Genomic DNA, 45,025 nt, shown 5'->3' with positions numbered 1-45,025 from the left:
CCACGGGAATATCTGCGGCAGCGGGCTTGTAATGGGTTAAGTGATAACAGATGTCTGGAAATATAGGGGCAAATCCAGGTTTTAAGAATTTGTTATTTAAAAAATTGATAGTGCACATTGTAACCAGCCAATATAAGCAATGGCGTGAGCACAGGTATCTTTCTCTGTTGGCCGTATTGTGTATGGAATCCGTTATTGGTTAACTCAATGCGGGTTAGCTTATTAATATACAGACACGTCATAGTGATGAGCGTGTCTGTAGCTAGCTTGCGTTCAGTGGCGTTTGTGGATGGACCAGTGGCAGTTATGATGACTTACTAAAGCGGCATCGAGGCGTTATCATGAGAATACTCAATGAGACATCATTTCCTCGACCACTTCTTCGCTACTCAACTGATATGGATAATACGTTGGCCAGTTTTCCATTTCATTTAATAAAGATTGCTGTGAATCATTACCCATAAAAATGTGAAAATGAGATGATTTTCGTGGTGCAATTATATGATCGCTAAATTGTATATATTTAGGGGCTTTGCTTTCAGGATCTTTACATTCGAATAAGTAACGAACGCCTTTCTTGTCTGATTTATAGGTGAGTATTTTGTATCCATCGTAATCATATTTACAGGATGTTGTTTCATTATTTCTATGGAATTCAACAATGCCGTCCTCAATGCCAATCATCTCGATATCTGTTGCATAACCTTTGTGATAATAATCTTTAATTTCAACAAATGTTTTAGTTTTATCTGCATCCGCTTTCTTCTGAAAGACGGGGTCAAGTTTGCCACTTTGCAGTAAAGGATAAACGGATTGCCAGACTCCATCCCAGTCACTGAGCGTTCGGTTTTGTACATTGGCATCATCAAAAACACCATTAGCAGCTTTTTGTTCGACCTCTGTTAAGGGTTTGCCGTGTGAGTGATGACCATGCGAAAAGGCAGGAACGCTAACAATAAAGACACCTAAAGCAACAGCCAGTTTGTGAAGACGAATCGCCAAAACAGTTTCCTCCAGAGTCATTGTATATGATGTGTAATGTTATATTGTAACATATGACAAAATGCAACAACTCTTAGGAGATGAGAGCATAGTTTTCTCAGGTGTACTTATCTATCTTATTGAAATAAAATGAATTATGTTGATAATTTGAGGTTGATGACAAACGAAACATAACCTGATGTGATCTGCGTAGGCCGGATAGGGCGCTCGCGCCACATCCGGCAGGGATAACGCGTACTTTGTCGGCAATATGAAGTTATACAGATAATTTGTTGTGAACCTGCTTGCGTAACCGGTTAAAAAGGGAACGCAACTTCTTATACCGTAAAGCTAAAAGCAGTACAGCCAGCCCAGCGTAGATGAGCGGCTGCGGTGAAATAATCTTCACCGACCACAGATAATGTATTGGGGCCAGGATCGCGACAAGATAGACGAAATTATGCAACTGTTGCCAGTGCTTGCCGAGTTTTTGCTGCATCGCCTGGGTTGAAGTAAACGCTAAAGCAAGCAAAATAACCCAGCTGATAATTCCTAACGTTAAATAAGGCCGGGTAATTAACTCCTTGCCTAATAACGCCAGATTATTCACGCCCAGCTCCAGCAATGCGTAACTGGTTAAATGCAGTGTCGCCCAGGCAAAGCACCATAAGCCTAACAGGCGGCGAGTGCGTATCAATAACGGCTGTTTTGCGTAGCGTGCCAGAGGTGTGATTAACAAGGTCGCCAGCAAAAATTTCAGTGCAGTGCGACCGGTAAAATGCTGAATATCTTTCACCGGATCGGCACCCAGTCCACCGTGATTGATCGCCCAGACCAGCCAGAGAAACGGCAACAATCCGGCAAGATGCAGGCAAACTTTCAGCCATGTCACCTGTTTTGCTGTCAGACGCATTCAGAAATTCTCCCGCAAATCCAGGCCACGATACAGCGATGCCACCTGGTCGGCGTAACCATTAAACAGTAGCGTTGGCTGGCGCTGTACATCGAGGATGCCGCCTGAACCAATAAATCGTTCGGTAGCCTGTGACCAGCGCGGGTGATCAACATGCGGATTAACGTTGGCGTAAAAACCGTATTCGTCAGGCGCTGCCAGATTCCAGGTGGTTGGCGGACGCTCGCGGGTCAGCTTAATACTGACTATCGATTTAATCCCTTTAAAGCCATATTTCCACGGCACAATCAGTCGCACCGGCGCGCCATTTTGTGGCGGTAACGCCTTGCCATAAACACCTACGGTCATCAGTGTGAGCGGATGCATTGCTTCGTCGAGACGCAATCCTTCGACATAAGGATATTTCAGCCCACCGCCGATAAAGCGGTCCTGCTGGCCTGGCATCTGTTCCGGTGCATAAATTGTTTCGAAAGCGACATACTTCGCATTGCTGGTGGGTTCGGCAAGCGCCAGCAATTTGTGCAGCGGAAAACCAATCCACGGCACCACCATCGACCACGCTTCCACGCAGCGCATACGATAAATACGCTCTTCCAGCGGGAAGCGACGGGTTAAATCATCGTGATCGAGGGTCAATGGTTTTGCCACTTCGCCGCTGATTTTCAGTGTCCATGGATCGGTTTTCAGGCTACCAGCATTAGCGGCGGGATCGGCTTTATCCAGCCCGAATTCATAGAAGTTGTTATAACCGGAGACTTTATCTGCTGGCGTCAGTGGCAGGTTATTTTGCCAGGCGGCAGGCTTGCTGAACTCCAGCGCTTTTCCGGCGGGGGCGGGTGGGCGATCGTTCCCTTTAAACCAGCTAAGCAGATCGGCATGCGCAGCGTGAGGCAAAGAAAGTGCAGCTGCACTGATGCCCAGTGCTTTTAACACCTGCCGACGCTTCATAAAGAATACCAACTCGGCCGTAACATCTGATTCTTTTAAAAATTGATTCTTTTTCATAAGCCATCACACTTTTTTGTCGTTAGCCAGCAAGAGCCGTTTACTGTTAATCTGTCAGGGAGTGTCCTCCCTAACAGTAGCAGAGATCTGCTTTTACATATTTATGCATTAACTGCCACGATAGGTTGAATACCCATATTGGCTAAGTAATAAAGGCACATGATAATGCTCGTTCACTTTATTAATATGAAATTCAACGGGGATCTCAGGGAAGAAACTTTCAAGATTTTGTTTCTTGAAATAGTCCCCGGTTTTAAATACGACACGGTAATCGCCCGTAGTTGCAGTTTGCTCGGGCCACAGTGCCTTAATTCGTCCATCCTTATCTGTTTTGGCGGTATTAAGTTGTAACCAGCCGTTATCCGCCTTCTTTTCAAGAGTGACTGTCACGTCAGCAGCGGGTTTTCCTGTTTGCTGGTTCAAAATGTGCACGCTAAGAATGTTTTGTTGTGCGGCATTAACCAAAGAAGGTAATGAAAATGCTGCCGTTGCTACCGAGAGTACTAAATAACGCTTTAACATGTTTATATCCTTGTCATGTGAATGAGTTTTGAGGATAGCGAAAAAGCGTCCAGGGTAACCTTACAGCAGCATTACAATTTTGTAATGAACCAGGCTGTTTCTATAACATATAATTTATGGCATATTATTTTCATGAAGATTTTACTTATTGAAGATAATCAAAGGACCCAGGAGTGGGTAACGCAGGGGCTTTCCGAAGCGGGTTATGTCATTGATGCCGTTTCTGATGGCAGAGATGGGCTTTATCTTGCGCTGAAGGATGATTATGCATTGATCATTCTGGATATTATGCTTCCGGGTATGGATGGCTGGCAGATCTTACAAACGTTAAGAACGGCAAAGCAAACCCCTGTTATTTGCCTTACTGCAAGGGATTCTGTCGATGACAGAGTCAGAGGGCTGGACAGTGGAGCAAATGATTATCTGGTAAAACCTTTTTCATTTTCTGAGTTGCTGGCAAGGGTTCGGGCACAATTAAGGCAACATCACGCTTTGAATTCAACATTAGAAATCAGCGGCTTAAGAATGGACTCTGTTAGTCAAAGTGTGAGCAGGGACAATATCAGTATTACACTGACGCGCAAGGAGTTTCAGTTACTTTGGCTACTGGCCTCCAGAGCTGGCGAAATTATACCCAGAACGGTTATTGCGAGTGAAATTTGGGGAATCAACTTTGATAGTGATACCAATACGGTGGATGTTGCCATTCGCAGGCTCCGCGCAAAAGTTGATGATCCTTTTCCTGAGAAGCTAATCGCTACAATCCGGGGGATGGGCTATTCATTCGTAGCGGTAAAAAAATAATGAAAAGATTATCTATAACCGTCCGTTTAACCTTGCTTTTTATATTGCTGCTGTCTGTTGCTGGCGCCGGAATTGTCTGGACTCTCTATAATGGCCTGGCAAGTGAGTTGAAATGGCGCGATGATACAACACTCATTAACCGGACAGCGCAGATCAAGCAGTTGTTAATTGATGGGGTAAATCCAGATACGTTACCTGTATACTTTAACCGGATGATGGATGTTAGTCAGGATATCTTGATCATTCATGGTGATAGCATCAATAAAATTGTTAACCGGACAAATGTCAGTGATGGCATGTTAAATAACATACCTGCTAGTGAGACAATCAGTGCAGCTGGTATTTACAGAAGCATTATTAATGATACAGAGATAGATGCTTTACGAATTAATATTGATGAAGTTTCGCCATCATTAACGGTTACTGTGGCTAAATTGGCTTCAGCCAGACATAACATGCTTGAACAGTATAAAATCAATAGCATTATAATTTGCATTGTCGCCATTATACTGTGCTCAGTATTAAGTCCGCTGTTAATCCAAACGGGGTTACGAGAGATCAAAAAGTTGATTGGTGTAACGGAAGCGCTGAATTATAACGATAGCCGAGAGCCTGTTGAGGTTAGCGCATTACCGAGAGAACTAAAACCTCTTGGGCAGGCGTTGAATAAAATGCATCATGCTTTAGTCAAAGATTTTGAGCGTCTAAGTCAGTTTGCTGACGATCTCGCTCATGAACTTAGAACGCCAATTAATGCATTACTGGGTCAGAATCAGGTTACGCTCAGTCAAACCAGAAGTATCGCTGAATATCAAAAAACAATTGCCGGTAACATTGAAGAGCTGGAAAATATTTCGCGGTTAACAGAGAACATACTGTTTCTTGCCAGGGCAGATAAAAACAATGTTTTGGTGAAACTGGACTCGCTTTCTCTCAATAAGGAAGTCGAAAATTTGTTGGACTATCTTGAATATCTTTCAGACGAGAAAGAGATTTGCTTTAAGGTCGAGTGCAATCAGCAAATCTTTGCGGATAAAATTTTACTGCAACGAATGTTATCGAATCTTATTGTTAATGCCATTAGATATTCACCAGAAAAATCGCGTATTCATATAACCAGTTTTCTTGATACCAACGGATCTCTTAATATTGATATCGCCAGCCCTGGAACGAAAATTAATGAGCCTGAAAAACTCTTCCGTAGATTTTGGCGGGGAGATAATTCGCGTCATTCCGTAGGTCAGGGACTAGGCCTTTCTTTAGTCAAAGCGATTGCCGAATTGCATGGGGGAAGTGCTACGTATCACTATCTCAATAAGCATAATGTGTTCCGGATTACGTTACCGCAAAGAAATTAACATAGGGCTTCAGTACGCCATAAATTAACCGTGAAAAACGCAGCCACGTCGTGAGTACTAACGCGGCTGCGATTGATTATGCGCTTACATTCAAACGTAACAGGGATTAACCCGCGTAAGCTGCCAGCATTTCCTGCGCCGCCAGTTTACACAACGCATTCGCTGCGAAAGGACTGTCGCCGGTGAGAACTTTACGGTCCTTATGTACTCGCCCGGTGATGTCGTCATTAATGATGTTCATGCCCATTTTCTTCAGCTCTTCGCCGAAGTACCAGGTGAGATGACCCGGCATATAGCCTATCTCTGGCGTTTGTTTGTCTGCGGCGTCTGGGAATGCGCAAATGGAATAACCATTCAGTGGGTTATCGCCGTGGCGAAGCGCCAGAAAAGCCGCCGGGCCGTGGCAAAGGGAGATAACAAAACGGTCATTTTTGATTGCCCACTGTAAAGCGGCAGCTACGTCCTGGCTTTCAGGTAAACCAATAAGTGCGCCATGACCACCAGGAACAAAGATTGCTGCATATTCGCTATCAGCGTTGAGGCTGGCGACAACATCCGCGAGTTTCTTCGGATTGCGGAACAACGATTTATGCTGCTCAAAGAATGGCATTACTTTTTCATCTTTGTGCGGCATAGCCCAGTATTCAAACTTGGTCATCAGACCGGAAATGGTCGCCACTTCGAATTCGAAACCTGCAGCATGGAGATGATACAACGGCAGCAACGTTTCAATCGGATGGTTACCGGTCGAGAACAGTTTTCCGTTATCGGTTGGCAAATAACGTTCGTCCGCGGCGATCACCAGAATTTTATGTTTACCGCGATACGGTTTTGGATAGTCCACGCCATCAAGATCAGAGACAGGACTGGTATATTGGCTAAGCGAATATTCTGAAGGGAAGAAGGCATTATCTTCAGCAATATCGACCTGCGGATTTTTACTTGTTTGAACAGTCATAGTGTATTCCTTATTGTTGCTTAGTTAGGGTAGTCACTATATTTGCGACTGAGCTGGTCGCTATTTTTAACCAGGCTGGAAAATTGAGTCAATATATCGAAAGCGGTAGTCGGCGGGTGTAAGTATGTAATGATGATGCTGCACTGGTGTTGAATATTATTCACGCCAAATTTTCCTTATTGAGTAACGTCGTCGCAAGTGGCCTCAATGATTTTAGACCATTATCAGAGGTACGGGGTGGCGGGGAGAGATTTAGTGCTGTGGAATATTGTGGTGCTGATGAATATTTATATCGCGGATTGGTAGAGAAAAAGCTTATTTCATGCACTATTTTTGCAAATATTTCTATATGGGAAGCGTGTTTGTTACGGATTAATTTATAAAGAAATGCATTTGGGTGTTAGCTTGAAGAGTAGCTGGTTGATGTTATTGTGCCAGGAGGGGCAGGGTAAGGTGCTGTATCGATATGCTTCGGCAATTGCGTGTGCCGCAGATGGAGATGAAATGCCAATAAAAAAGCCTGAGTTCGATGAGGGACGAACTCAGGCTAGTGTTCAGTTTTACAGTAACACGCCGCGGCGCGTTGGCTGATTAGAACTGGTAGACGATACCAACTGCAAACTGGTCATCAGCTGCTGCGCCAGTAATGGCGGCGTCATCTTTATCCAGCATGTTGAATTTGTATGCTGTGTAGACGTTCATGTTCTTATTGAAGTAGTACCAGGTACCAACTTCGATATAATTTACGCGGTCAGCATCAACACCTTTATGTCCATCACGAGCATAAAGATCTTTGCCTTTGGAATATACGTAGCCTAAAGACGGACGTAAACCGAAGTCGAACTGATACTGTACAACAGCTTCAAAGTTTTGGGTTTTATTTGCAAAATGATCATTAGCCAAAACGGTCATGTTGCGGGTTTCACCGTACATCATTGCTGCATAGATATTATTTGCATCATACTTGGCTGCTAATGACCACACTTCAGCGTTATCACCGTAGCCGTCACTAGCTTGTTCATTAGTACGATCAGATTTGCTATATGCACCAACGATACCAAAACCATTGATGTTATAGTCTACAGACAACGCATAGCCGTCACCATTTTGTTTCTTAGTGCTACGGTTGCTGTTTTTGCCTTGGTACTGAATCGCAAAATCAAGACCATCAACCAGGCCAAAGAAATCATAGTTACGGTAGGTTGCAACACCGTTGGTACGACCATTCATGAAGTTGTCAGCGGAAGCCCAGGAATCGCCACCCCATTCAACTAACATATCGGTATAAGCTGCGGCATCATAAGCAACACCGTAGTTACGGCCATAGTCAAATGATCCTAACTCGTTATATTTCAAACCGGCGAAGGTTAAACGGGTTTTTTCTTGGTTTTCACCTTCGGGCTTGCTGGCGTCGAGGTTGTATTCAAACTGACCAAAACCAGTCAGTTCGCTGGTGATTTGGGTTTCACCTTTAACACCGAAACGAGCATAGGAGGTATCTTCGTTTTCGCTGTTATTATCATCAGTATTTGACCAGATGCGTTCGCCAACCATCTTGCCGTAGAAATCAACTTTATTGCCATCTTTATTATAAATTTCAGCCGCATTTGCTGCGCCAGCAACTAATAACGCCGGGACCAGCATTGCCAGAACTTTTCTTTTCATTATGTATTCCCTTGTGATTATAATCTTCATGAATATATCAATAAGTGCCGTTATCCAAAAAAAAAGCACATTTGGATACTATTCTATGAAGTTCATTTTATTTTAAGGACTACATGTAACAAATATATTTAAAAGATTTCAAAATGTTTCTAATCTATTTAATATAATTCATAATTATGAATTCTAAATATAAATATTCATGAAAATTATAAATGCATATCAATATGTTATGAGTTGAGCGGAAAGATAGGGGGTATCAATGATTGATGCGCTAAACGGCTGGTGTGATCACGCGCACATTAATGAAGGCATAAAAAAAAGCCGGCATCATGCCGGCCCAAAAAATATAAACAAGACGATAAAAGGCTAATAACGGAGGCATCATGACACAGAATAATAAAAAGGTATAATTGTAATCAGTGCTAATATATTGATTGAATGAATTAATAAAGCCGATATCAAAGATAAATAAAATCGCTCAAAACGATTTTTCCTGTATTCACTGCCGTTGCGCAAAATTTATCTATTTGTTCAAAAAATGATTGAGTCTTGACTGGCTCATTCAATGTGGAAAAATGTGACTTTTATCACATAATAGTGCTTAGTCTGAATTTTCCGGGTTATCTCAAAATGGAATACGGTTCGACAAAGATGGAAGAGAGACTCTCTCGCAGCCCTGGCGGCAAACTGGCTTTGTGGGCTTTCTATACATGGTGTGGCTATTTCGTCTGGGCAATGGCGCGTTACATCTGGGTGATTAGCCGGATCCCCGATGCCCCCGTGTCGGGATTTGAAAGCGATTTAGGCTCTACCGCGGAAAAGTGGTTAGGGGCACTGGTCGGATTTTTATTTATGGCTCTGGTCGGGGCATTGTTAGGCAGCATTGCCTGGTACACCCGACCTCGTCCCGCACGTAGCAGACGCTATGAATAAAAACTGCTAAGGTGGCGACTCTTTGGCAACGGAGCGCGTATGGACTTACAACACTGGCAGGCACAGTTCGAAAACTGGTTGAAAAACCATCATCAGCACCAGGACGCGGCCCATGACGTGTGTCATTTTCGCCGCGTCTGGGCTACGGCACAGAAGCTGGCGGCAGATGACGATGTCGATATGCTGGTGATTTTAACAGCCTGTTATTTCCACGATATTGTGAGCCTGGCGAAAAATCATCCGCAACGGCAGCGTTCTTCAATCCTGGCGGCAGAAGAGACGCGTCGCCTGCTCCGTGAAGAGTTCGTGCAATTTCCGGCGGAGAAAATTGAGGCCGTTTGTCATGCCATTGCCGCTCACAGTTTCAGCGCGCAAATCGCCCCCTTAACCACGGAAGCTAAAATTGTCCAGGATGCGGATCGGCTGGAAGCCCTGGGGGCGATTGGCCTGGCACGTGTGTTTGCCGTTTCAGGGGCATTGGGCGTGGCGCTGTTTGATGCCGAAGATCCGCTCGCACAGCATCGCCCGCTTGATGATAAACGTTACGCGCTGGATCATTTCCAGACTAAGTTGCTGAAGCTACCGCAAACCATGCAAACCGTAAGAGGCAAGCAGCTGGCGCAGCACAACGCGCATTTTTTAGTCGAGTTTATGGCGAAGCTCAGTGCCGAACTGGCGGGGGAGAATGAAGGTGTCGATCACAAGGTGATAGATGCGTTTTCACCCGCGGGCTGAGCGCGTGGCCCTAAATGGCTGTAATTATGTTAACCTGTCGACCATCTCAGATGGCCGGTTAAATCTATGCAGGAAAATATATCAGTAACCGATTCATACAGCACCGGGAATGCCGCACAGGCAATGCTGGAGAAACTGCTGCAAATTTATGATGTTAAAACGCTGGTGGCGCAGCTTAATGTTGTGGGTGAGAATCACTGGAGCGCGGCAATTTTAAAACGTGCGCTGACGAATGACTCGGCATGGCACCGTTTAAGTGAGAAAGAGTTCGCCCATCTGCAAACGTTGTTACCCAAACCACCGGCACATCATCCGCATTATGCGTTTCGCTTTATCGATCTATTTGCCGGAATTGGCGGTATCCGTCGCGGTTTTGAATCGATTGGCGGACAATGCGTGTTTACCAGCGAATGGAACAAACATGCGGTACGCACTTATAAAGCCAACCATTATTGCGACCCGGCGACGCATCATTTTAATGAAGATATCCGCGACATCACCCTCAGCCATAAAGAAGGCGTGAGTGATGAGGCGGCGGCGGAACATATTCGTCAACACATTCCTGAACACGATGTTTTACTGGCCGGTTTCCCTTGTCAGCCATTTTCGCTGGCTGGCGTATCGAAAAAGAACTCGCTCGGGCGGGCGCACGGTTTTGCCTGCGATACTCAGGGCACGCTGTTCTTTGATGTGGTGCGCATTATCGACGCGCGTCGTCCGGCGATGTTTGTGCTCGAAAACGTCAAAAACCTGAAAAGCCACGACCAGGGTAAAACGTTCCGCATCATCATGAAGACGCTGGACGAACTGGGCTATGACGTGGCTGATGCAGAAGATAACGGGCCGGACGATCCGAAAATCATCGATGGTAAACATTTTCTGCCGCAGCACCGTGAACGCATCGTGCTGGTGGGTTTTCGTCGCGATCTTAATCTGAAAGCCGATTTTACTCTGCGTGATATCAGCGGATGTTTCCCTGCGCAGCGAGTGACGCTGGCGCAGCTGCTGGACCCGATGGTCGAGGCGAAATATATCCTGACGCCGGTACTGTGGAAGTACCTCTATCGATATGCGAAAAAACATCAGGCGCGCGGTAACGGCTTCGGTTATGGAATGGTTTATCCGAACAATCCGCAAAGCGTCACCCGTACGCTGTCTGCGCGTTATTACAAAGATGGCGCGGAAATTTTAATCGATCGCGGATGGGATATGGCCACGGGTGAAAAAGACTTTGACGATCCGCTGAATCAGCAACATCGTCCACGTCGGTTAACGCCTCGGGAATGCGCGCGCTTAATGGGTTTTGAAGCGCCGGGAGAAGCGAAATTCCGCATTCCGGTTTCGGACACTCAGGCCTATCGCCAGTTCGGTAACTCGGTGGTCGTGCCGGTCTTTGCCGCGGTGGCAAAACTGCTTGAGCCAAAAATCAAACAGGCGGTGGCGTTGCGTCAGCAAGAGGCACAACATGGCCGACGTTCACGATAAGGCCACTCGCAGCAAAAATATGCGCGCGATTGCCACGCGTGATACGGCGATTGAGAAGCGCCTCGCCAGTCTGTTAACCGGGCAGGGCCTGGCGTTTCGCGTTCAGGACGCCAGTCTGCCCGGACGCCCGGATTTTGTCGTTGATGAATATCGCTGCGTGATATTTACCCACGGCTGCTTCTGGCACCATCATCACTGCTATCTGTTTAAAGTGCCTGCGACTCGAACCGAGTTCTGGCTGGAGAAGATAGGTAAAAATGTTGAGCGCGATCGCCGCGATATCAGTCGCTTGCAGGAACTCGGCTGGCGCGTATTGATTGTCTGGGAGTGCGCGTTACGTGGGCGCGAGAAGCTGACGGATGAAGCGCTTAGCGAGCGTCTGGAAGAGTGGATCTGCGGCGAAGGTGCCAGCGCGCAGATCGACACGCAGGGGATTCATTTACTCGCTTGATGCGTCCTGAATAACTGGCGCAACTACGGGTTTTGCCGGGAAGAGATATTTTCCCAACGTGACCAGTACCACCGCGAAGACAATTACGCCGAGCGCCAGCCATTCAATCTTCGACAGCGTTTCTCCGCCCAGTCCCGTACCCAGCAAGACCGCGACCACCGGGTTAACGTAGGCGTAACTGGTGGCGAGAGCCGGACTGACGTTGCGGATTAAATACATATAAGCGTTAATGGCGATAATCGAACCAAACAGCGCCAGATAGCCGACCGCAAGGAAGCCTGAAAGGGAAGGGAGCGCCGTCAGTTTTTCACCCGCAATCATCGACGCGATCATTAACACCACGCCTGCCGCCAGCATCTCAATCGCACCCGCCATCATCCCTACAGGTAAGGTAATGCGCGAGCCATAAACTGAGCCAAACGCCCAGCTAATCGAGCCGATTAAAATCAGAATCGCGCCCCACGGATTGCCGCTTAAATTTCCACCGCTATTGAGCATGATGATTCCGGCAAGCCCAATGGCAATACCCACCCATTCCAGTTTGCGCGTTTTAATGCCAAACAGGCGGCTGAAGCACAGGGTAAAGAGGGGCACGGTTGCAACCACTACGGCGGCGATGCCGGAAGGAACATTTTGATGTTCGGCAACCGTCACCATGCCATTACCGACAGCCAGCAATAACAGGCCAATCAGCGCGGCATTGAGCAGCGGACGTAGCGGGGGGAGCTTGTGTCCGCGCAGTAGCAAAAATGCCAGCAATAAAATACCGGCTGCCAGGAATCGAACGCCCGCCATCATTAATGGAGGCCAGCTTTCCACGCCAATCCGAATGACAAAATAGGTTGAGCCCCAAATGATATACAACGCAAACAGCGCGCCAAAAAGCGGTAATAACTGGCGGAAACGCATAATCCCTCACGGTGGAAATAAAAAGGTGGTTCATAGTAAACGTGAAAATCATTCTGCTGGCGAGAGATATAATTGCACTTGATTGTTAAAAAAATGTTGACCTGTGAAGCAAATATCAGAGCTGCCGTTTTTGCTTCATACTTACACCCTTCAACAATAAAAATGAGAGGGAATGCTTTTGGCCGGGAGTAGTTTACTGACGTTGCTCGATGATATCGCCACACTGCTGGACGATATCTCCGTGATGGGCAAACTGGCGGCGAAGAAAACCGCCGGTGTATTAGGGGATGACTTATCGCTCAATGCGCAACAAGTTTCAGGCGTGCGGGCCAACCGGGAACTTCCCGTGGTCTGGGGCGTGGCGAAAGGATCGCTGATTAATAAAGTGATTCTGGTGCCACTGGCGCTGATCATCAGTGCGTTTATCCCGTGGGCGATTACGCCTCTGTTGATGATTGGTGGCGCGTTTCTCTGCTTTGAAGGGGTAGAGAAAGTGCTGCATATGCTGGAGGCGCGTAAACATAAAGAAGATCCGGCGCAGAGTCAGCAGCGTCTGGAGAAGCTGGCGGCGCAGGATCCGCTGAAGTTTGAAAAGGACAAAATAAAAGGGGCGATTCGTACCGATTTTATATTGTCTGCCGAAATCGTCGCCATCACGCTGGGGATTGTGGCCGAAGCGCCGTTGCTTAATCAGGTGCTGGTGCTTTCAGGCATCGCGCTGGTAGTGACCGTGGGCGTCTACGGTCTGGTAGGGGTTATCGTTAAGATTGATGACCTGGGGTATTGGCTGGCGGAAAAATCCAGCGCGCTGATGCAGGCATTAGGTAAAGGATTATTGATTATCGCGCCCTGGCTGATGAAAGCGTTATCGATTGTCGGCACGCTGGCGATGTTCCTCGTCGGCGGCGGGATTGTGGTACATGGTATTGCGCCGTTGCATCACGCCATTGAACATTTCGCCGGGCAGCAAAGTGCAGTGGTGGCGATGATATTACCGACTGTTTTAAATCTGATTCTTGGATTTATCATCGGCGGCATCGTGGTGCTGGGAGTGAAAGCCGTAGCGAAAATGCGCGGTCAGGCACATTAATACTCGCACAGGCTATTATGCAAAATTCGCCATCTTCAACTAAGGTGAACAAGTTTCACTCGAAAAAAGGAGGCGAGTATGAGCTTTATGGTTAGTGAGGAAGTTACGGTTAAAGAGGGCGGCCCGCGGATGATTGTCACTGGATACTCCAGCGGTATGGTTGAGTGTCGTTGGTATGACGGTTACGGGGTCAAGCGGGAAGCTTTTCATGAAACCGAGCTTGTTCCGGGGGAGGGGAGTCGTTCTGCGGAAGAAGTTTGAAAGGGTATCATTAAGACCAGGCCGGATCACATCCGGCCTGGTGTGCCAATGCCTGCAATGAATGATAGTCGCGTCTTATCATGCCACCATTATAAAATTATCGCTGTTTTGCGGTACGCTATCGCCAGGTTATGCCAGAATCATAAAAAAGCAGGTGGGGAGTCGTCAGGGTGCAGCACGAGACAAAAATGGAAAACCAGAGCTGGTTGAAAAAACTCGCACGCCGCCTGGGGCCTGGTCATATCGTTAATCTCTGCTTTATCGTGGTATTGCTTTTTTCCACCTTGCTGACCTGGCGTGAAGTGGTAGTGCTGGAAGATGCCTATATCTCCAGCCAGCGTAATCATCTGGAAAACGTAGCCAACGCGCTCGATAAGCATTTGCAGTATAACGTCGACAAACTGATCTTTTTGCGTAATGGCATGCGCGAAGCTCTCGTAGCGCCACTGGATTTCACCTCTCTGCGTGATGCTGTAACCGAGTTCGAACAGCATCGCGACGAGCACGCCTGGAAAATCGAACTCAACCGACGGCGCACCCTGCCAGTCAATGGCGTGTCGGATGCATTAGTCAGCGAGGGGAATCTCCTGTCTCGCGAAAATGAAAGCCTCGACAATGAAATTACCGCTGCACTGGAAGTTGGTTACTTGCTGCGACTAGCGCACAACTCCTCGTCGATGGTTGAACAGGCGATGTATGTCTCGCGTGCCGGATTTTACGTTTCGACGCAGCCGACCTTGTTTACGCGCAATGTCCCGACGCGTTATTACGGCTATGTCACCCAACCCTGGTTTATCGGCCATTCACAACGAGAAAATCGTCACCGCGCGGTACGCTGGTTCACTTCGCAACCGGAACACGCCAGCAATACTGAACCGCAGGTTACCGTCAGTGTTCCGGTAGACAGTAATAACTACTGGTATGGCGTGCTGGGGATGAGTATTCCCGTGCGTACTATGCAGCAATTTTTAAGAAACGCCATCGATAAAAACCTCGATGGTGAGTATCAGCTCTATGACAGTAAGCTGAGATTTTTGACCTCTTCCAATCCTGACCATCCAACAGGGAATATTTTTGATCCTCGTGAACTGGCCATGCTGGCGCAGGCAATGGAACATGACACGCGGGGCGGCATTCGTATGGACAGTCGCTATGTTAGCTGGGAACGTCTGGACCATTTCGACGGTGTGCTGGTGCGCGTCCATACGTTAAGCGAAGGCGTGCGCGGCGATTTCGGCAGTATCAGCATTGCATTAACCCTGCTGTGGGCGCTCTTTACCACCATGTTACTCATCTCCTGGTATGTGATTCGCCGGATGGTCAGCAACATGTATGTTCTGCAAAGCTCGTTGCAGTGGCAGGCGTGGCACGACACCTTAACGCGTTTATATAACCGTGGCGCACTGTTCGAAAAAGCCCGTCCGCTCGCGAAATTGTGTCAGACGCACCAACATCCTTTTTCTGTCATTCAGGTCGATCTTGACCATTTTAAAGCGATTAATGACCGCTTTGGTCATCAGGCGGGCGACCGTGTTCTTTCTCATGCTGCCGGATTAATTAGCAGTTCCTTGCGTGCGCAGGATGTTGCCGGGCGGGTCGGTGGTGAGGAGTTTTGTGTGATTCTGCCAGGCGCGAGTCTGACGGAGGCTGCGGAAGTCGCAGAACGTATTCGCCTGAAGTTAAATGAAAAAGAGATGTTGATTGCTAAGAGTACGACGATCCGCATCAGTGCCTCGTTGGGGGTAAGTAGCAGCGAGGAAACCGGTGATTATGATTTTGAACAACTCCAGTCACTGGCCGACCGTCGGCTTTATCTCGCTAAACAGGCTGGGCGTAATCGGGTATTCGCGAGCGATAACGCTTAACGGGCGGAGAAAAAATGGTCCAGCCCTTCACGCCATCCTTCCGGTCCTTCACGCTGCGTTCGCCAGACGCGGGCCGGATCCTCATCATGCAGATGCACCCCTTCACGGTTTAGCCCTTTCACAATCACCGCGTAATCCATTACCTCCAGTAAGGGCGCATCGTTTGGCCCATCGCCCAGGCCAAGTGTGGTTGGGCGTTTGCCTGACAATTGTTGATAGGTCGCGATAATCCAGTTGGCAGCCTGATCTTTTCCGGCAGAGGCATCCAGGACGTGCCAGAAGCGCGCACCTTGCATAAACTGTAAGCCCAGTTCGTTCAGACGAGCGGTAAATTGTGCCATACGCTCGTCACTGTCGCGCCAGATTAGCGTTACCGACGCCTCATGAAGCTGCGTCAGCGCCGCCTGGCTACGGCTTAATCCCGTCCATTCGGCGATGGTTGCATCGTCGACATCATCAAAAGTCGTGAATTTAAAATGTTCTTTCTCGCGTAGCGTATTTAAAACCTGGCTGATTTCGCCATGGCTAATACCTGAGATGATGCGTGGAAAACCGTCTATCTCCTGCCATTGTTCAGCAAGCTGGATCACTGCGCCATTCTCTGCAATCAGCGGTAAACCTTGTAGCCCCAACATTTTTTGCAAGTACAGCATTTCCGCTGATGTTTTACTGCTACAGAGAATGACGGGAACATTTGCTTCGCGTAAACGGCTGAGCCAGGGGGCTGCCGGTTGCCAGTCATAACTATGACTGTCCAGCAGGGTGCCATCAAGATCGCTAAAAACCAGTAGTGGTTGTTGAATTGAAAACATAGTCGCGCAGTACTCCCCCTTACCAGGATGATTCTCAAAACAGCACAAATTATCAAAGATGATTTTTTTCGGGAGCGATCCCGCTGACGCCAGAGCCACCAAGGGGTGAAGTGCGTAACATTTCTATTCATAAGTAGCGTTAATCATTCATATGGCGAATATTTTCTTGTCAGCGAAAAAAATTGCGGATAAGGTGATGAACACATCAGATTTCCTGGTGTAACGAATTTTTTAAGTGCTTCTTGCTTAAGCAAGTTTCATCCCGACCCCCTCAGGGTCGGGATTTTTTTATTGTGCATTCAACGATTCACTTCAGAGACGCTGAAGTCATGAATATCCAGTTCGAAGGCATCCGCCAATTCACGCCATGTATGATATTCACGTCCATCGACGCTAACGTGTTCAGAATCGTTCTGGCTGCGATGAACTTCGCTTTCGCTAATTTCATTGATCGCCGCCAGCAGGGCATCGACATCGACGCTGACCTCACGTTTTGCGGTATCGCTGTACTCTTTTGCGGTTTTCATCATCTTTCCTCGCAACCGTTACTCTGTTGTTGCCGCCAGTCGTTAAGTCCGCCTGGCATCTTTTAAGTATAGACCGTCGAGAAAATCAGCACTCGCGCGCGCCTGGCGCTGCCAGAAAAACGAAATTGTTCTACACTGGCACAAAGCCACAGGAGGAAAACGATGAAGGTGAATGATCGGGTAACAGTCAAAACGGATGGCGGTCCGCGTCGTCCTGGCGTGGTACTGGCAGTTGAGGAGTTTAGTGAAGGCACAATGTACCTGGTTTCGCTGGAAGACTACCCGCTCGGCATCTGGTTCTTTAATGAAGCAGGGCATCAGGACGGTATCTTTGTGGAGAAAGCAGAGTAATCTTATTCAGCCTGACTGGTGGGAAACCACCAGTCAGAATGTGTTAGCGCATGTTGACAAAAATACCATTAGTCACATTATCCGTCAGTCGGACGACATGGTAGATAACCTGTTTATTATGCGTTTTGATCTTACGTTTAATATTACCTTTATGCGATGAAACGGTCTTGGCTTTGATATTCATTTGGTCAGAGATTTGAATGGTTCCCTGACCTGCCATCCACATTCGCAACATACTCGATTCGGTTCGGCTCAATGATAACGTCGGCATATTTAAAAAAGAGGTTATCGTTGTCTCTTTTTTCAGAATATCGCCAAGGATATCGTCGAGAGATTCCGGTTTAATCGATTTAGAACTGATCAATAAATTTTTTCTGACCAATAGATATTCATCAAAATGAACATTGGCAATTGCCATAAAAACGATAAATAACGTATTGGGATGTTGATTAATGATGTGCTTGATGTGCTGACTGTTAGAAGCATCATGGATGAAACAGTCCTCATTAATAAACACCACTGAAGGGCGCTGTGAATCACAAGCTATGGCAAGGTCATCAACGGTTTCAATGTCGTTGATTTCTCTTTTTTTAACCCCTCTACTCAACAGATACCCGGTTAAACCTAGTCGGGTGTAACTACATAAATCCATAATAATCGTTGACATGGCATACCCTCACTCAATGCGTAACGATAATTCCCCTTACCTGAATATTTCATCATGACTAAACGGAACAACATGGGTCACCTAATGCGCCACTCTCGCGATTTTTCAGGCGGACTTACTATCCCGTAAAGTGTTGTATAATTTGCCTGGAATTGTCTTAAAGTAAAGTAAATGTTGCGATATGTGAGTGAGCTTAAAACAAATATTTCGCTGCAGGAGTATCCTGGAAGATGTTCGTAGGCATTATTTTTCGGATAATCCTTAGGATAACATGATAAACGTTACGGAATTATATTAATGGCAATTCACTAATAATATCAGCCAGCAAATTAAAAATTTCACTGAATAAATGTTCGCAAAAAGGCGCAATTAACGGCATTAATGCCGCCATTAAAGAGATACCGACAGTCAGAGTTAATGGAAATCCAATAACAAAAATGGATAATTGCGGGGCCATACGATTAAGTAAGCCTAATGCCAGATTCAGGGTCAGCAGCAGAGTAATGAGCGGTAATGCCAGCATCAGCCCGTTAAGGAAAATCAAACTCCCTGCTTTGGTGAGTGCCAGAAACGCATTGCTGTTCAACGGTTCGCCACCAATCGGCAGGGTGTGAAAGGTATCGACTAGCAGTGAAATCAACCATAAATGACCGTTAAATGTCAGGAACAGCAGTAACGCCAGCATATCCATGATACGCGCTAAAACGGGCATATTAAGATGGCTGGCCGGATCGACAAATGTCGCAAATGACAGCCCCATTTGCAGACCGATAATTTCGCCAGCGGTTCGCACAGCGGCAAAGGCAAATTGCATGGTAAAACCAAGCGCAATACCGATCAGGATCTGCTGTACGGCCAGCCACAGAGCAAAGAACGAAAAAACAGGAACATCGTTGGCAGGTAATGATGGGGCAATGGCGAACGTGATCATCATTGCCAGCCCCAGTTTTACCCGTTTCGGCACGCTGCGTTCGCTCAGAATTGGTGCGGTGGAGATCAGCGCCAGCACGCGCAGTAACGGCCAGAAGTACAGGCTTAACCAGGATAGCCATTGTTCGCTTGTCACCTGCAACATAGTACGGCTACCCGATGATATACGGCAGGTTAGTGAACAAGGTGCGGACGTAATCCAGCAACAGATTGAGCATCCACGGTCCGGCAATAATAATGGCGATAAATACGGCGATGATTTTCGGAATAAACGACAGCGTCATTTCGTTAATCTGCGTGGCGGCCTGCAAAATACTGATGATAAGGCCCGTGACCAACGCTACCAACAATAGCGGGGCAGCCAGTGCCAGCGCGACTTTCATCGCTTCAGTCCCCATCATCATGACCGATTCAGGTGTCATTTTGCCTCTCTAGCTGTAAAAGCTCTGCGCCAGCGAACCGACAAGCAATTGCCAGCCATCCACCAGTACAAACAGCATCAGTTTAAAGGGCAGAGCAATGGTGGCGGGGGGAACCATCATCATCCCCAATGCCATCAACACGCTGGCTATCACCAGGTCGATAATCAAAAAAGGGATGAAAATCGTGAAGCCTATCTGAAATGCGGTTTTCAACTCGCTGGTCACGTAGGCCGGGAGCAAAATGCGCATCGGCACGGCTTCAGGTCCCTGCAACGGGCCGGTATTCGCCAGTCTGGCAAACAACCCTAAATCTGCCTCACGGGTCTGACGCAGCATAAACTCACGCAGCGGCTGCGCCCCTTTTTCCAGCGCCTCCTGCATTGATATTTTCTCTTCGCTGAATGGCTGGTACGCATCGACATAAATTTTGTCGATCACCGGTGACATAATAAAAAAGGTCAAAAACAGTGCCAGCCCCAGCAATACCTGGTTAGGTGGCGCGGAGGGTGTTCCCAGCGCGTTACGCAATAAACCAAAAACAATGATGATGCGGGTGAAACTGGTCATCATCAGTAAAATTGCCGGAATAAACGTCAACGAGGTGATGAACACCAGCGTCTGCACCGGGAGCGACCAGCTTTGTCCACCGCCAGGCAGCGGCTGGCTGGTGATACCCGGCAGTTGCGCGAAGGCGAGGGGCGTAATCAGCCAGAGAAGGACAGGTGCGACAGACAATAAACGACGCATCAGGATCTCCCGCTACGCTTAAGCAAATTTTTCATGACCGACTGAAAATCGGTCTGCGGTATCTCTTCCGTTGGTGCAGGAGGGGGAAGTTTATGCAGCAGATTGATTTGCCCTGCGGTAACGCCGAGCACCAGCCGTGCATCATCCACATCGACCACCACAACCCGTTCACGCGCGCCCAGCGAAGCACTGGCGCTAATTTTCAGACCGTTAACGCCTGTGCGCTTAGGGGCAAATCCCAACCGTTTTACCAGCCAGGCAGCAGCGAGGATCAGGGCAATAATGGCGATGAGTGCGCCGCTCACCTGCAGCAGTGGCGCAGCAGAAACCGGCGCGGAAGATTGCACAGTAGCGTGGTTATTCATCACTAACGGCTCAGGCGGCGCATTCGCTCAGACGGAGTAATGATATCGGTGATCCGCACGCCATATTTATCGGCAACGACCACCACTTCGCCCTGGGCGATTAAATAACCGTTGATCAGAATATCCAGTGGTTCGCCCGCCAGACCGTCCAGCGCCACGACGGACCCTTGCGTCAGACGCAACAGCTCTTTGATGGTCATCCGCGTACGGCCCAGCTCGACGGTCAGCTTGACCGGAATATCCATTATCAGGTCGATATCCTGCAACGTTCCGCTGACATCACCACCGCCAAATTGCTGGAACACCGAGTCGGCAGCGCTTTTGCTGCTGGTTGATTTTTGTTCGCTCAACGCTTCAGCCCACAGATCGTCCATTGCGCCGTTGTTGTCATCGGCCGGATTATTCATGTCACTCATTTGGGCTGTTCCTCGTTCAGAGAATTTAAAATCGGGTTAATCAAATGTTCTATCCGTAACGCATACTGACCGTTGAGGGTGCCGTACTGACTGGTCAGCACCGGGACGCCGTCAACATGGGCGATGATGCGATCGGGTTTTTCTATCGGCAGGACGTCACCGGGTTTCAGTTTTAAAATCTGCGACAGGCGTAGCGAGATATCGGCAAAGTTGGCGACCAGCTCCAGCTGTGAATGCTGCACCTGGCGCACCAGGTTATCGCGCCAGTTCTGATCTTCATTACGCGAGTTTTCCAGCGGCGGGTTAACCAACAATTCCCGTAGCGGCTCGATCATGCTGAAAGGCAGGCAGATATTAAATTCGCCGGTCAGGTTGCCAATCTCCACATGGAACGGCGTGTTAACCACAATGTCGTTCGGCGAGGTGGTGATATTGGTAAATTTCACCTGCATTTCCGAACGCACGTACTCAACTTCCAGCGGATTAATCGCCTTCCATGCGTCGCTATAGCCTTCAAGCGCCAGTTTCAACATGCGGTTGATGACGCGCTGTTCGGTATGGGTAAACTCGCGACCTTCCACTTTGGTCGGGAAGCGTCCATCGCCGCCAAACAGGTTATCCACGGCGATAAACACCAGACTCGGCGAGAACACCACCAGCCCTGTGCCGCGCAGCGGTTTCAGATGGATAAGGTTCAGGTTGGTCGGCACCGGCAGGTTGCGGGCAAATTCATGGTACGGCTGAATGCGGATGGCCCCGACGGTTATATCCGGGCTACGACGCAGCAGGTTGAACAGCCCCATACGAAAATGGCGGGCAAAGCGCTCATTAATGATTTCCAGCGCCTGCAAACGTTCGCGCACAACCCGTCGTTGGGTATTCGGATCGTACGGACGAATGTCACTTTCGCCGCTAACACTGGCTGTCGGTTCGTCTTTGACTTCGCTGTCGCCATTCAACAGCGCATCAATTTCAGCTTGAGAAAGAATACTATCGCCCATGTCGTTATCGCAGAATAAAAGCGGTATACAGCACGTCGGTGACATCCTGTTTCGGTTGCCCGGCAACAAGCGGGGTGGAAAGCGTGGTTTTAATCTCGGCAATCAGGTTTTTCTTGCCTTCTTCTGTCGCCAGTACGGCAGCATCCTGACGCGAAAACAGTAACAGCAAACGGCTACGGACTTCCGGCAAATACTCACTCAGCCGCGAGCGGGTAGCTTCATCTTTCAGGCGCAGGGTTATGCCGATATAAAGCACGCGATCCGCATCGCCCAAATTGACCGTGAAGGTATCCAGCGCGTAGAAGACCGGTGAGGGCACGACGCGTTGCTGCGCTTTGTCGTCAGCGGCAACCTGATGCGAATGCCAGTAGCTGTAACCTGCGCTGGCACAGGCCGCGAGGGTAATGAATACCAGAATCGGGATCCAAAGCGATCGCTTGCTTTTCTTGCTTATCGCGTAATCAGTCATGTGTTGCGGTCTTCCTGTGTCGCTACTGCTTATCGGCTAATTATCCTGCGTCTTGAGCGCAACAAAGCGGGGAAAAGACGCGGATTACGGTGCTACCTCTGACGTTAGGCGAAAATATCAACGCCGCTGTTGCCTGTTACACGCCCTTGTAAAGAGACGGGAACCGGAAGCGTATCGTCGTCTTCCCCCGCCAGAGGTTCACGGTTTACTGTGCGTTGGCTTTGCTGTTGTTGGGAAGCGGCCTGCTGCTGACTACTAAAGCTTTCGCCACTGATGTTGCTTTGCCCTAACTGAATGCCACTTTCGGCCAGCTGCGTACGCAGTACCGGCAGCGCTGCTTCCAGGGCGGCGCGTACGTGCTGATGCGGTGAAACCATCTGGATTTGCGCCTGGTTATCATCCACTTTGAGGGAGATTTGCACTTCACCTAAATCCTGCGGGTGCAGACGCAACTCTGCACTTTGTTGCCCCTGGCGGGTGAACAGCGAAATATGCTGGCTTAATGATTGTTGCCATTCGTGAGAACCCAGCGGTGCACTCAAGACAGGCGCGGCGACGGTGGGCAGTGGCTGTGTCTGGTGTGGAGTGATTAGCGGGCTGGCGGCAGCGGTCACCGGTGAAGGTGTGCTGATGACTTCCGCTTTACTCTGGGCTTCTGCTACCAGCGGTGTTAATGGCTGAGCTGGCGTGCCGGGGGCGTCATCAGGCTGTGCTGTTGTGAGTTGCGCAGAAGTCAGTTTAGTGAAGAGCGTTGGTTTCTCTGCCGGTAACACGGTTGACGGCACATCAGTCACTTTGGGCGTATTGTCAAAACCCGGCAACATCGCAAAAAGGGCGCTCAGGCTTGCGGTGACGTCTTCATTCAGATCATCCGCTTTTTCGTCTTTTGTCGTATTTTTGTCAGCCACCGCAGCCAACGTCATCGTCTGAGCGGTGGTTAACGGTGTTGATGTGGATTGTTCGTCGTTGATGACAGGCAGTGTTTCATCCACGGGGATCAGTAAATCCGCTTGTTGCGCGTCGGAAACAATATCGCTGATCAGCGGCTCGCCTTTTGTCGTGGGTTTATCTGTTGCCACCAGCACCTGGGGGGCCGCTTTGTCGGTAGTTGTCTCGCCTGCTAATGCTTCGCTCAACAACGCGAGAAAATCTTGTGCAGTATCGCTGGCTTTGCCGCCAGGCAATGTGGTGGTGTCAACGTCGGCGGTAATCAAGGGCGCTAAGCGAATCATTCAGGTTTCCTCATGGCGGCGCGCTGGGCGAACTCATCCATCTTTTTCTGATCGAGGCGGTTTTCTGCAAGCAGTGCCGCCGTGGATTGCCGTTCCTGCAGTGTCTGCCAGGCCTGCAAACGTTGTTTCTTTTCTCGCCAGCTGTTCAGGGCAATGTCAACTTTCTGCGTCCACTGATTAAGTTGCTGGCGATGCTGAGTAATGGCTTTTTCCAGCGTCTGGATAAACTGCTGATAGTTGATCCAGCGGTTGCTGGTCATCCCGGCACTCATATCGCTGTTGAGGTTATTGCGATATTCATTCTGATAATCGATCAGCATTTTGAGCTGTTCTTCCGCCTGCTGACACCCGCGACGCATTTCACCCAGCAGGCGCGCGGCATCCTCTACCTCTTTTTCTGCCAGATCTTTCAGGGTCGCCAGCGCGCCATGTTCTGCCATCTGCCGTTATCTCCTGGGTTATGACACTGTCGGGAAAATACGCTCCAGCCCCTGGAGAGACGCTTCCCAGTCCGCACGTTCAAAAATGCCTTGTTGTAAATAGCCCTCCAGCTGCGGCCACAGGGCGATGGCTTTATCGAGCATCGGATCGCTGCCTTTGGCATACGCGCCGACGCTAACCAGATCGCGGTTACGCTGAAAACTCGACAACAGCTGTTTAAAGGTGCGCACTCGCGCGTAATGTTGCTCACTGATCAACGCCGTCATTGCGCGGCTGATCGACGCTTCAATATCGATAGCCGGATAGTGCCCGGCTTCCGCCAGTCGGCGAGACAGCACAATGTGACCGTCGAGGATCGCCCGCGCGGAGTCGGCAATCGGATCCTGCTGGTCATCGCCCTCGGTGAGCACGGTATAAAACGCGGTAATCGATCCGCCGCCGCTAATGCCATTTCCGGCACGCTCGACCAGTGCCGGTAATTTGGCAAACACCGACGGTGGATAACCTTTGGTGGCGGGTGGTTCGCCAATCGCCAGCGCAATTTCACGCTGGGCCATCGCGTAGCGGGTGAGGGAGTCCATAATCAGCAACACATGCTGACCACGATCGCGAAAATCTTCGGCAATGCGCGTGGCATAGGCGGCACCCTGCATTCGCAGGAGCGGAGAAACATCCGCCGGAGCGGCAATCACCACTGATCGTGCACGCCCTTCGGCACCGAGGATATTCTCAATAAAATCTTTTACTTCGCGCCCACGTTCACCAATCAAACCCACGACAATGACATCGGCGCGGGTGTAACGTGCCATCATCCCCAGCAGCACACTTTTACCAACGCCGGACCCGGCAAACAGCCCCATACGCTGCCCACGCCCAACGGTAAGCAGGGCATTGATTGGGCGCACGCCGGTGTCCAGCACATGTTCAATCGGTGTACGTTGCAACGGGTTAAATGGCGGGGTAATCAGCGCACCGGTTTCCGTCGTATCGGGGGAGGGCAGGCCATCGAGCGGTTTACCGCTGCCGTCCAGAACGCGACCTAATAACGCCGGACCGAGCGGCAACTGCTTGCCGCTTTGCAGTCCTTCAGCCGAAATGTTTTTGGCATAAACCCGCGCGCCGGGCAGGACACCTTCGACTTCCTCCAGCGGCATTAAAAACAGCCGTTGACCGTTAAAGCCAACGACTTCGCTTTCTACTTCGTACGTTTCGCTGCCGTTCTGGCGTTCAATGACACAGGTTGCGCCGAGCGGCAATTGTAATCCGGTGGCTTCCAGCACCAGCCCGGTAGCGCGGGTTAATCGCCCGTAGCGACGTACCGCAGGCAACTGCGCCATTTTGGCTTCAAAGTTATCCAGCGTGGTTAGCCAGCGAGTCAGGCGCGTGGTCATTACACCACTCCTGGTGCTGCCAGACGGCAGAGTTCTTGCCAGCGAGTGGCGACACTGGCGTCGAGATCGCCTTCATCGGCGGAGACTTTACAGCCGCCAGGATGGAGGGTGGGATCGCCCCGCAAGCGCCAGCCATGCAAACTTAAGGTTGCGCCGAGCATATCATCCACACGTTGCAGGTCATCCGGATGCACGCGCAGCTGTGGTTTACCGCTGAATAACGGTTCTTGCTGCAACAGCTGTTGGATCTGTTTGATCAATGCCGAGTTATCCACCGTTGGCGTCTGACCGATCACCTGACGTGCCGCCTCCAGCGCCATCTGCATCAGGCGCGAAGCAATCACACTATCAAGCGCATCAAGGGTAGTTTGAAATTCGCTGACCAGTTGCTGCATCCGGGCATGAATTGGCGCTTGTTGAGACTTCGCCTCTGCCAGACCTTGCTCCAGCCCCCGGGCCAGTCCTTCCTGATAGCCCTGCTCATGACCTTGCTGGCGACCTTCGGCAATCCCCGCCTGATAACCTTGCTCATGGGCCTGCATTTGCAGTTGCGCCAGTTGCTGCTCAAGGCTGGGTTCGGCCTCTTCAATGATGGTTTCTTCCGGCTCGACCATGGGCACAAACTCTGCCTGTGGTGGCGCGAGATCGTCCGGCGTCCAGGTTTTCCACGGCAGATTATCAGACATAGGTATCCTCGCCGCTGCCAATTACCATCTCGCCAGTTTCGGCAAGGCGGCGCACAATCAGCAGAATCGCTTTCTGTTCGTTTTCCACCTGCGACAGACGCACCGGACCACGGTTGGCGAGATCGTCGCGCAGAATATCGGCGGCACGCTGCGACATATTGCGCAGGAATTTCTCGCGCAGTGGCTGCTCGGCCCCTTTCAGCGCGATCAACAGCGATTCGGAATCCACTTCCTGCAACAGACGCTGAATGCTGCGATCGTCGACATCCACCAGATTCTCGAACAGGAACATCTCGTCGATGATTTTCTGCGCCAGCTCGCCGTCGAATTCACGCACGGCGGTAATAACGGCTTCTTCCTGCTGAGTTTTCATCAGGTTGATAATTTCGGCTGCCGTTCTCACGCCGCCCATTTTGCTGCGCTTGAGATTCTGACCGTCGAGCAAGCCATTCAGTACTTCGGTCAGTTCCGCCAGCGCGGCTGGCTGCACGCCGCCAAAGGTGGCGATACGCAACATCACGTCGTGGCGCAGACGTTCATCGAACAACGCCAGAATATCGGCGGCCTGGGCGCGCTTCAGATGCACCAGAATGGTGGCGATAATTTGCGGATGCTCATCGCGAATCAGATCGGCGGCGCTCTGTGGCTCCATAAAGTTGAGCGTTTCAATACCGCTGGCGGTATCGCGAGTTTCGAGAATATCTTCCAGCAGGCTGGCGGCACGTTCTTCACCCAGAGCTTTGACCAATACCGAACGCAGATAATCGTTGGCGTTGATATTCAGTGCGGCAAACTGTTCAGCTTCTTGCTCAAACTCCGCCAGCACATCGGTTAGCTGCTTGTTGGAGATCTGCGTGACGTTCGCCATTGCAGCGCTCAGGGTTTGCACCTCGCGCTGGGAGAGGTGCTTGAACACCTCTGCCGCCCGGTCTTCGCCAATGGTCATCAGCAGGATGACGCTTTTATCGGTGCCTGTCAGGTTACTCATGATCGTTATTTATCCACTGGCGAATGACCAGCGCCACCACGCGCGGATCGTTATCAGACATTTCACGGATACGCTGGCTCATGACTTCTGCCCCCAGTCGTTGGTTAGCGCGCCGTTGTTGTAGTTGTTCGTCTTTGCTCAGGCGGACTTCCACCGCATCTTCCACTTCCTCGCGGGCCTGCGCCTGTTGCTGTACAGCTTTCATCGCCTCAACGCGACGTGTTAGCTGCGGACGTACCGCTTTCCGCCACAGCAGCCACGCCACTAGCAGTACCAGCAACCAGCGACCGGCAGCAAGTAACTGATCGATAAACGCTTGCTGTTGCCAGAATGGCAGTTCTCCGCCGCTTTCGTCACTGCTATTGAACGGCGAGTTAACGACATTGAGCGAATCACCGCGTTTTTCAGAAAAGCCCATCGCCTCGCGGGTCAGATCTTCAATTTGCTTCATCTGTTCGTTGCTGAGAGGCAACGGTTTGCCATCTGGCAAGGTTTTGTAATTCACCACAACCGCGACTGACAGACGTTGCACATCGCCCACGTTCATTTTGGTATGACGAATGGTGCGATCGACTTCGTAGTTACTGGTTTCATTCCGCTGTGTGCTACGCGGCCCACTATTGCTGGTGGTGCTCGCCTGCTGCTGGCGGTTATTTTGATTTGCCGGAGGCGTGCTGATTGGCGCGTTATTCGCAGGTGCCGGTTGATTCGACAACGCCCCCGGTACGCCGCCCGGATAACCGGAACCGCTTTGCTCGCTCTCATTAAGCTGGCGTGAACGAAGCGCCGCCTGAGATTCATCACCATTAGGGCGATACTGTTCTTCCGTTTGTTCTTTACTGGCGAAGTCCAGCTGCGCCGTAACCTGGGCGTGAATATTACCGTTGCCGACAATAGGCGACAGGATCGCTTCAATACGCCGCTGAATACGGCCTTCGACATCGCTGGCATATTTCAACTGAGCGTCATTAAGATCGCGCCCGCTGGTGTTGGACTGGGTTAACAGATGTCCGCCCTGATCCACCAGCGTGACGTTCCCCGGCGGCAGACCAGCCACCGCGCTGGAAACCAGATGCACAATGGCGCTAATTTGCCCTTCATCGAGTGCGCGGCCGGGTAACAGATTTACCGTCACCGATGCAGAAGGGGATTTTTGCTCACGGACGAATAAAGACGGTTTCGGCATTGCCAGATGTACGCGCGCCCCTTTTACCGGGCCGATAGTTTCGATGGTACGAGAAAGCTCGCCTTCCAGCGCCCGCTGATAATTCACCTGTTCGCTGAACTGGCTGATACCAAACTTTTCCTGATCGAGTAGTTCGAAACCGACCGCGCCGCCTTTGGGCAAACCTTGTTGCGCCAGGCGCAGGCGCAGCTCGTGAACTTTATCTGCCGGAACTTCAATAGCGCCGCTGGCTTCGCTGAAGCGGTAAGGAATATTCATTTGCGTCAGTTGGCTGACAATTGCGCCACCATCCTGATCGGAAAGATTGCTGAATAATGTGCGGTAGTCGGGGGCTTTCGCCCACAGGATCAGTGCGACCATGACCGCCACTGCCGCGGAACCGGCAACAATCAATGGAATTTTCGGATTCGCACGCAGGCGATTAAGCCACTCAAGAGATTTTGTCTGGGCTGCAGTCGCATTCATCGCGCACCTCGTGGCTGATTATGGACGGCGTTATTGGCAAAGTGGAACAAGACTCACTCCCGGGTCAGCAAACTCGAAAAATTGACGCTCCCATTATTTGTGCTTTCGTTTTTTTCTATCCGCCAATAAACCCGTTTTTTTGTTGCTATTTAGCGCCTTTGTCTTATTGACTTACTGGTAGGCTTTGCTACCAGAAATTATCCGGGAGATGAAAATGTCAGCGATACAGGGGATTGAAGGGGTTATCAGCCAGTTACAGGCTACGGCGATGAGTGTGCGTGCGCAGGAATCACTGCCGCAACCGACCATTAGTTTTGCCGGGCAGCTGCACGCCGCGCTCGATCGCATAAGCGATACACAAACAGCCGCCCGCACGCAGGCAGAAAAATTCACTCTCGGTGAACCCGGCGTGGCGTTAAACGATGTGATGACCGATATGCAAAAAGCCTCAGTTTCTATGCAAATGGGGATTCAGGTGCGTAATAAGCTGGTGGCGGCGTATCAGGAAGTGATGAGCATGCAGGTGTAGGTTTTGTAACCTGTTGTTGATTACATCCGATCTCACCGCGTGGGGCATGGATGAGGCAAACTCACTCATTTTCTGGTTTAAAATGGATACCTGATCCTGAACGTTTTCTGCCATCCACGATCCGTATACGCGATACCCCCCTGAACATCAGAGCGTCTCCTTTAACACACATCACCACGTCGGATGTTGTTACGACCACAGACGCAACAGTAACCTCTGGATAATTTAATCTTTGTTGATGTTTTTATTCATATTCCGGGCTATGGATATGAGCGATTTTTGATAGTGGTAATTTTATTGTGTTTTAGAATGCGCCCTGGGCAATATAATTTATTAAACAGGAGTGTAAATGTTTCCATTAAATGATCTGTCGTTAAAAACTCAGTCGGTTCAATTAAATAAAATCACATCTAATACTGAATCTACGATAAAACAACACGAGTTAGTATCTGATGATGCAATCATAAATGAATTATCAAGTGAGTTAGTCAGTTGTCTTGGAAATGGTAAGTTTACACCAATTAGTGAAGACAGCAAATTACTGAATATGCTGTCAGAATTTAAGTTATTGCACTCAGAATATTTCGAATGGGGTGATTATAGTCTCTGGTTTCAAGATTTCTCGATTTATAATAAGATGGGTTTTATCATGATAGAAAAAAATCAGGGAACTGGTAACCCACCCATTCGGCATAAATTAGAGTTTATATCGACCAATATTGCAGAGTTGCTGGACAAGTTAACCAAAATTACAGATGCCAGACTTTGCAAAGGTTTCAGTGACTGGGCTAGTTCAGTCAAAGAAGGCGCATCCAATGACTTCAAAGAAAATGTGGATAGGGCATTGCTGAGAATGTTTAAATGTGTTGAGCTCCACAATAATGAACTTGACTTATCATCCCTATTTTTGGGTTCTGTACCGCCTCTTCCCGAGTGGATTGAAATGCTTAGCCTTATTGAAAATGAACTTGATTCAATACATGTGCCCGAATCATGCAAAGAATTAGAAGTCGATTTCAATAACCTTACAGAATTTCCACAAGTACCTGATGGAATTACCCTGATCTCCGTAAATAATAACCTGATATCGCATATTGACTCATTTCCGCCAAAGGCTAAGATAATTTCTATTTGTCACAATAAGCTATCGGAAATACCAACAATACCAGACACCGCTAAGTTTTTTGATTGTAGTGAGAATAATATAAAGGAAATTAGATGGTTCCCCAAAAATCTGAAAGAAGTGCATATTGAATATAATGAGATTGAGGTTATTCCTGCGATACCTGGCAATTTAAAATTACTTTTCATGGAATGTAATCCTATTAAAGAGGCATTTTTAATGCCATGGACTCTTACAGGGATTTGCTATGAAATATCGCAGCGGAAATATATTGTTACGAACCCCGATGATTATGATAAATATTCCGATATGGTTAAAAAATATGTAATAGATGGTGAGGATCACCTAATTAAATATTATATGTAAGTAATTAGGCGCAATTGTGTCACTGGAATAGAGGTTTCTTGTGACACATTTTAGTTCATCAATAATCTCCAGGGTTAACAGACAGGTTGAATTAACGCTGCGCCCTGGTTTTTAACATTACCCACCGCGCGCGATACCGGGTGCCAGGTGAACTGGTTAGCTGGCACACAGCCATTGGTAGCAATTTCTGAGGCTTCTTTACCGCTAATCTCTTGCCGCATCCATTCCCGCGCAGCTTCTGGCGACAGTACCAGTGGGCGGCGGTCATGAATATCTACCAGACCTTGATCTGCCGCAGCAGTGACGATCAAAAATCCTTCGGCTTCGTCACCACGCTCAAATGGTGTGCTACCTATCGCGGCCATAAAAATAGGTTGTCCATCAGCACGATAGATAAAAAAAGGCTGTTTTTTGTCGCCTTCTTTTTTCCACTCAAACCAGCCATCGGCAAAACAGATTGCCCGACCATGTTGCCAGAGCGGTTTAAACATACGACTGGTTGCCGCAGTTTCTACGCGGGCGTTAATCAGCGGCGGTTTATCCCACCATCCGGGAGCATATCCCCAGAAAACCGGATCCAGATGAAGATGTTCATCACGTTCACTGAGCAGTAGGACTTTGGTTCCCGGCGCGACGTTGTATCTGCCAATGGGTTCGGGATCATAGGGAATATCGCGTTCAATATCTTCCGCGAGAAGCGCAAGGTAATCTTCACGCGTTTGGGATTGGGCAAAGCGTCCACACATAGAAACCTCCTGAGATCATACTGAAAAGAATAGGAGAGGGGGCGGGTAAAATCTATGTGATACAAAGGTAACGATGTTCCCGCTGTGGGTCACAGCGGGAATGAGGGATTACTTCTGAATTAAATAACGAATGGTCGGCCCGTCTTGCTGAATATCCAGCACCGTATAGCCGTGATTACGCGCATCCAGTGGAATATTATTGATCGACTGCGGACAGTCGCTCACCACTTCCAGGATTTCCCCTTTTTTTAACTGCGGCATCGCCTCAAGGGTTGCGACTGCCGGATAAGGGCAGGGTTCACCCACCATATCAAGGCGGTAATCAGGAACGATATTTTTCATGCGATCTCCTTAGCAGTCTGCGGTGCCGCACGGCGGAAGAAACGTTTTTCCCAGCCGATAATCAACATCAGCGCAGCAAACAACAGCAAATATGTCACCAGCAGGCCACCCATCGGACCAAAGGTTTTCAGCAGGTTGATTTTGTCCCAGTCGGTGGCCAGCGCCGGAGCGAAATCATCCCAGTAATACGCCAGAATCGTTGAGCCGATCACATTGCCCAGACCGACCCACCAGTAGTGCACCTGGCCTTCTACCGCGCGGTACATCCAGCCGGTTTCGCAGCCGCCAGCCAGCACGATGCCAAAACCAAACAGTAAACCACCAATTACCGCGTTTGGTCCCGCCCACATGATTTTGGGTTCAACGCCTAATTGTACGTAACTGAAGATCCCGATGGCACTCACCGCCATACCAATAATGATTGCTTTCGCCATATGGGTACGTCCGGTGATCCACATATCGCGGAACGCCGAAGTAAAGCAGATTTGCGCACGTTCAATCAGTAAACCAAAGCCGACGCCAAACAGCATTGCCAGCCCCAGTTTGGGTTGGTTCATCGCTGTGAGCAGCGCCCAGCCCAGCATGCCGAAAAAGACCAGCATCCCGAGACGAAAACGACGCCGCGCCTGATCCGGTTTTTGCGTCAGCGGTGAGGCGGCAGAAACTTTCTGCATTTTCACGGGAATACGGAAGATGGGCAGCAGGGTAAAGCGCGCGCCAAACCATGAACCAATGGCAGTGGCGATGGCAAAGAACCAGGCATGCAGCGAGAACTGAGGAATACCGGTAAAGAACGCCGCCAGGTTACAGCCCATTGCCAGACGCGCGCCAAAACCGGCGATAATGCCGCCAATGATGGCCTGCATAATGCGGATACGGCTGCGCGGCATGCGTAGTTTGACATTGTTGGCCCACAGCGCTGCGGCAAAGCAGCCGCCAAACATACCGAGGATCATCATCCCGTCGATGCGGGTTAATGGCGATCCTTCCAGATGGATAATTTTAAAGTAACCCCACTCTTCAGCATGGACGCCGAACAGTTGCAGGAGCTGGCCGCCCCAACGGGTAAATTCACCCGTGACAGCCCAAAAGGTGCCAGTAATGCCAAAATAGTAAGTGGAGAGAATACCCGCCGCGATGACCGCGGGGATGGGCGCCCAGAATTTAATCAACCAGGCGTGTTTGAATTGCTGCCATGACATGAATGTAGCCTCTGAACTCAGAAGGTTTGAAACAAGAGTCGCGAATCATACACCATGCAAATTTATTTTCGGGGTAATAATTCACAAAAATAATAGTTAGATCAAATTTCTCTCTGAACCTGGAAAGGCTGGCGACATCAGGGCTTTAATGCCACAATCCTCTTTTCTTCTCATGCAGGACGAATGATGAAAAAACTCGCAATTGCAGGCGCGCTCATGTTGCTGGCGGGCTGTGCCGAAGTCGAAAACTATAACAATGTCGTGAAAACCCCCGCGCCGGACTGGCTGGCGGGCTACTGGCAGACCAAAGGGCCGCAACGTGCGCTGGTCAGTCCGGAAGCGATAGGCAGCCTGATTGTCACTAAAGAGGGCGATACTCTTGATTGCCGTCAGTGGCAGCGGGTGATTGCCGTGCCGGGTAAGTTGACATTGATGTCTGATGATCTCACTAACGTTACCGTAAAACGTGAGCTGTACGAGGTTGAGCGTGACGGTAACACCATTGAGTACGATGGTATGACGATGGAGCGTGTGGATCGCCCGACGGCAGAGTGTGCCGCCGCGCTGGATAAAGCGCCGTTACCGACGCCATTGCCGTAATGAAATCTCCCCGGCTTGCCGCCGGGGATGAATTTAAATCACCTCTTCGATAACCCACACGCTGACGCTACCGCCGTTGCAAAAGAAGGTCGCTTCGCCGTTTTCGTCGGTTATTACGCTCTCTTGCCGGTTCCCCAGAAAATCACGCCAGGTTTTATTGCCGTAATTCTCTCCCAGATGAATGGTTTTTTCGCCATCATCCCCATTCGACATGACCACCACGCAGCCGGGATATTCGTCGGTGCCACTGCGGCTAAAGGCAATGCAGTTCGGATGGTCGAAAAATAACGTCTGTACACCGTGGGCGAAACGCTGACGGGCGAGAATTAACTCATCAAGCTGTTCGATTATTGGCATATCTATCGGATAGGTTTGCCCGTCACCACCGACATCTTCGTAATGCGCACCGTAGAGGTCCGGATAGAATACCGAAGGAACGCCATTTTCCCGCAACAAAATTAAGGCATACGCCAGCGGTTTAAACCACGGTTCGACCGGCGCTTCGAGGGCTTGCAACGGTTGGGTGTCGTGGTTGGCAACGAGCGTCACGGCGTGGAAAGGATCGGCTTCCACTAATGTACCCGTGAAAATCTGCGTCATGTCGTAGTCGCGCCCCATGCGCGATGCTTCATGGAATTTCATCTGCAGCGGTGCATCGAACAGCATGGTTTTGCCTTCCACCTGATCAATATACGTTTGCAGTTTATCAACTTCATGCGACCAGTACTCCGCCACAATAAACAGCGGCTTTGGCGCAACTTCCTGTACGTGTTCGATCCACTCTTTATAAAACCAAGCTGGAATATGTTTGACCGCATCAAGACGAAAACCGTCGCATTGCGTTTGTTCCATCACCCAGCGCGCCCAGTATTTAATCTCTTCCGTCACGGCATGATTGCGAAAATCGATATTCTCGCCCATCAGATAATCGAAATTACCTAATTCATCATCAACCTGATCGTTCCAGCCTTCGCCGGTGTAGTCGTTAACAATTTTAAATATGCCATCTTCATCAGGGTTTTCGATATGGTCGATACCGCTAAAACATTTGAAATCCCAGATAAACTGTGAGTATTGCCCGGCACGGGCGGGGAAGGTGTAACGCGTCCAGCCTTCGCACTCAATGATTTCTTCATCAATTTGCGTACGGTCGTCAGCATTTACACGCTGCACGCGAATAGCTTCTTTTTCATCCGCGCCCATTTTGTGGTTGACTACCACGTCCAACAGCACCGCAATGTCATTACGTTTCAGGGCGTCAATGGCGGCCAGCAGTTGTGCTTTATCGCCATATTTAGTAGGGATGCTGCCTTTCTGATCAAACTCGCCTAAATCAAATAAATCATAGGAGTCGTAGCCGACCGAATACCCGCCCGATGCGCCTTTATAGGCGGGCGGCAACCAGACCATATTGATACCAATATCATTAAAACCGTCGGCGCGCTCGGCCAGTTCAGGCCAGAGCTTACCGCCTTCCGGGTAATACCAGTGAAAACATTGTAACAGCGTGGGATTACGCATTCTTCGACTCCATTCAAGGGGAACATTAGAAGCGTAGCCGTAATCGGATTATTCGCGAGCCATCGACTCATTCAGATTCAAAAGAGGTTATCCTGCGGAGCCAGCACAAAGCCGCCCTGATCGCCATAGGCACTTAACACCGATTTTTGCACCGATGACTGACCGACCAGTTTCGCCAGTTCATCCATTCGAATCTGTAATAACTGCTTTACCTTGCTTTCGTTGTCGAGAATCAGGCGCAGCATCGGGCGGAGCTGCTCCTGCATCGTGGTGGACGGGTCAACCTCTTCAGTCAAATGTGCAATCTCCTGCACCGCATTCACATACGCCATTTCGCTGGCGATGAGTTCGTCCCATTGTTCTTCCGTTGCCAGGCGTAACATGAGCTGGCTTTTTTCGACGAGTTGTTGCCAGGCGAAATACAAATGCGGTGCATGGTTCATCAGACTGGGTCCTGAATCAAAGAAGGGGAGAGTAAAGACTCTTTCCAGGCATCGGCAATATTACGCATTAATGCTTCCACTTCTTCGACTGCGGAGACATCGTTGCGTAAATTGGCTTGCAGCAAGCGCCTGACCATATAGCTATAAAGAGCAATCAAGTTTTGGGTTAATTCGTCTTTGCTCTCTTCATCAAGACTCACCCGCAGTCCGTTCTCAATGATGTTGATCGCTTTTGACAAAGAGACGCCTTTGCCTTGCTGATTGTTGTCCTGCATAAACAGGCGCGCTCTAACCAGTGCGCTCAGCACTCCATCAAATAGCATGGTGACCAGCTGCTGCTGGCTGGCGCTCATTACGGCGCTTTCGACGCCAATTTGTGCATAGGCCTGGGTGCCTTTTGCCGCGTACATGACCTGTCTCCCGATGAATAATGATTACTTGGAATTACTGTTGTTTTCGAACTGCTGCGTTAAGTAGCTGCTTGTGCTGTTTAACGAGGTCATTAAAACGTCCAGTTGGGTAAATTGTTCTTTGTAGCGCGCGACCTGCGCATCAATGCGATCGCTGGCGGCGTTGTAGTCTTTAGTTAATTTATTCAGGGTCTTACTAACGCCATCGGTAGCGGCTTTAATAATGCCCGTTGTCGAAAGCCAACTGGTCAGGTTGCTGCCGATGGTGGTCGTGATGCCGGTTTTTTTACCATCGCCAACAATCAATGCACCTACGCCGCTGGCATCTTTTTTCAGTGCAGCGGTGAGTTTGTCGGCATCCAGTTCCAGTTTGCCATCGCTGGGATCGGTCGTGATACCAATCTGCGCCAACGTTTTATAGCTGGAAGAACTGACGGTATTACTCAGCATCGACTTCAACTGCGTCTGAATCGTCCGCAGCGTGGAGTCGCCGAGCAGTGCGCCATTGCTAGAACTCTGGCTATCAGCTCCCGCATCTACGGCGGTGTATTTGGTCAGGCTGCTGAAGGTATCTATTAGCGAGTTATAGGCATTCACCCAGTCTTTAATCGCCGTTTGCGCTTTGGAGGTGTCCTGAGTGATGGTTAGCGTCTGGTTGCCCGTGGTGACATCGTTCAGGTTCAGGGTGATGTTTTCCAGCGCGTCGCTGATGGTGTTGCTGCTGTTCTCAATGGCGACGTTGTTGACCGTCAGCTGCGCATTCTGGGCGGCGACCGAGACCTCCATGCCGTTGCTGCTGGCACTGGCGTCATAGCCCATAAAACTTTGTAGCGCATCATCACCGCTGACCGAGAGTGTCATCGCATTATCAAGGCCGGTGTCATTTGATGTGACTGACAGACGATATTCACCGTTACCCACGTTAATGATGCTCGCACTTACGCCCGCTTTTGCGTTGTTGATGGCATCACGGATCCCGCTTAACGACGAGTTAGCCGCGCTGATATCAATGGTAATCGGATCTTTGTCGCCGCCTTGTTGAATGGTGAGTTTACTGTCGCTGGTGGCGATCGCCGTTTTCGTATCGTCTCTGGTGGTGCGCGTGGTCAGGGTTTGCGCCTGCGCCAGATGGGTGACGCTGATGGTGTATTTCCCGGCGATGGCGTTACCCGCGGTGGTGGCACTGAACGCGGTGGTGCTGCTGGTGGTGCTGGTGGCGGAAAAAAGATCGGCTTTAGACAATGCAGTATTGGCGGTCTGGAAAGTCGTCAGCGCGCTTTTCAGCGTACCGTAGGCGCTAAGTTTAGCGGTAAACGACGATTGCTGATTTGAAATAGGGGTTAGCGTCGCTTTTTGCGCGGCGGTGAGGCTATCGAGGATTGAACTTAAATCCAGACCTGACCCGACTCCCAGCGATGAAATACTTGCCATGCGATTTCCTTTTATCTTTCGACACGTAAAACGAATACCGGGGTTATCGGCCTGAATTGCGCAAAGTTTACGTTTAATTGTTTTTTTAATAGCGGGAATAAGGGGCAGAGAAAAGAGTATTTCGGCGACTAACAAAAAATGGCTGTTTGTGAAAAAAATTCTAAAGGTTGTTTTACGACAGACTATAACAGGGTTGACGGCGATTGAGCCGACGGGTGGAAACCCAATACGTAATCAACGACTTGCAATATAGGATAACGAATCATGGCACAAGTCATTAATACCAACAGCCTCTCGCTGATCACTCAAAATAATATCAACAAGAACCAGTCTGCGCTGTCGAGTTCTATCGAGCGTCTGTCTTCTGGCTTGCGTATTAACAGCGCGAAGGATGACGCAGCGGGTCAGGCGATTGCTAACCGTTTTACCTCTAACATTAAAGGTCTGACTCAGGCTGCACGTAACGCCAACGACGGTATTTCTGTTGCACAGACCACTGAAGGCGCGCTGTCCGAAATCAACAACAACTTACAGCGTATCCGTGAACTGACGGTTCAGGCTTCTACCGGGACTAACTCCGATTCGGATCTGGACTCCATTCAGGACGAAATCAAATCCCGTCTGGACGAAATTGACCGCGTATCCGGTCAAACCCAGTTCAACGGTGTGAACGTACTGGCGAAAGACGGTTCGATGAAAATTCAGGTTGGTGCGAATGACGGCCAGACTATCACGATTGATCTGAAGAAAATTGACTCAGATACGCTGGGGCTGAATGGTTTCAACGTTAATGGCAAAGGCACTATTGCGAACAAAGCTGCTACAGTCAGCGATCTGACCGCTGCTGGTGCAACGGGAACAGGTCCTTATGCTGTGACCACAAACAATACAGCACTCAGCGCTAGCGATGCACTGTCTCGCCTGAAAACCGGAGATACAGTTACTACTACTGGCTCGAGTGCTGCGATCTATACTTATGATGCGGCTAAAGGGAACTTCACCACTCAAGCAACAGTTGCAGATGGCGATGTTGTTAACTTTGCGAATACTCTGAAACCAGCGGCTGGCACTACTGCATCAGGTGTTTATACTCGTAGTACTGGTGATGTGAAGTTTGATGTAGATGCTAATGGCGATGTGACCATCGGTGGTAAAGCCGCGTACCTGGACGCCACTGGTAACCTATCTACAAACAACGCCGGCATTGCATCTTCAGCGAAATTGTCCGATCTGTTTGCTAGCGGTAGTACCTTAGTGACAACTGGTTCTATCCAGCTGTCTGGCACAACTTATAACTTTGGTGCAGCGGCAACTTCTGGCGTAACCTACACCAAAACTGTAAGCGCTGATACTGTACTGAGCACAGTGCAGAGTGCTGCAACGGCTAACACAGCAGTTACTGGTGCGACAATTAAGTATAATACAGGTATTCAGTCTGCAACGGCGTCCTTCGGTGGTGTGAATACTAATGGTGCTGGTAATTCGAATGACACCTATACTGATGCAGACAAAGAGCTCACCACAACCGCATCTTACACTATCAACTACAACGTCGATAAGGATACCGGTACAGTAACTGTAGCTTCAAATGGCGCAGGTGCAACTGGTAAATTTGCAGCTACTGTTGGGGCACAGGCTTATGTTAACTCTACAGGCAAACTGACCACTGAAACCACCAGTGCAGGCACTGCAACCAAAGATCCTCTGGCTGCCCTGGATGAAGCTATCAGCTCCATCGACAAATTCCGTTCATCCCTGGGTGCTATCCAGAACCGTCTGGATTCCGCGGTTACCAACCTGAACAACACCACTACCAACCTGTCCGAAGCGCAGTCCCGTATTCAGGACGCCGACTATGCGACCGAAGTGTCCAACATGTCGAAAGCGCAGATTATCCAGCAGGCCGGTAACTCCGTGCTGGCAAAAGCCAACCAGGTACCGCAGCAGGTTCTGTCTCTGCTGCAGGGTTAATCGTCCTAACCTGATTAACTGAGACTGATGGCAACGCCAAATTGCCTGATGCGCTGCGCTTATCAGGCCTACAAGGTGAATTGCAATTTATTGAATTTACACATTTTTGTAGGCCGGATAAGGCGTTTACGCCGCATCCGGCAACATGAAGCGTAATTTGTCAGCAACGTACTTCCCCGCCACCGGCGGGGTTTTTTCTGCATGGAATTTACCGGTAACCCCCAAATAACCCCTCATTTCACCCACTAATCGTCCGATTAAAAACCCTGCAGAAACGGATAATCATGCCGATAACTCATATAACGCAGGGCTGTTTATCGTGAATTCACTCTATACCGCTGAAGGTGTAATGGATAAACACTCGCTGTGGCAGCGTTATGTCCCGCTGGTGCGTCACGAAGCATTGCGCCTGCAGGTTCGACTGCCCGCGAGCGTGGAACTTGACGATCTGCTACAGGCGGGCGGCATTGGGTTACTTAATGCCGTCGAACGCTATGACGCCCTACAAGGAACGGCATTTACAACTTACGCAGTGCAGCGTATCCGTGGCGCTATGCTGGATGAACTTCGCAGCCGTGACTGGGTGCCGCGCAGCGTGCGACGCAACGCGCGTGAAGTGGCACAGGCAATAGGGCAACTGGAGCAGGAACTTGGCCGCAACGCCACGGAAACTGAGGTAGCGGAACGTTTAGGGATCGATATTGCCGATTATCGCCAAATGTTGCTCGACACCAATAACAGCCAGCTCTTCTCCTACGATGAGTGGCGCGAAGAGCACGGCGATAGCATCGAACTGGTTACTGATGATCATCAGCGAGAAAACCCGCTACAACAACTACTGGACAGTAATCTGCGCCAGCGGGTGATGGAAGCCATCGAAACGTTGCCGGAGCGCGAAAAACTGGTATTAACCCTCTATTACCAGGAAGAGCTGAATCTCAAAGAGATTGGCGCGGTGCTGGAGGTCGGGGAATCGCGGGTCAGTCAGTTACACAGCCAGGCTATTAAACGGTTACGCACTAAACTGGGTAAGTTATAACGTCAGTAAATGCCGCACTTTAACTTTGACTACCAGGAGTTCTTAATGATGGTGCAGCACCTGAAAAGACGGCCATTAAGCCGCTATCTTAAAGACTTTAAACACAGCCAGACCCATTGCGCGCATTGCCGTAAATTACTCGATCGCATTACCTTAGTTCGCGACGGCAAAATAGTGAATAAAATCGAGATTTCCCGCCTGGACACGCTGCTTGATGAAAATGGCTGGCAAACGGAACAAAAATCATGGGCGGCATTGTGCCGATTTTGCGGTGATTTACATTGCAAAACGCAGAGTGATTTTTTCGATATTATCGGCCTTAAACAATTTCTTTTTGAGCAAACTGAAATGAGCCCAGGTACGGTGCGTGAATATGTCGTTCGTTTGCGCCGTTTGGGTAATCATCTACACGAGCAAAATATTTCCCTCGAACAGCTGCAGGACGGTTTCCTTGATGAAATCCTCGCCCCGTGGCTGCCCACCACCAGCACCAACAATTACCGCATTGCGTTACGGAAGTATCAACACTATCAGCGTCAAACGTGTACCGGACTTGTGCAGAAATCCTCCAGCCTGCCTGCTTCTGATATATATTAAATAAGAATAAGATGTAGCGGAGTTGTTTTTGTGTTTACAAACAATGGCTCTACACTGCAAACAGACATAACAACATTCGGGGTGAATATGAAATTAGCACATCTGGGACGTCAGGCATTGATGGGTGTGATGGCCGTGGCGCTGGTTGCGGGCATGAGCGTTAAAAGTTTTGCAGATGAAGGTCTGCTTAATAAAGTTAAAGAGCGCGGCACGCTGCTGGTAGGTCTGGAAGGAACTTATCCGCCGTTCAGTTTTCAGGGGGATGACGGCAAATTAACCGGTTTTGAAGTGGAATTTGCCCAACAGCTGGCAAAACATCTTGGCGTTGAGGCGTCCCTAAAACCGACCAAATGGGACGGTATGCTGGCGTCGCTGGACTCTAAACGTATTGATGTGGTGATTAATCAGGTCACCATTTCTGATGAGCGCAAGAAAAAATACGATTTCTCAATCCCGTACACCATTTCTGGTATTCAGGCGCTGGTGAAAAAAGGTAACGAAGGCACCATTAAAACGGCTGCTGATCTGAAAGGCAAAAAAGTGGGTGTCGGTCTGGGCACCAACTATGAAGAGTGGCTGCGGCAGAATGTTCAGGGTGTCGATGTGCGTACCTATGATGATGACCCGACCAAATATCAGGATCTGCGCGTAGGCCGTATCGATGCGATCCTCGTTGATCGTCTGGCGGCGCTGGATCTGGTGAAGAAAACCAACGATACGCTGGCAGTAACCGGTGAAGCATTCTCCCGTCAGGAGTCTGGCGTGGCGCTGCGTAAAGGAAATGAAGACCTGCTGAAAGCAGTGAATGATGCAATTGCGGAAATGCAAAAAGACGGCACTTTGCAAGCCCTTTCCGAAAAATGGTTTGGTGCTGATGTGACCAAATAATCAGCATAATGACAAAAAAGGGCGCTTTCACTAGCGCTTTTTTATTTACGCGTTTTCAGCGTGCATAATAAGAAAATCACAACAACACACATCGGAGGCTGTTATGCCACTGCATAATTTAACCCGTTTTCCACGGTTGGAGTTTATCGGCGCGCCAACGCCGCTCGAATATCTGCCGCGCTTTTCTGATTATCTAGGACGGGAAATTTTCATCAAACGGGATGACGTCACCCCCATGGCAATGGGCGGCAATAAATTACGTAAGCTAGAATTTCTCGCGGCAGATGCTCTGCGCGAAGGTGCCGATACGCTGATTACTGCCGGGGCGATCCAGTCTAACCATGTGCGGCAGACTGCCGCAGTTGCGGCGAAACTCGGTCTGCACTGTGTGGCGCTGCTGGAAAATCCTATTGGCACAACCGCAGAAAACTATTTAACCAACGGCAATCGCTTGTTGCTGGATCTGTTCAATACCCAGATTGAAATGTGCGAAGCACTGACCGATCCCAATGCCCAACTGGAAGAGCTGGCGACGCGAGTCGAAGCACAAGGCTTTCGCCCGTATGTCATTCCGGTTGGCGGTTCTAATGCTCTTGGCGCGCTAGGTTATGTGGAGAGTGCGCTGGAAATCGCGCAACAGTGTGAAGGGGCGGTTAATATTTCGTCGGTGGTAGTCGCATCGGGCAGTGCCGGAACTCACGCCGGACTGGCTGTTGGGCTGGAACACCTGATGCCTGAAAGCGAACTGATTGGCGTGACCGTGTCGCGTTCCGTTGCCGATCAATTGCCGAAAGTGGTTAACCTACAACAGGCGATTGCGAAAGAACTGGAGCTGACCGCATCAGCGGAAATTTTACTCTGGGATGACTATTTTGCACCTGGCTACGGCGTGCCGAACGACGAAGGCATGGAAGCAGTGAAATTGCTGGCGCGGCTGGAAGGCATTCTGCTTGATCCTGTGTATACCGGAAAAGCGATGGCGGGTCTGATTGACGGTATCAGTCAGAAACGCTTCAAAGATGAAGGGCCGATTCTGTTTATTCATACCGGCGGTGCGCCTGCGCTGTTCGCCTATCATCCCCACGTTTAGCTCCGGGAACGCTCATGCAAGAAAGTATACAACTGGTTATTGATTCCTTGCCGTTCCTGCTGAAAGGGGCTGGGTATACGCTGCAACTCAGTATCGGCGGCATGTTTTTTGGCTTACTGCTCGGGTTTATTCTCGCGCTGATGCGCCTGTCGCCAATCTGGCCCGTGCGCTGGCTGGCGCGTTTTTATATCTCTATTTTTCGTGGTACGCCGCTCATCGCACAACTGTTTATGATCTATTACGGCCTGCCGCAGTTTGGTATCGAATTAGATCCCATTCCGTCAGCAATGATTGGTCTGTCGCTGAACACTGCCGCCTATGCTGCCGAAACGCTGCGCGCCGCCATTTCTTCTATTGATAAAGGTCAGTGGGAAGCGGCAGCCAGTATTGGTATGACGCCGTGGCAGACCATGCGTCGCGCGATTTTGCCACAGGCGGCGCGTGTGGCGTTGCCGCCGCTGTCGAACAGCTTTATCAGTCTGGTAAAAGATACGTCGCTGGCCGCGACAATCCAGGTGCCGGAGCTGTTCCGTCAGGCGCAGTTGATTACCTCGCGCACGCTGGAGGTGTTCACCATGTATCTGGCGGCTTCGCTCATCTACTGGATCATGGCGACAGTATTATCAACGTTGCAGAACCATTTTGAGAATCAACTTAATCGCCAGGAGAGAGAACCAAAATGAGTGCCATTGAAGTTAAGAACCTGGTGAAAAAATTTCACGGTCAGACGGTGCTGCACGGTATCGACCTCGAGGTAAAGCCTGGCGAAGTGGTGGCAATTATCGGTCCGAGTGGTTCCGGCAAAACCACGTTGCTACGCAGCATAAATCTGCTGGAACAACCGGAAGCGGGAACGATCACCGTTGGCGATATCACTATTGATACTGCACGTTCATTAAGTCAGCAAAAATCGCTGATTCGCCAGTTGCGTCAGCACGTCGGGTTTGTCTTCCAGAACTTTAATTTGTTTCCGCATCGTACGGTGCTGGAGAACATTATTGAAGGGCCGGTGATCGTCAAAGGCGAACCAAAAGAAGAGGCTACGGCGCGCGCTCGCGAGCTACTGGCAAAAGTTGGGCTGGCCGGTAAAGAAACCAGCTATCCACGTCGTTTGTCTGGCGGTCAACAGCAGCGTGTTGCGATTGCGCGTGCTCTGGCAATGCGTCCTGAAGTGATTTTGTTTGACGAGCCAACGTCGGCGCTGGATCCAGAGCTGGTGGGCGAAGTCCTGAACACCATCCGTCAGCTGGCGCAGGAAAAGCGCACGATGGTGATTGTGACACACGAAATGAGCTTTGCCCGGGATGTTGCGGACCGGGCGATTTTTATGGACCAGGGGCGGATAGTCGAGCAGGGGGCCGCAAAAGCGTTATTTGCCGATCCCGAGCAGCCTCGCACCCGCCAGTTCCTCGAGAAGTTTCTGCTGCAATAATAAGAAAAAATCAGCCCCGACGATTCGACAGTCGGGGCGGAACGCCATTTCAAGCCTGATAAAACTGCTTAACAAATCAGAATAACTCATTAATAACATAAGAGAATTTGATGGCTTGCAAAAGTAATTCATTGCCTGAATAATATAAATTATATATAAATCTTATTTATGTGATAGTTTGAATTATCAGGTGATGCTGCCAACTTACTGATTTAGTGTATGATGGTGTTTTTGAGGTGCTCCAGTGGCTTCTGTTTCTATCAG

General features: G+C 49.6%; 50 protein-coding genes. 20 read left to right on the top strand and 30 right to left on the bottom strand.

All coding sequences use genetic code 11. The annotated features are described in order from the left end of the window. Positions 1-351: 351 nt before the first annotated feature. The 4 genes from zinT to hiuH all read right to left on the bottom strand — a co-directional run bounded on the left by zinT (position 352) and on the right by hiuH (position 3,421). Entirely contained in the window at positions 352-1,002 is a 651-nt protein-coding gene (zinT, locus tag OQV04_RS14220) for a metal-binding protein ZinT (protein ID WP_247806868.1), read from the bottom strand. A 256-nt stretch (positions 1,003-1,258) separates the two neighbouring features. Further along, positions 1,259-1,894 carry a protein-methionine-sulfoxide reductase heme-binding subunit MsrQ gene (gene msrQ, locus OQV04_RS14215; protein ID WP_195753859.1) on the bottom strand — a complete coding sequence of 212 codons (636 nt, stop codon included), beginning with the start codon at positions 1,892-1,894 and terminating at the stop codon, positions 1,259-1,261. Continuing rightward, positions 1,895-2,899, bottom strand: coding sequence for a protein-methionine-sulfoxide reductase catalytic subunit MsrP (msrP, locus tag OQV04_RS14210; protein ID WP_032281087.1), 1,005 nt, complete (start codon positions 2,897-2,899; stop codon positions 1,895-1,897). 108 nt (positions 2,900-3,007) lie between these two features. Then, entirely contained in the window at positions 3,008-3,421 is a 414-nt protein-coding gene (gene hiuH / locus OQV04_RS14205; RefSeq protein WP_000920120.1) for a hydroxyisourate hydrolase, read from the bottom strand. Positions 3,422-3,553: 132 nt separating this feature from the next. On the opposite strand from hiuH, the gene hprR reads away from it, so the two are divergent. Continuing rightward, a complete protein-coding gene (gene hprR / locus OQV04_RS14200; protein WP_001339045.1) occupies positions 3,554-4,225 on the top strand; it encodes a response regulator transcription factor HprR in 672 nt (223 codons plus the stop codon). Further along, positions 4,225-5,583, top strand: coding sequence for a two-component system sensor histidine kinase HprS (gene hprS, locus OQV04_RS14195; protein ID WP_032281086.1), 1,359 nt, complete (start codon positions 4,225-4,227; stop codon positions 5,581-5,583). The genes hprR and hprS overlap by 1 nt, the downstream gene beginning before the upstream one ends. Positions 5,584-5,689: 106 nt before the next feature. On the opposite strand, the gene hchA is transcribed toward hprS, so the two are convergent. Together hchA and OQV04_RS14185 are read right to left on the bottom strand one after the other, a co-directional pair. Further along, the gene (hchA, locus tag OQV04_RS14190) at positions 5,690-6,541 is read right to left on the bottom strand and encodes a glyoxalase III HchA (RefSeq protein ID WP_032281085.1); all 852 of its coding nucleotides are present in this window, start codon (positions 6,539-6,541) and stop codon (positions 5,690-5,692) included. A 591-nt stretch (positions 6,542-7,132) separates the two neighbouring features. After that, the gene (locus OQV04_RS14185) at positions 7,133-8,206 is read right to left on the bottom strand and encodes a porin (protein WP_032281084.1); all 1,074 of its coding nucleotides are present in this window, start codon (positions 8,204-8,206) and stop codon (positions 7,133-7,135) included. A 651-nt stretch (positions 8,207-8,857) separates the two neighbouring features. Here OQV04_RS14185 and drpB point away from each other — a divergent pair. The 4 genes from drpB (at position 8,858) to vsr (ending at position 11,810) form a co-directional block, all read left to right on the top strand. Next, positions 8,858-9,139 carry a cell division protein DrpB gene (gene drpB, locus OQV04_RS14180; RefSeq protein WP_247806594.1) on the top strand — a complete coding sequence of 94 codons (282 nt, stop codon included), beginning with the start codon at positions 8,858-8,860 and terminating at the stop codon, positions 9,137-9,139. Between the two features lie 39 nt (positions 9,140-9,178). Beyond that, positions 9,179-9,874 carry a phosphohydrolase gene (locus tag OQV04_RS14175; RefSeq protein ID WP_032281083.1) on the top strand — a complete coding sequence of 232 codons (696 nt, stop codon included), beginning with the start codon at positions 9,179-9,181 and terminating at the stop codon, positions 9,872-9,874. Positions 9,875-9,940: 66 nt separating this feature from the next. Next, positions 9,941-11,359, top strand: coding sequence for a DNA-cytosine methyltransferase (gene dcm / locus OQV04_RS14170; protein WP_032281081.1), 1,419 nt, complete (start codon positions 9,941-9,943; stop codon positions 11,357-11,359). Beyond that, positions 11,340-11,810 carry a VSPR family DNA mismatch endonuclease gene (gene vsr, locus OQV04_RS14165; protein WP_000786004.1) on the top strand — a complete coding sequence of 157 codons (471 nt, stop codon included), beginning with the start codon at positions 11,340-11,342 and terminating at the stop codon, positions 11,808-11,810. The genes dcm and vsr overlap by 20 nt, the downstream gene beginning before the upstream one ends. Here the strand turns inward: vsr and yedA are convergent. Next, positions 11,799-12,719, bottom strand: coding sequence for a drug/metabolite exporter YedA (yedA, locus tag OQV04_RS14160; protein WP_001212226.1), 921 nt, complete (start codon positions 12,717-12,719; stop codon positions 11,799-11,801). The genes vsr and yedA overlap by 12 nt on opposite strands. A 172-nt stretch (positions 12,720-12,891) precedes the next feature. Here yedA and OQV04_RS14155 point away from each other — a divergent pair, with 172 nt between their 5' ends. From OQV04_RS14155 to dgcQ, 3 genes are all read left to right on the top strand, one after another. Next, positions 12,892-13,809 (top strand): DUF808 domain-containing protein, encoded by a 918-nt coding sequence (locus tag OQV04_RS14155; protein ID WP_000922683.1) that lies wholly within the window; start codon positions 12,892-12,894, stop codon positions 13,807-13,809. Between the two features lie 78 nt (positions 13,810-13,887). Continuing rightward, positions 13,888-14,070: a YodC family protein gene (locus tag OQV04_RS14150; protein ID WP_000009307.1), complete on the top strand. Its 183-nt coding sequence runs from the start codon at positions 13,888-13,890 to the stop codon at positions 14,068-14,070. A gap of 170 nt (positions 14,071-14,240) precedes the next feature. Continuing rightward, the gene (gene dgcQ, locus OQV04_RS14145; protein WP_077696296.1) at positions 14,241-15,935 is read left to right on the top strand and encodes a cellulose biosynthesis regulator diguanylate cyclase DgcQ; all 1,695 of its coding nucleotides are present in this window, start codon (positions 14,241-14,243) and stop codon (positions 15,933-15,935) included. Here the strand turns inward: dgcQ and OQV04_RS14140 are convergent. Then, on the bottom strand, positions 15,932-16,747 hold the full coding sequence (locus OQV04_RS14140; RefSeq protein ID WP_000491488.1) for a mannosyl-3-phosphoglycerate phosphatase-related protein: 816 nt from the start codon (positions 16,745-16,747) through the stop codon (positions 15,932-15,934). The two genes, dgcQ and OQV04_RS14140, sit on opposite strands and share 4 nt — an antisense overlap. Positions 16,748-17,046: 299 nt before the next feature. Continuing rightward, positions 17,047-17,274, bottom strand: coding sequence for a peroxide/acid resistance protein YodD (yodD, locus tag OQV04_RS14135; protein ID WP_000844800.1), 228 nt, complete (start codon positions 17,272-17,274; stop codon positions 17,047-17,049). Positions 17,275-17,436: 162 nt separating this feature from the next. Here yodD and dsrB point away from each other — a divergent pair, with 162 nt between their 5' ends. After that, on the top strand, positions 17,437-17,625 hold the full coding sequence (dsrB, locus tag OQV04_RS14130) for a protein DsrB (protein ID WP_000867217.1): 189 nt from the start codon (positions 17,437-17,439) through the stop codon (positions 17,623-17,625). Between the two features lie 43 nt (positions 17,626-17,668). On the opposite strand, the gene rcsA is transcribed toward dsrB, so the two are convergent. The 14 genes from rcsA to fliF form a co-directional block, all read right to left on the bottom strand. Next, on the bottom strand, positions 17,669-18,292 hold the full coding sequence (gene rcsA, locus OQV04_RS14125; protein ID WP_000103987.1) for a transcriptional regulator RcsA: 624 nt from the start codon (positions 18,290-18,292) through the stop codon (positions 17,669-17,671). Between the two features lie 289 nt (positions 18,293-18,581). Next, entirely contained in the window at positions 18,582-19,367 is a 786-nt protein-coding gene (gene fliR, locus OQV04_RS14120) for a flagellar biosynthetic protein FliR (RefSeq protein WP_000942326.1), read from the bottom strand. A 7-nt stretch (positions 19,368-19,374) separates the two neighbouring features. After that, positions 19,375-19,644, bottom strand: coding sequence for a flagellar biosynthesis protein FliQ (gene fliQ / locus OQV04_RS14115; protein WP_000187358.1), 270 nt, complete (start codon positions 19,642-19,644; stop codon positions 19,375-19,377). A 9-nt stretch (positions 19,645-19,653) separates the two neighbouring features. Next, entirely contained in the window at positions 19,654-20,391 is a 738-nt protein-coding gene (gene fliP, locus OQV04_RS14110) for a flagellar type III secretion system pore protein FliP (RefSeq protein ID WP_001253441.1), read from the bottom strand. Beyond that, positions 20,391-20,756 carry a flagellar biosynthetic protein FliO gene (fliO, locus tag OQV04_RS14105; RefSeq protein ID WP_247806598.1) on the bottom strand — a complete coding sequence of 122 codons (366 nt, stop codon included), beginning with the start codon at positions 20,754-20,756 and terminating at the stop codon, positions 20,391-20,393. Before fliO ends, fliP begins: the two co-directional genes overlap by 1 nt. Positions 20,757-20,758: 2 nt before the next feature. After that, a complete protein-coding gene (gene fliN, locus OQV04_RS14100; RefSeq protein WP_032281079.1) occupies positions 20,759-21,172 on the bottom strand; it encodes a flagellar motor switch protein FliN in 414 nt (137 codons plus the stop codon). Then, positions 21,169-22,173 (bottom strand): flagellar motor switch protein FliM, encoded by a 1,005-nt coding sequence (fliM, locus tag OQV04_RS14095; protein ID WP_001295641.1) that lies wholly within the window; start codon positions 22,171-22,173, stop codon positions 21,169-21,171. Before fliM ends, fliN begins: the two co-directional genes overlap by 4 nt. A 4-nt stretch (positions 22,174-22,177) precedes the next feature. Continuing rightward, complete coding sequence (gene fliL, locus OQV04_RS14090; protein WP_000133106.1) at positions 22,178-22,642, bottom strand: flagellar basal body-associated protein FliL; 465 nt, start codon at positions 22,640-22,642, stop codon at positions 22,178-22,180. 104 nt (positions 22,643-22,746) lie between these two features. Then, positions 22,747-23,874 carry a flagellar hook-length control protein FliK gene (locus OQV04_RS14085; protein WP_032281078.1) on the bottom strand — a complete coding sequence of 376 codons (1,128 nt, stop codon included), beginning with the start codon at positions 23,872-23,874 and terminating at the stop codon, positions 22,747-22,749. After that, entirely contained in the window at positions 23,871-24,314 is a 444-nt protein-coding gene (gene fliJ / locus OQV04_RS14080) for a flagellar export protein FliJ (RefSeq protein WP_000807584.1), read from the bottom strand. Before fliJ ends, OQV04_RS14085 begins: the two co-directional genes overlap by 4 nt. A gap of 18 nt (positions 24,315-24,332) precedes the next feature. Next, a complete protein-coding gene (fliI, locus tag OQV04_RS14075; protein WP_032281077.1) occupies positions 24,333-25,706 on the bottom strand; it encodes a flagellar protein export ATPase FliI in 1,374 nt (457 codons plus the stop codon). Continuing rightward, positions 25,706-26,392: a flagellar assembly protein FliH gene (gene fliH, locus OQV04_RS14070; RefSeq protein WP_001282706.1), complete on the bottom strand. Its 687-nt coding sequence runs from the start codon at positions 26,390-26,392 to the stop codon at positions 25,706-25,708. Before fliH ends, fliI begins: the two co-directional genes overlap by 1 nt. After that, complete coding sequence (gene fliG / locus OQV04_RS14065; RefSeq protein ID WP_000067950.1) at positions 26,385-27,380, bottom strand: flagellar motor switch protein FliG; 996 nt, start codon at positions 27,378-27,380, stop codon at positions 26,385-26,387. Before fliG ends, fliH begins: the two co-directional genes overlap by 8 nt. Next, the gene (fliF, locus tag OQV04_RS14060) at positions 27,373-29,031 is read right to left on the bottom strand and encodes a flagellar basal-body MS-ring/collar protein FliF (RefSeq protein ID WP_021571083.1); all 1,659 of its coding nucleotides are present in this window, start codon (positions 29,029-29,031) and stop codon (positions 27,373-27,375) included. Before fliF ends, fliG begins: the two co-directional genes overlap by 8 nt. Positions 29,032-29,245: 214 nt before the next feature. Between fliF and fliE the strand changes: the two genes are divergently transcribed. Beyond that, positions 29,246-29,560: a flagellar hook-basal body complex protein FliE gene (fliE, locus tag OQV04_RS14055; RefSeq protein ID WP_032281095.1), complete on the top strand. Its 315-nt coding sequence runs from the start codon at positions 29,246-29,248 to the stop codon at positions 29,558-29,560. A 349-nt stretch (positions 29,561-29,909) separates the two neighbouring features. Continuing rightward, positions 29,910-31,049 carry a DUF5503 domain-containing protein gene (locus tag OQV04_RS14050; RefSeq protein WP_332642101.1) on the top strand — a complete coding sequence of 380 codons (1,140 nt, stop codon included), beginning with the start codon at positions 29,910-29,912 and terminating at the stop codon, positions 31,047-31,049. Positions 31,050-31,123: 74 nt separating this feature from the next. Here OQV04_RS14050 and OQV04_RS14045 read toward each other — a convergent pair whose 3' ends face one another. The 3 genes from OQV04_RS14045 to yedE all read right to left on the bottom strand — a co-directional run bounded on the left by OQV04_RS14045 (position 31,124) and on the right by yedE (position 33,339). Next, entirely contained in the window at positions 31,124-31,795 is a 672-nt protein-coding gene (locus OQV04_RS14045; RefSeq protein ID WP_032281071.1) for an SOS response-associated peptidase, read from the bottom strand. A gap of 108 nt (positions 31,796-31,903) precedes the next feature. Continuing rightward, on the bottom strand, positions 31,904-32,137 hold the full coding sequence (yedF, locus tag OQV04_RS14040) for a sulfurtransferase-like selenium metabolism protein YedF (protein WP_000790504.1): 234 nt from the start codon (positions 32,135-32,137) through the stop codon (positions 31,904-31,906). After that, positions 32,134-33,339, bottom strand: a complete 1,206-nt coding sequence (gene yedE, locus OQV04_RS14035) for a selenium metabolism membrane protein YedE/FdhT (RefSeq protein WP_000118897.1) — start codon at positions 33,337-33,339, stop codon at positions 32,134-32,136. The genes yedF and yedE overlap by 4 nt, the downstream gene beginning before the upstream one ends. 186 nt (positions 33,340-33,525) lie before the next feature. Between yedE and yedD the strand changes: the two genes are divergently transcribed. Beyond that, positions 33,526-33,939, top strand: a complete 414-nt coding sequence (gene yedD / locus OQV04_RS14030; RefSeq protein ID WP_001295642.1) for a lipoprotein YedD — start codon at positions 33,526-33,528, stop codon at positions 33,937-33,939. Positions 33,940-33,972: 33 nt separating this feature from the next. Here the strand turns inward: yedD and amyA are convergent, their stop codons facing one another. From amyA to fliD, 4 genes are all read right to left on the bottom strand, one after another. Further along, a complete protein-coding gene (gene amyA, locus OQV04_RS14025; protein ID WP_032281070.1) occupies positions 33,973-35,460 on the bottom strand; it encodes an alpha-amylase in 1,488 nt (495 codons plus the stop codon). Between the two features lie 77 nt (positions 35,461-35,537). Continuing rightward, positions 35,538-35,903, bottom strand: coding sequence for a flagella biosynthesis regulatory protein FliT (fliT, locus tag OQV04_RS14020; RefSeq protein ID WP_001015033.1), 366 nt, complete (start codon positions 35,901-35,903; stop codon positions 35,538-35,540). Next, positions 35,903-36,313 carry a flagellar export chaperone FliS gene (gene fliS, locus OQV04_RS14015; RefSeq protein WP_000270663.1) on the bottom strand — a complete coding sequence of 137 codons (411 nt, stop codon included), beginning with the start codon at positions 36,311-36,313 and terminating at the stop codon, positions 35,903-35,905. The genes fliT and fliS overlap by 1 nt, the downstream gene beginning before the upstream one ends. Positions 36,314-36,337: 24 nt before the next feature. Continuing rightward, on the bottom strand, positions 36,338-37,744 hold the full coding sequence (gene fliD, locus OQV04_RS14010) for a flagellar filament capping protein FliD (protein WP_000146784.1): 1,407 nt from the start codon (positions 37,742-37,744) through the stop codon (positions 36,338-36,340). A 264-nt stretch (positions 37,745-38,008) separates the two neighbouring features. On the opposite strand from fliD, the gene OQV04_RS14005 reads away from it, so the two are divergent. From OQV04_RS14005 to tcyN, 7 genes are all read left to right on the top strand, one after another. Further along, a complete protein-coding gene (locus OQV04_RS14005; RefSeq protein WP_247806595.1) occupies positions 38,009-39,715 on the top strand; it encodes a FliC/FljB family flagellin in 1,707 nt (568 codons plus the stop codon). A 319-nt stretch (positions 39,716-40,034) separates the two neighbouring features. Beyond that, positions 40,035-40,754: an RNA polymerase sigma factor FliA gene (gene fliA / locus OQV04_RS14000; protein WP_001087467.1), complete on the top strand. Its 720-nt coding sequence runs from the start codon at positions 40,035-40,037 to the stop codon at positions 40,752-40,754. A 45-nt stretch (positions 40,755-40,799) separates the two neighbouring features. Further along, positions 40,800-41,351: a flagella biosynthesis regulatory protein FliZ gene (fliZ, locus tag OQV04_RS13995; RefSeq protein ID WP_274446676.1), complete on the top strand. Its 552-nt coding sequence runs from the start codon at positions 40,800-40,802 to the stop codon at positions 41,349-41,351. Positions 41,352-41,438: 87 nt separating this feature from the next. Further along, positions 41,439-42,239: a cystine ABC transporter substrate-binding protein gene (tcyJ, locus tag OQV04_RS13990; RefSeq protein WP_032281064.1), complete on the top strand. Its 801-nt coding sequence runs from the start codon at positions 41,439-41,441 to the stop codon at positions 42,237-42,239. A 103-nt stretch (positions 42,240-42,342) separates the two neighbouring features. Beyond that, a complete protein-coding gene (gene dcyD, locus OQV04_RS13985) occupies positions 42,343-43,329 on the top strand; it encodes a D-cysteine desulfhydrase (protein WP_025652951.1) in 987 nt (328 codons plus the stop codon). A gap of 14 nt (positions 43,330-43,343) precedes the next feature. Then, positions 43,344-44,012: a cystine ABC transporter permease gene (gene tcyL, locus OQV04_RS13980; RefSeq protein WP_001158220.1), complete on the top strand. Its 669-nt coding sequence runs from the start codon at positions 43,344-43,346 to the stop codon at positions 44,010-44,012. Beyond that, complete coding sequence (tcyN, locus tag OQV04_RS13975) at positions 44,009-44,761, top strand: L-cystine ABC transporter ATP-binding protein TcyN (RefSeq protein ID WP_001272991.1); 753 nt, start codon at positions 44,009-44,011, stop codon at positions 44,759-44,761. Before tcyL ends, tcyN begins: the two co-directional genes overlap by 4 nt. Positions 44,762-45,025 lie beyond the last annotated feature (264 nt).

This window comes from Escherichia sp. Lx600-2 (assembly GCF_036662595.1).
Classification (GTDB): domain Bacteria; phylum Pseudomonadota; class Gammaproteobacteria; order Enterobacterales; family Enterobacteriaceae; genus Escherichia; species Escherichia coli.
Note: the sequence above shows the minus strand (reverse complement) of the source record. Positions and strands in the feature narration are given on the sequence as shown.

Excerpts from the sequence above, each read along its gene's own strand:
- msrQ (WP_195753859.1), bottom strand. The coding sequence starts at position 1,894 with ATGCGTCTGACAGCAAAACAGGTGACATGGCTGAAAGTTTGCCTGCAT.
- msrP (WP_032281087.1), bottom strand. The coding sequence starts at position 2,899 with ATGAAAAAGAATCAATTTTTAAAAGAATCAGATGTTACGGCCGAGTTG.
- hiuH (WP_000920120.1), bottom strand. The coding sequence starts at position 3,421 with ATGTTAAAGCGTTATTTAGTACTCTCGGTAGCAACGGCAGCATTTTCA.
- hprR (WP_001339045.1), top strand. The coding sequence starts at position 3,554 with ATGAAGATTTTACTTATTGAAGATAATCAAAGGACCCAGGAGTGGGTA.
- hprS (WP_032281086.1), top strand. The coding sequence starts at position 4,225 with ATGAAAAGATTATCTATAACCGTCCGTTTAACCTTGCTTTTTATATTG.
- hchA (WP_032281085.1), bottom strand. The coding sequence starts at position 6,541 with ATGACTGTTCAAACAAGTAAAAATCCGCAGGTCGATATTGCTGAAGAT.
- OQV04_RS14185 (WP_032281084.1), bottom strand. The coding sequence starts at position 8,206 with ATGAAAAGAAAAGTTCTGGCAATGCTGGTCCCGGCGTTATTAGTTGCT.
- drpB (WP_247806594.1), top strand. The coding sequence starts at position 8,858 with ATGGAAGAGAGACTCTCTCGCAGCCCTGGCGGCAAACTGGCTTTGTGG.
- OQV04_RS14175 (WP_032281083.1), top strand. The coding sequence starts at position 9,179 with ATGGACTTACAACACTGGCAGGCACAGTTCGAAAACTGGTTGAAAAAC.
- dcm (WP_032281081.1), top strand. The coding sequence starts at position 9,941 with ATGCAGGAAAATATATCAGTAACCGATTCATACAGCACCGGGAATGCC.
- vsr (WP_000786004.1), top strand. The coding sequence starts at position 11,340 with ATGGCCGACGTTCACGATAAGGCCACTCGCAGCAAAAATATGCGCGCG.
- yedA (WP_001212226.1), bottom strand. The coding sequence starts at position 12,719 with ATGCGTTTCCGCCAGTTATTACCGCTTTTTGGCGCGCTGTTTGCGTTG.
- OQV04_RS14155 (WP_000922683.1), top strand. The coding sequence starts at position 12,892 with ATGCTTTTGGCCGGGAGTAGTTTACTGACGTTGCTCGATGATATCGCC.
- OQV04_RS14150 (WP_000009307.1), top strand. The coding sequence starts at position 13,888 with ATGAGCTTTATGGTTAGTGAGGAAGTTACGGTTAAAGAGGGCGGCCCG.
- OQV04_RS14140 (WP_000491488.1), bottom strand. The coding sequence starts at position 16,747 with ATGTTTTCAATTCAACAACCACTACTGGTTTTTAGCGATCTTGATGGC.
- yodD (WP_000844800.1), bottom strand. The coding sequence starts at position 17,274 with ATGAAAACCGCAAAAGAGTACAGCGATACCGCAAAACGTGAGGTCAGC.
- dsrB (WP_000867217.1), top strand. The coding sequence starts at position 17,437 with ATGAAGGTGAATGATCGGGTAACAGTCAAAACGGATGGCGGTCCGCGT.
- rcsA (WP_000103987.1), bottom strand. The coding sequence starts at position 18,292 with ATGTCAACGATTATTATGGATTTATGTAGTTACACCCGACTAGGTTTA.
- fliR (WP_000942326.1), bottom strand. The coding sequence starts at position 19,367 with ATGTTGCAGGTGACAAGCGAACAATGGCTATCCTGGTTAAGCCTGTAC.
- fliQ (WP_000187358.1), bottom strand. The coding sequence starts at position 19,644 with ATGACACCTGAATCGGTCATGATGATGGGGACTGAAGCGATGAAAGTC.
- fliP (WP_001253441.1), bottom strand. The coding sequence starts at position 20,391 with ATGCGTCGTTTATTGTCTGTCGCACCTGTCCTTCTCTGGCTGATTACG.
- fliO (WP_247806598.1), bottom strand. The coding sequence starts at position 20,756 with ATGAATAACCACGCTACTGTGCAATCTTCCGCGCCGGTTTCTGCTGCG.
- fliN (WP_032281079.1), bottom strand. The coding sequence starts at position 21,172 with ATGAGTGACATGAATAATCCGGCCGATGACAACAACGGCGCAATGGAC.
- fliM (WP_001295641.1), bottom strand. The coding sequence starts at position 22,173 with ATGGGCGATAGTATTCTTTCTCAAGCTGAAATTGATGCGCTGTTGAAT.
- fliL (WP_000133106.1), bottom strand. The coding sequence starts at position 22,642 with ATGACTGATTACGCGATAAGCAAGAAAAGCAAGCGATCGCTTTGGATC.
- OQV04_RS14085 (WP_032281078.1), bottom strand. The coding sequence starts at position 23,874 with ATGATTCGCTTAGCGCCCTTGATTACCGCCGACGTTGACACCACCACA.
- fliJ (WP_000807584.1), bottom strand. The coding sequence starts at position 24,314 with ATGGCAGAACATGGCGCGCTGGCGACCCTGAAAGATCTGGCAGAAAAA.
- fliI (WP_032281077.1), bottom strand. The coding sequence starts at position 25,706 with ATGACCACGCGCCTGACTCGCTGGCTAACCACGCTGGATAACTTTGAA.
- fliH (WP_001282706.1), bottom strand. The coding sequence starts at position 26,392 with ATGTCTGATAATCTGCCGTGGAAAACCTGGACGCCGGACGATCTCGCG.
- fliG (WP_000067950.1), bottom strand. The coding sequence starts at position 27,380 with ATGAGTAACCTGACAGGCACCGATAAAAGCGTCATCCTGCTGATGACC.
- fliF (WP_021571083.1), bottom strand. The coding sequence starts at position 29,031 with ATGAATGCGACTGCAGCCCAGACAAAATCTCTTGAGTGGCTTAATCGC.
- fliE (WP_032281095.1), top strand. The coding sequence starts at position 29,246 with ATGTCAGCGATACAGGGGATTGAAGGGGTTATCAGCCAGTTACAGGCT.
- OQV04_RS14050 (WP_332642101.1), top strand. The coding sequence starts at position 29,910 with ATGTTTCCATTAAATGATCTGTCGTTAAAAACTCAGTCGGTTCAATTA.
- OQV04_RS14045 (WP_032281071.1), bottom strand. The coding sequence starts at position 31,795 with ATGTGTGGACGCTTTGCCCAATCCCAAACGCGTGAAGATTACCTTGCG.
- yedF (WP_000790504.1), bottom strand. The coding sequence starts at position 32,137 with ATGAAAAATATCGTTCCTGATTACCGCCTTGATATGGTGGGTGAACCC.
- yedE (WP_000118897.1), bottom strand. The coding sequence starts at position 33,339 with ATGTCATGGCAGCAATTCAAACACGCCTGGTTGATTAAATTCTGGGCG.
- yedD (WP_001295642.1), top strand. The coding sequence starts at position 33,526 with ATGAAAAAACTCGCAATTGCAGGCGCGCTCATGTTGCTGGCGGGCTGT.
- amyA (WP_032281070.1), bottom strand. The coding sequence starts at position 35,460 with ATGCGTAATCCCACGCTGTTACAATGTTTTCACTGGTATTACCCGGAA.
- fliT (WP_001015033.1), bottom strand. The coding sequence starts at position 35,903 with ATGAACCATGCACCGCATTTGTATTTCGCCTGGCAACAACTCGTCGAA.
- fliS (WP_000270663.1), bottom strand. The coding sequence starts at position 36,313 with ATGTACGCGGCAAAAGGCACCCAGGCCTATGCACAAATTGGCGTCGAA.
- fliD (WP_000146784.1), bottom strand. The coding sequence starts at position 37,744 with ATGGCAAGTATTTCATCGCTGGGAGTCGGGTCAGGTCTGGATTTAAGT.
- OQV04_RS14005 (WP_247806595.1), top strand. The coding sequence starts at position 38,009 with ATGGCACAAGTCATTAATACCAACAGCCTCTCGCTGATCACTCAAAAT.
- fliZ (WP_274446676.1), top strand. The coding sequence starts at position 40,800 with ATGATGGTGCAGCACCTGAAAAGACGGCCATTAAGCCGCTATCTTAAA.
- tcyJ (WP_032281064.1), top strand. The coding sequence starts at position 41,439 with ATGAAATTAGCACATCTGGGACGTCAGGCATTGATGGGTGTGATGGCC.
- dcyD (WP_025652951.1), top strand. The coding sequence starts at position 42,343 with ATGCCACTGCATAATTTAACCCGTTTTCCACGGTTGGAGTTTATCGGC.
- tcyL (WP_001158220.1), top strand. The coding sequence starts at position 43,344 with ATGCAAGAAAGTATACAACTGGTTATTGATTCCTTGCCGTTCCTGCTG.
- tcyN (WP_001272991.1), top strand. The coding sequence starts at position 44,009 with ATGAGTGCCATTGAAGTTAAGAACCTGGTGAAAAAATTTCACGGTCAG.